This is a genomic window from Tepidimonas sp. (genome assembly GCF_046292505.1).
Lineage (GTDB): Bacteria > Pseudomonadota > Gammaproteobacteria > Burkholderiales > Burkholderiaceae_C > Tepidimonas.
The window spans coordinates 227,200-283,938 of the sequence record NZ_JBKBQX010000001.1; the positions used below are offsets into that span (position 1 = coordinate 227,200).

Genomic DNA, 56,739 nt, shown 5'->3' on the forward strand with positions numbered 1-56,739 from the left:
TTCTTGTCGTTCGTTGAGCAGACGCACCGCATCGGGGGCCTCGCGCGACGGTCCGCGCCGCACGCGCAACACGGCCGCACCGTCGGCACCCAGATCGACCATCACCCACGCGGGGGCGTCGCCCTCCAGCCGGGCGCTCATGGCCGCGCGCACGGCCGCCGGCGGCAGGCCCTGGGCGTCTTGGCGCGACACCAGCACCGGCGTGCGCAAGGCCGATGCGGCCGGGGGCTGGGTGGACCATTGGGTCTGGGCGGCGCGGGCAGCCTCCACCGCCGCCGCGCGGGCGCGCTGCTGAACCAGCCGTTGGCGCACCTCCGAGGCCACGGCCTCGAACGGCCGGCGCTCCGACGGCCGGTGCGCCAACACCCGCACGGACAGCAATCGGTTGCCGCCCAGTTCGATCGCCGCACTGTTGCGCTTTTGGCTCAGGGCCTCTTCGTTGAAGACGGCGCGCAACAGCGCGGGCTCGCGCAGCAGCGCATCGGCCGCGGCCGCGGCCCCGACCGGACCGGTGCGCTCGACCGTCGCGCGGTGCACCGTGAGTCCCAAGGCCTGGGCGGCTGGTGCCAGGGTATCGGACTGCTCGTACACCAGATTGCTGAAGCGCTCCGCGTCCTCGGCAAACCGCCGCTGCGCGAGCTGGCGGCGCACCTCGGTCTCGATGCGGGGGCGGGCCTTGTCGAACGGCTCGGCCTCGGGCTGGCGCACGTCGGTGAGCTGGATGATGTGCAGGCCGAACTCGCTCTCCACGATGTCGGAGATCTGCCCCTTTTGCAGCGCAAAGACCGCATCCTCGAACGGCTTGACCATCGCACCCCGGCCAAACCAATCCAGATCGCCACCCTTCGCAGCCGAACCCGGGTCTTGCGAGCGGGTGCGGGCCAGCTCGGCAAACCGCTTGGGATCGCGGCGCACCTCGGCCAGGAGCTGCTCGGCCTCGCCACGCACGCGGGCCTTTTCGTCGGCAGAGGCGTCGGCGGGCAGCAACAGCAGGATGTGGGACGCGCGGCGCTGCTCCGCGCGCGAGGTGTCCGCCACGTTTTGCCGGTAGTAGTCGCGCAGTTCGGCTTCGCTGGGGGTGATGCGCGCGGCGACGGCCTGGGGGTCCAGAACCACGTATTCGATGTCCGCCTGCTCGGGTGTGCGGAATTCCTCCGCATGCTCGTCGTAAAACGCCTTGAGGTCGGCGTCCGACACGGAAATCGCCGCCGCATGATCCGCCGGTCGGAAGAACGCCGGCGCGACTTCGCGTCGCTCGAAAAACGCCTGCGCCGCCCATTCGGCCGAGGCCTTGGGCATGAATGCGCTGTCCGCCACCGCCTGGGTCACCGCACGACGCGCGAGGTCGGCACGCACGCCGGCCTCGAACTGCTCGGCCGTCATGCCCTGCGCGCGCAGCAGGTCCTGGTAGCGCTGCACATCCAGGGTGCCATCGGGCTTGCGCAGCGATGCGATGGTCGGGTCGCGCAGCAGCTCGGCCGCCAGCCGGCGATCGGTCGCCATCAGCCGCATGTCCTGCGCGGCACGCGCCAGCACCCGCTCGGTGACCAGGCGCTCCAGGGTCGCGCGCCGGCTGTCCTCACTCTCCAGCAGGGCGCGGTCCACCCCGGGCATCGACGCCGCCAGGCGCTCGACCTCGCGCCGATGGGCGGCGTCCCATTCGGTGCGGGTGATGCGTTCGCCGCCCACCCGGGCCACGGGCTCAGACTGGTCGCGAAACCGGGTGTAGCCCTCGATGCCGAAGAAGACGAACGAGGGGATGATCAACAACATGAGCAGGGCCATGAGCACCTTCATGTTGTTGCGAAAGACGTCGAACATGACCTGCGCGCTTCGGGAAGGGTTGGTGGGTGCTGACGGGATCGAACCGCCGACCTACGCCTTGTAAGGGCGCCGCTCTACCAGCTGAGCTAAGCACCCGATCCGGTGACTGCCAGAAATACCTGTCCGGCAGCCGGAGCGGTCATCCGTTGACGGCGTCTTTGAGCGCCTTGCCCGGACGGAATTTCGGCATTTTAGCCGCAGCGATCTCGACCACCTCCCCCGTCTTGGGGTTGCGCCCCTTGCGGGCCGCACGCTCATCCACCTGGAAGGTGCCAAACCCCACCAGCGTGACGTCGCCGCCGCGGGCCAGCGTGTCCGAAACCGTGGCCAGGAAGGCGTCGAGCGCGCGCGCGGCCTCCTGCTTGGTCAACTCCGCGCGCTCCGCCATTTGATCGATCAGTTGTGCTTTGTTCATGTGCAAGACTCTCTCCATAGCCGGCGACGCGACCGCCCACCGGCGCGAAAAAGGGGCGTATTCTACCCACGCCAACGCACGCCTCACGCCCCCGCGCGCAGCGCCTCGGCGACCGCGCGGCCGACGTCGGCGGTGCCGGCACGCCCGCCCAGATCCGGCGTGCGCGGCGCGTCGCCACCGGCAGCCAACACCGCCTCGATCGCGCGCACGATGGCATCGTGCGCGTCGCGGTGGCCGAGGAAGTCCAGCAGCAGCGCGCCGGACCAGATCTGCCCGATCGGATTGGCGATGCCGCGGCCGGCGATGTCCGGCGCCGAGCCGTGCACCGGCTCGAACAGCGACGGAAAGCGCCGCTCGGGGTTGAGGTTGGCCGACGGCGCGATGCCGATCGTGCCGGTGCAGGCCGGCGCCAGGTCGCTGAGGATGTCGCCGAACAGGTTGCTGGCCACCACGACGTCGAAACGATCCGGCCGCTGCACGAAGTGCGCGGTCAGGATGTCGATGTGGTACTGGTCCACCGCCACGTCCGGGAAGGCCGCCGCCATCGCCCGCACGCGCTCGTCCCAGTACGGCATCGTGATCGCGATGCCGTTGGACTTGGTGGCGCTGGTCAGGCGGCCGCGGCGGCGGCGCGCTTGCTCGAACGCAAAGCGCAGCACGCGGTCCACGCCGTGGCGCGTCATCACCGTCTCCTGCACCACCAGCTCGCGCTCGCTGCCCTCGAACATGCGCCCACCGATGCTGGAGTACTCGCCCTCGGTGTTCTCGCGCACGATCAGCATGTCGATCTCGCCCGGCGCGTACGGCGTGCCGTCGGCGCGCACCAGCGGGGAGCGCACCCCCGGCATCAGCCGCGCCGGGCGCAGGTTGACGTACTGGTCGAACGCGCGGCGAAACTGCAGCAGCGAGCCCCACAGCGAGACGTGGTCCGGGATCTTCTCGGGCCAGCCCACCGCGCCGAAGTAGATCGCATCGAACCCGCCGAGGATGTCCTGCCAGTCGGGCGGCAGCATGGCGCCGTGGCGCTCGTAGTACGGCCAGCAGGCGAAGTCGAAGGTCTCGAAGCGCAGCTCGAGGCCGAAGCGGCTGGCCGCGGCCTGCAGCACGCGCAGGCCTTCGGGCATGACCTCGGTGCCGATGCCGTCGCCGGGGATGACGGCGATGCGGTGCACCGGGGCGGGGGTGGATGAGACGGTCATCAAGCGGTCTCCTTGGTCAGCGTTCCCGGCGCGCCGGGTCAGCGCGGCGGGCCGCCGCGCACCACCAGCGCCACGCCCAGGGCGGTCAGCGCCGTGCCGGTCAGCGTCATGGCGGTGATCGGCTCGCCGAACAGCACCCAGGCGAGCAGCGCGGTGCACGGCGGCACCAGGTACATCAGGCTGGCCACCGACGCGGCCGCGCCGCGCTGGATCAGCAGGTACAGCAGCGAGCTGCCGCCCAGCGTCAGGCCCAGCACCGACCACGCCATCGCGCCGGCGGACTCCAGGTTCCAGCGCATCGGCTCGCGCTCGAGCCACGCCAGCGGCAGCGTCACCGCGAGCGCCGCGGCCAGTTGCACGGTGTTGGCGGTGCGCACGTCGCACGGCGCCAGAAAGCGCTTCTGGTACAGCGTGCCGGTGGTGATCGACAGCAGTGCCGTCACCGCCAAGGCCAAATTCACCGGCGTGGCGCTGTCGCCCGGGCCGCCGTGGCCAAACTTGTGCCAAACCACCAGCACCAGCCCCGCCAAGCCCAGCGTCAGCCCCAACCACTGGCGCGCCGTGACGCGCCCGCCGGTGGCGGACAGCCACACCGCCGTCAACACCGGCTGAAGGCCGACGATCAGCGCCGACAACCCCGCCCCCATGCCGGCCTTGACGGCCGCCCACACGCCGCCCAAGTAGCCGGCGTGCATCAGGACACCGGTGACCGCCAGGTGCCCCCACTGCGCCGGCGTGCGCGGCCACGCCACGCGGGCAAGCAGGATCCACACGCCGAAGCAGGCGATCGACAGCGCGTAGCGCCAGGCGAGGAAGGTCATCGGCGGCGCGTGCGGCATGCCGAAGCGCGCGACGATGAAGCCCGTGCTCCAGATCAGCACGAACACCGCGGGCATGGCGCGGATCCAGGCGGAGTCGTCGGCGGCGGTCATCGGGCGCGGGCGCGAATCTCGGGGACGGCCTTGTTCAAGTAATACACCATGGACCACACCGTCAGTACCGCAGCGGCCCAAATCAGCCCGGTGCCCCACCAGCGCGTGTCGATGCCAATCACCACCCCGTCGTAGAGCAGGAACGGGATCGCCACCATTTGCGTGGCTGTCTTGGCTTTGCCCACCATATGGACGGCCACACTGCGCACCGCGCCGATGGTGGCCATCCATTCCCGCAGGGCCGAGATGGCGATCTCGCGCCCGATGATGATGAGCGCAACGAACACATGGACGCGATCCAGACTGACCAGCTCCAGCACGCAGGCGCAGACCAAAAACTTGTCCGCCACCGGGTCCAAAAAAGCGCCGAAGGCCGACGTCTGGTTGAGCCGTCGCGCCAGATAGCCGTCGGCCCAGTCGGTCAGCGCAAACACCACGAACAGCACGGTGGCCAGTGCGTTTTGCGCCGGCAGCGCCAACCCGGGCCAATGAAAAACCGCGACGATCAGCGGGATCGCGGCGATGCGGGCCCAGGTCAGCAGCGTCGGCAAGTTGAAAAACATGGCCTACGATTATGCGGCCTTATCCGTGCAGGGCCCGGTAGATCGTCTCGGCCAGTTCGGCGGAAATCCCATCGACCGCAGCCAAATCCTCCACGCTGGCCGCGGCAACCCCCCGCACCCCGCCAAACCGCGCCAGCAGGCGGGCGCGCTTCTTGGGGCCGACGCCGGGGATGTCCTCCAGCCGGCTGCCGCCGGTGCGGGCCTTGGCGCGGCGCGCCCGCATGCCGGTGATCGCAAAGCGGTGCGCCTCGTCGCGGATCTGCGCCACCAGCATCAGCGCCGCGGAGTCGGCACCCAGGTAGATCTTTTCCCGCCCGTCAGCAAACACCAGTTCCTCCAGCCCGACCTTGCGGCCCTCGCCCTTTTCCACCCCGACCAGGCGCCCCACATCCAGGCCCAGGGCACCAAACACCTCGCGCGCGACGTTGACCTGGCCCACACCGCCATCGATGAGCACCACGTCGGGCAAACGGGCCTGGGCCTCGCCGCGGGGGCGGGCCGCTTGCTGCGCATCCGCCCCCGCGGCGGCCACCCCCGCGTCGCCACCGGTGTCCGCCAGCGCGGCCGCCAGCTTGCCGTAGCGGCGCAGCAGCACTTGGCGCATGGCGGCATAGTCGTCGCCCGGCGTGATGCCCTCGATGGCATAGCGCCGGTATTGCGAGGGCTGCATCTGGTGGCCTTCGAACACCACGCACGACGCCATGGTCGCCTCGCCCGCGGTGTGCGAGATGTCGAAGCACTCGATGCGCAACGCGCCCAAGGCCTCGGGCGTCTCGGCGGGCAGGCCCAGCGCCTCGGCCAGGGCACGGGTGCGCGCCTGCTGCGATCCCTCTTCCGCAAGCAGGCGCGCCAGTTGCAGATCGGCGTTTTTCTGCGCCATCTCCAGCCACAGCCGGCGTTGCTCGCGCGGATGGAACACGGGCCGCAACCGCACCCCGGTCTGCTCGGACAGAGCCGCCAGCAACGCCTCGTCCACCGGCGCCCCCAGCACGAGCACGGGCGGCGGCGGCACCTGGGTGTAGTGCTGGGCCAGAAAAGCTTCCAGCACGCGCTGCTCCACCGTGCCCGGCTGGTCCGGATCGGCCAACGCCGCGCCGTCCTCCACATGCGCCGGGAAGGCGGGCCGGTCCCCCAGGTGGCGCCCGCCGCGCACCATCGCCAGGTTGACGCACGCCCGCCCCCCCTGCACCCGCACGGCCAGAATATCCACGTCCTGGTCGTCCAGACTTTCCATGCTCTGCTGGTGCAGCACGCGCGACAGGGCCGCGATCTGGTTGCGCACCTCGGCCGCCTGCTCGAACGCCAGCCGCTCCGCGTGGGCAAACATGCGCGCCTCCAGTTCCGCCAGCACGGCTTGGCTCTCGCCGTTCAGGAAGGCGCTGGCTGCCCGCACATCGGCCGCGTAATCCGCAGGCGACACCAGGCCCACGCACGGGCCGCTGCAGCGCTTGATCTGGTAGAGCAGGCACGGCCGGGTCCGGTGCGCAAACACCGTGTCCTCGCAGGTGCGCAGGCGAAACACCTTTTGCAAGAGTTGGATCGTCTCCTTCACCGCCCAGGCGCTGGGATAAGGACCAAAGTACTGGTGGCGCCGATCCACCGCCCCACGGTAGTACGACATGCGCGGATAATGGTCGGGGTTGGCAACGCCGGGCGTTCGCCCTGCCTGGGGGGCATCGGGCACCCAGGTGCTCGCGCTCAGGCGCAGATAGGGATAGCTCTTGTCGTCGCGAAACAGAATGTTGTAGCGCGGCTGTTGGGTCTTGATCAGGTTGTTTTCCAGCAGCAGCGCTTCCGCTTCGGAGCGCACCACCGTGGTCTCCAGCCGTGCGATCTTGCCCACCATGTGGCCGATGCGCGTGCCGTCGTGGGTTTTCTGAAAGTAGCTGCTGACGCGCTTTTTCAGATCGCGCGCCTTGCCCACATAGAGCAGCGTGCCGGCCTCGTCGAAATACCGGTACACGCCCGGCAGCGACGGCAAGGCCGCTACCGCGCGCAACAACTCGTCCGAATGCACAGCTGACATGTCCGATCCCGTCTTGCACTCCACCGCGTCGGCCACCAGGGGCCACGACAGCGTGCACTGTACCGCGCCCGTCGCTGCGCGTTCGCCGGATGCGGCAACCCCCGCGCTGACCTGGGACGTGTTTTGCCATGTCATCGACAACTGGGGCGATGTGGGCGTCTGCTGGCGACTGTGTCAGCAACTCGCCACGGCGGGCCAGCGGGTGCGGCTGTGGATCGACGAGGCCGATGCGCTGGACTGGATGGCCCCCGGCGCCCGCGCGGGGCGCGTGCCCGGCGTGCACGTCCACCCGTGGCCCCGCGACCAGGGCGACCCCCCGCCCCCGGCCTTGTCCCCCGCAGACGTGCTGGTGGAGGCCTTTGGCTGCCATGTGCCCGATGCCTGGGTAGCGGCGCTGCTGCCGCCCACCGGCTGCGACGGTCGGCCCACCGTCTGGCTGAATCTGGAGTACCTCAGCGCGGAACCGTGGGTCGCGCGCAGCCACGGCCTGCCCTCGCCCGTGCTCAGTGGTCCGTTGGCGGGACGCAGCAAGTGGTTTTTCTTCCCGGGCTTCGCGTCCGACACCGGCGGACTGCTGCGCGAGGCGGACTTGGCGCAACGCCAGGCCCACTTCGACGCCCAGAGCTGGCGTGCGGCCCTTGGGCCTCACGACGGCCCCTGGGTCAGCCTGTTTTGCTACGAGCCGAGCGCCTTGCCCTGGCTGATCGCCCAACCGGCTCTGGCGACCGCGCAATGGCTGGTCGCAGCCGGCCGCAGCGCCGCGGCCTGGGCCGCACTGGCGCCCCCCTTGCCGAGCGGCGCTGCCGTACGCGTGCTCGACGGCGTGCCGCAGCCCGCCTTCGACGAGCGTCTGTGGGCGTGCGACCTCAACCTGGTGCGCGGGGAGGACTCTCTGGTGCGCGCCCTGTGGGCCGGACGGGCTTTCCTGTGGCAGCTCTATCCGCAGGACGATGGCGCCCACCACGACAAGCTGGAGGCGTTTCTGGCCTGGCTGGACGCCCCGGCGGACTGGCAGGCTTGGCTGAGGGTGTGGAATGGCGCCCCGGGAATCACCCCGCCCGCGCTGACAACCGAGCGCCTCGCCCAGTGGCAGGCCGCCGCCCGCGCCGCCCGCGACCGTTTGTGCAGGCAGGACGATCTGTTGACGCGGCTGCTGGCCTTCGTGCACGGCCGCCGCGGTACAATGTGAGGTTTATCAGTCGAATCATTCCCCCGCCAGAGGTACCATGAAACTCGCCCAAGAAATCCGCGCCGGCAACGTGATCATGCAGGGCAAGGACCCGATGATCGTCCTCAAGACCGAATACCAGCGCGGCGGCCGCGGCGCCGCCACCGTGCGCATGAAGCTCAAAGCGCTGCTGAACAACAGCGCCACCGAGGTCGTCTTCAAGGCCGACGACAAGATCGACAACATCATCCTCGACAAGAAGGAGTGCACCTACTCCTACTTTGCCGACCCGATGTACGTCTGGATGGACAGCGAGTACAACCAGTACGAGGTCGAAGCCGACAACATGGGCGACGCGCTCAACTACCTCGAAGACGGCATGGCCGCCGAGGTGGTGTTCTACGAGGGCAAGGCCATCTCGGTGGAACTGCCGACGTCGCTGGTGCGCGAAGTCACCTGGACCGAGCCGGCCGTCAAGGGCGACACCTCGGGTAAGGTGCTCAAGCCCGCCAAGATCGCCACCGGCTTCGAGGTCATGGTGCCGATCTTCGTCGAGCAAGGCGACAAGATCGAGATCGACACGCGCACCGGTGAATACCGCAAGCGCGTCTGATTCCTGACACGCCGAGACCGGGTGTCGGAATTTGCCGCCGCCCCTGGAATCCAACAGGCCCCACCCGGGGCCTTTTTCACGCCTGGAGCTCCCGCAATCATGCACGACGACGCCACCGCCCCCACGCATCCGGACCACGTCCACGACTTGCAAGCTCGCCGGCTGGCCGATGCCATCGTCGAGATGCACCTGCTGTCCGAAGACGGCACCCGCCCGCCGCCCGACGCCTACCGGCTGGCATTCGCCGACCCGGAGTTCCTGCTGCGGCGCGAGACACGCGGCATCCGCTTCCAGCTCGAGTTGCTCAAGCCCGATCTGGCACAGGCCGACGCCGGCATCGAAAACACCATCGTCGTATTTGGCAGCGCGCGCTTTCGCGAACCCGCCGAGGCCGATGCCGCGTGGCACCGGGCACAGGCCAGTGGCGAATCGGAAGCGATCCGCCGTGCCGAGGCGCTGCGCCGCAACGCCCGCTTCTACGACGAGGCGCGGCGCTTTGCCCAACTGGTGGCGGCCTACAGCCAATCCTGCCCCAAGGCGGATCAGCTCTACATCGTCACGGGCGGGGGGCCCGGCATCATGGAAGCGGCCAACCGCGGCGCGCACGACCTCGGCGCGCCCAGCGTCGGGCTCAACATCCTGCTGCCGCACGAACAGGCCCCCAACCCCTACATCAGCCGCGAGCTGTGCTTCAAGTTCCACTACTTTGCGCTGCGCAAGATGCACTTTCTGATGCGCGCGAAGGCGCTGGTGGCCTTCCCCGGCGGCTTCGGCACGCTGGACGAGCTGTTCGAGGTGCTGACCCTGGTGCAGACCCGCAAGGCCAAGCCGGTGCCGGTGTTCCTGTACGGCAGCGCGTACTGGAAGCGCCTGATCGACTTCGACGCCATGGTCGACGAGGGCGTCATCTCGCCCGAAGACCTGGATCTGTTCACCTATGTGGACACGCCCGAGGCGGCCTGGGAAGGCATTCGCCACTTCTACGGCCTACCCGAGGCCTGCCCGGTGGACGGCCCCCTCGGCACTTGAGCGGGACGGCTTCAGCGAAACGAGCCCGCGTCAGCGGTCCGCCGCGCGGCGCTCCGGCACGGCGTCGCGCGGGACGAGCGCTCTGGACGCCAAGCGCATGTGCAGCGCCGCTTGCGCCATCAGGTTGGCGGACACCGGCGCCGTCACGAAGACAAACAGCGTGATCAGCAGTTCCGCGATGCCGGGTCGGCCATGCGCCAGTGTGACCAGCATGGACGCGATCAGCACTCCGCCCACGCCCAGTGTGGAGGCCTTAGTGGGGGCGTGCAGCCGCATGTAGAAGTCGGGGAAGCGGATCAGCCCGATCGCCCCGACGAGCAGAAAAAACGACGCGACCAGGATCAACACCGCGGCCAGGTTTTCCAGTACGACGCTCACGTTCGGCCCCTTCTCACTCGATCACGTCACCGCGGGTGACATAGCGGGCCAGCGCGACGGTCGAGACGAACCCCAGCATGGCCACGATCAGCGCCGCCTCGAACAGCAGCTCGGTGTCGAAACGAATGTCGAGCAGGATGATGAGGGCGACCATCCCCATGTAGAGGGTGTCGAGCGCCAGGATGCGGTCGGGCAGCTCGGGCCCCCGCAGCAGGCGCCAACTGCACAACAGCACCGACAGCGCCACGACGACGATGCCGATGTTGAGCGCCCACAGGAGCAATGGACTGCTCATGCCTGCCCTCCCGTGCGCACACCGTGCGGGCTGTTGAGATCGACCTGAAAAATCCGCATCAGCGGAGCTTCGTAGCGGGCCTTCATGTCGGCCACCATCGCTTGCGGATCGTCGCAATTGAGGGCGTGGACCAGGATTTCGCGCCGCCTTTCGTCGATGGTCATGGACACGGTCCCCGGTGTGGTGGTGATGATGCTGGCGAACAGCGCATTGACGCGCGGATGGTCGGTGGCCAACGGCACGCGCAACCACGCGGGACGCGGCCGCTGCATCGACCCGAGCGTGAGGCGAGCCACCGTGACATTGGACACCACGATGTCCCACAACACCACCAGCAGCAGGCGCACCACCGTCGGCCAGTGCAGGCGACTCGCATCGCCCAGAAAGGGGGCGAGCAGGCGCGGCACGCCCCAGGCCAGCGCCAGCGCCGACAGCAGGTGCACCAGCGCCAGGCTGTGGGACAGCATCAGCCAGGTCACGCCGAGCTGCAGCGACAGCACCGGATGCGGAAACAGCACCCGCCAGCCGGTGGGCGGCGTGCCGGGGCGGGTCGGCTCACGGGGGAGGGTGCTCATGGCCGGCTCTCCTGTGCATCGATCGACGTTGCCGTGGGGCTGCTGGGCGCGGCCGGGCGGCGGCCGTCATAGGGCCGCGTGGTGGGCACGCCCACGCCGCCCTGGCGGGCCAGAACGGCGCTGGCATAGCGGGCCTTGTCGGTCAATTGCTGGGCCAAGGCGTCGGTGTAGTCCTTGATGGGCGCGGCCCAGACGGCCATGGCCACGGTCACGGCCATGAAGGCCCATGGGGCAGCCAGCAAGCGGGCGCTGGTGCCCGACGCCTGCGGCGCTGCGGCGGGCTGCACATGCCAGAACATGACGACACCGGCGCGGGCCAGCCCCAACAGCGTCAAAAAGCCCACCCCGATCAGCACGCTCCACACCCAAGGCTGCGCGGGCAGTCCCGCCGTGCTTTGCAACAGCATCACTTTGCCCAAAAACCCAGGCAGCGGTGGCAAGCCCGCCGCCGACGCCGCGCCGAACAGCATCATGACGCCGAGCAGCACGGGCTCGCGCACCGCGGGAGCGGGCTGCAGCCGGTCGTGCATGGCCCCGCGCTGCGCCGCGGCCAGTTCCACGAACAAAAACAGTCCCGCGATCACGACGGTGCTGTGCAGCAGGTAGTACATCGCCGCAGACAAGGTCTCTGGCGTGAACAGGGCCACCCCCGCAACGATCGTGCCCACCGAGGACACGGTCAGATACGCGACCAGCCGCCCCAGGGTGTGGGCCGCCAGCGCGCCCAACACCCCCAGGACACTCGTCAACAGCGCCACGGGCAGCAGCCAGGGCTGTACCGTCAGCGACGCGGCGCCCGCATCCACCCCAAAAATCACCCAATGGACGCGCACGATGCTGTAGACGCCCACCTTGGTCATGATGGCGAACAGCGCCGCCACGGGGGCGCTGGCTGCGGCATAGGTCCCCGGCAGCCAAAAGTACAGCGGCACGAGCGCCGCCTTCAGGCCGAACACCACCAGCAGGATCAGCGCGGCGGACTGCGCCAGCCGCAGCGACGCACCATCCAGCCGCGCCACGTGCAAGGCGGCATCGGCCATGTTGAGCGTGCCAGTGACCGAGTAGAACATGGACAACCCGATCAGAAACAGCGCCGATGCCGTCAAGTTGAGCACCACATAGTGCACCCCCATGCGCAAGCGCTCACGCCCCAGGCCGTGCAGCATCAGCACATAAGACGCGATCAGCAGCACCTCGAAAAAGACGAACAGGTTGAACAGGTCGCCCGTGAGGAACGCCCCACTGAGCCCCATCAGCTGGAAATGGAAAATGGCATGGAAATGCCGGCCGCGCGTGTCCCACCCCCCGCAGGCGTACCACAGCACCGGGACCGCCACCAGGTACGTCAGCAGCACCATCAGCGCCGACAAGCGGTCGAGCACCAGCACGATGCCAAACGGTGCTGGCCACTCGCCCAGCTCGTAGACGGTCAACTCTCCCCCGCTGGCCCGGTTCACCAGCGCCATGGCCAGGGCCAGCCCCAGCAGCGCCGACGCCAGGCTGAGGCGCCGCCGCCAGACCACCCGCCCGCCCTCGTGCCCGCCCCCTTGGGCGGACATCCCGGCGTGATCGCCCAACAACAACAGGGCCATCCCGGTGAAGGACGGCACCAGCACCGACAGCACCGGGGCGTGCTGACCCCAAAAACCCAGCAACGCCGCCCCCATCACGCTGCCCCTCCGTCACGCGCACCCGGCGCCGCCCCGCGGCTGCCGCCCGGCTCGGCCCCGTCCACATGGTCGCTGCCCCCCTCGTGGTGGCTGCGCAACGCCAGCTCCACGATGAAGCCGGTGGTGGCAAAGCCGATCACGATCGCTGTCAGCACCAGGGCCTGGGGCAGCGGATCCGCCACGGGCTCGTTGCCGACGAGGATCGGGTACGCGTCGATCCACAGCCGCCCCATGACGAAGATGAACACGTTGACCGCGTAGCTGATCAGCGACAGGCCAAGCACCACCGGGAAGGTCCGCCCGCGCAGCAGCAGGTAGATGCCACAGGCGGTCACCAGCCCCATGCCCGTGGCCACGAGAAACTCCATGCTCATGGGTGATGTCCTCCGTGGGGCTGGGTGGACGAAGGCGCCTCCACGCTGGCCGCCCCCAGCACCGATATGGTCAACAGCGTGGCGCCCACCACCGTCGAATACACCCCCAGGTCGAACAGGGCGGCGCTGGCCAGCGGCAGCTCACCGAGCAGGGGCACCTGCGGATGACCATGCGCACTGGTCAGGAAGGGGCGCCCGAACAGAAAGGCCCCGGCACCGGTCAGCCCCGCGATGGTCAGCCCCGAGCCGATCCAGCGCACGAACCGCCGCCCGCCCCCGGTGCGCAACAGCGCCTCGGCACGCTCCTGGCCCATCACCATGGATTGCAGCACCAGGGCCACGGCGGTCACCAACCCGGCGATGAAGCCCCCACCGGGCATGTTGTGGCCGCGCATGAAGATGTAGACCGCCACGACCATCGCCACCGGCAGCACGACCGACGCCGCCACCCGCAACAGCAGCGGATGCTGCGCGAAGGTCCAGCGCCGCCCCTGCGCATCGACGATCGGGCGGTGGGTGCGCATCCCCTCCATGAGCGCCAGCACCCCGATCGCCGCAATCGCCAGCACCGTGATCTCGCCAAAGGTGTCGTAACCGCGGAAGTCGACCAGGATCACGTTCACGACGTTGGCACCTCCCCCCATGGGCAGCGACTGCTCGAGGAAATACCACGCAATCGAGGCGTGATCGCGCGTCAGCATCACCCACGCGATCCAGGCGATCCCGGCCCCACCGGCCAGCGCCAGCGCGGCGTCGCGCAGCCGGCGATGGCTCGACGACTCACGCGGGGAATGCTGGGGCAGCAGCGCCAACCCCATCAGCAACAGTACCGTCGAGACCAGCTCCACCGACAACTGCGTCAGTGCCAGATCGGGCGCCGACAAACCCACGAACACCAGCGAGGTCACCAGACCCACCACCCCGACGAGCACCACGGCCTGAAAGCGGTGGTGGTGCGTCATCACCAGCGCCACGCAGGTGGCCGCCAGCAGCAGCCAGACCACGATGGCCAACGGATTCGCCGGCAACAGCTCGCGTCCACCGGTGCCGATGTGTTCACCCATCAGCGGGGCCGCGGCCACGACGATGGCCGCGCCCAACATCCACGCTACGTAGCGCTGCAACGAACCGTTTTCCAGCGCCACGGACACGCGCCCGGCCAGGGCGAACATCGCATCGACCGCGGACTCGAAGATCCGCCGCCCCGTCAGAGCCCCAAACCAGGCTTCGGACTGGATGCGGTGCAGGCGCCTACCCTGGGCCAGCCGGGCGTAGAACAGCCCGCCGCCCACCAACGCGACGACACTCATGAGCAGCGGCAGATTGACGCCATGCCAGATCGCGAGGTGATAGTCCGGCAACTCGCGCCCGACCATGGCCGTCGCCGCCACATGCACCAGGGGCCCGAAGGTCGCGGCCGGCAACACCCCGACCGCCAGACAGGCCACCACCAGCAGGATGACCGGCAGCTTCATGCCCAGCGGCGGCTCGTGGGGATGACGGTTGGGCACCTCGCCCAGCGGACCGTTGAAGAACGTATCGTGCACGAAGCGCAGCGAATACGCGACGCTGCAGATGCCCGCGATCGTCACCGCCACCGGCAGCCACACCCCCGCCGCACCGGCGCCTGCCACGGCTTCGGCAAAGAACATCTCTTTGGACAAAAAGCCGTTGGTCAGCGGCACCCCGGCCATGGAGGCCGCCGCGACCAGGGACAGTGTCGCGGTCCAGGGCATGAACGCCCACAGCCCGCCCAACTGCCGCATGTCGCGCGACTGCGTCTCGTGGTCCACGATGCCGGCCACCATGAACAGCGACGCCTTGAACGTGGCGTGGTTGAGGACGTGAAACACCGCGGCGACGGCGGCCAGGGGCGAGCCCAGACCGACCAGACAGGTCACCAGCCCCAGGTGGCTGACCGTGGAGTAGGCGAGCAACCCCTTGAGATCGTGCTTGAAGATCGCGATGAAGGCGGCAAACACCAAGGTCGCCAACCCCACCGCGGTGACGATGCCCTCGAACCACCCCGAGCCGCCGAGCACCGGATACATGCGCATGAGCAGGAACACGCCAGCCTTGACCATCGTGGCCGAGTGCAGGTAAGCCGACACCGGCGTCGGCGCGGCCATGGCATCGGGCAGCCAGAAATGGAACGGAAACTGCGCGCTCTTGGTGAACGCCCCGAGCAGGATCAACAGCAGCGCCGGCACGAACAGCGGGTCGGCCTGAATCTCGACGGCGCGGCCGGTCATTTCGCTCAGCTCGAAGGTGCCGGCGATCCAGCCCAGCATCACCAAACCCGCCAGCATCGCCAGCCCGCCGCCACCGGTCACGGCCAGGGCCTGGCGGGCGCCGCTGCGTGCCTCGGGCCGGTGGCTCCAGTACCCCACCAACAGAAAGGACGAGACACTGGTCAGCTCCCAAAAGACGACCAGCAGCAGCAGGTTATCCGACAGCACCACGCCCAGCATCGCGGCCATGAAGAGCATCATCACCGCGTAAAACTTGGCCGCCGAATCCTCGGGAGCCAGGTAGTAGCTCGCGTACAGAATGATCAACAGCCCGATGACCGTGATCAGGCCCGCGAACAGGAACGACAGGCCATCGAGCCGCAAGCCGATGTTCAGCCCGATGTCATTCACCCAGGGGTGGAACTCGTACACCCCCGCACCGCTCCAAACGGCCGGCGCGTGCAGGGCCAGCAAGGCCAGACTGCAGGCGGTTACGGCCGCGGCGCCCATCGCCGTCCAGCGGCGCGAGCGGCCGCCCAGCCACCCTGTCAAAGTGGTGCCCACGAGCAAGGGCAGTAAGACGATCAACAGCAGCACGGCAATCGTTTTGGCATGGGACAGGCGCGCGCGGCGCCCGATCCGCCGCAGGGCGGGGCGGTTCGAAAACCACCTATTGTAGGGAAGCGCGCAGGCGCCTTTTCGGCGTCGCGATCAGTCGCGGCCGGGGGGCCGCGGCGCGGGTGCCGCGAGCCCCGCATCACCGCCGACCACCGGGGCGCGCGCGGCGTCGGCCTCCTGCCCGGCTTCGCGTACCGCGGCGCGGGCCAGCAGGTTGGAGGCGACGGGCAGCGTCGCCAGCAAAAAGCCGATGATCAGCAGCAGGCGCCAGGTCCACGAGGCCTCCGCCACCGCGAGCGCCGCGCCCCCGCACACCAGTGCCACCGCCAGCGTGCCCGCCTTGGTCGCGGCGTGCTGGCGCGACAAGGCATCGGGCAAGGCGACAACGCCCCAGGCGGCGATCACCAGCAAGGCCGCCCCGCCCCCCAGCAGCCACGCCCCAAACCCGCTCATCGCTCCTCCCCGCCCTGATCCACGACCCGGGCCCAACCCACCGTGGCCACGAAGCCGACGAGCGCCAGCCCGATCGCCACGTCCAGAAATACCGTGCGCGCCGTGGCCAGCGCCGCCGCCATGCACAAAGCGACCGCCGCCGCCAGGAAAATGTCCAGCGCCACGATCCGGTCCGCATGGCGCGGCCCGCGCAGCATGCGCCACGTGGCCAGCGCAATCGCCAGCCATGCCGCCCCGATCATCCACCACAGCATCGGGCTCATGCCGTTCTCCCCGCAGTATTCATCGTGGGGCCGAACAGTGCCACCAGCCCGGGCTCGAAGTCCCGGCGGATACCCTGCACGACCGCCTCGGTGTCGGACGCATCCAGCACATGCAGCAGCAGCTCGCAGCGCTCCAAGTCGATGTCGATGGTGGTCGTGCCGGGGGTGAGCGTCACCATGCAGCCCAACAAGGCCGCACCCTGCGCGCTCATGGGCGCAAAGCGCACCCGCAAGAACGCCGCGGGCGGCGGCCGGCGGTCGCCCAGACTGGCGCGGGCGATCACCGCCACCGTCTGCACACCGGAGACCACCACCGCCTTCAAGAACCGCACGACCAGCACCGCAGCCGCCCATGCGCGTCGCACCCAGCGCCCCATGTCAGCGCCCCCCCAACGTCTCGGCCGCCGCCAGACTGTAGGCCAGCAAATGCTCGGGCTGCAGCCCGATGGCCAGTGTGATCAACGCCAGCCCCCCGGTCACCGCCCACGCGGGTGCCAGCCGGGCGTCGGCGGGCGGGGTCCAGTCCGAGCGGGGATGCGCCTTCCAGAACGCTTCCATCCAGATCTTCATCATCGAATACAGGGTCAGCACGCTCACCAGCAGCGCCACCCCGGTCCAGACGATGCGCCCTTGCTGCAAGGCCTCCTGCAGCACCCACAGCTTGGCCCAGAAGCCGGACAGCGGCGGAATACCCACCAGTGACAGCGCCGGCACCAGAAACAACACCCCCAGCAAGGGACGGGCGCGATAGAGCCCGCCGATCCGGCGCAGGTCGTAGCTGCCGGTCAGGCGCCAGACCATGGCCACGATCAGGAACAGATTGGCCTTCACCACGATGTGGTGCAGGGTATAGAACAGCGTCGCCGCATCCCCGGCGGAGCTGGCCAGGGCCACCCCGAGCAGGATGTAGCCGATCTGGCTGACGATGTGAAACGCCAGGATGCGGCGCATGTCCCAGTGGTAGGCCGCCCCCAGCACCCCGAACAGCATGGTCGCGGCGGCCACCCAGCCCAGCGCCTCGAACAGCACGTCGGGCGTGGTGACGAACACATCCCGCAGGGCGCGCAGCACCGCATACACCCCCACCTTGGTGAGCAACCCCGCAAACAGCGCCAGCACCGGCGCCGGCAGCGTGTGGTACGACGCCGGCAGCCACGCAAACAAGGGGAACGCCCCCGCCTTGACCAAAAAGGCCAGCAGCAGCCCGGTGACGGCCAATGTCGATACCCACGGCGCCACATGGGGCCAGGCGTGCGCGATGGCACCGTAGTTGAGGTGGCCGCTGACCGCATACACCATGCCGACGGCCATCAACAGCAACAGTGTGCCCATCAGATTCAACACGAAGTACTTGAAGGTTGCATCCAACTGGTCCGCGCGCCCGCCGATGGCAAACAGCCCCAGCGCACAGATCAGCATCACCTCGAACCACACATACAGATTGAACAGATCGGCCGTGGCGAACGCCCCGCCGACACCGACCAGCACCCCGTGCAGCAGCGGCAGCATGAGCGGGTGGGACGGCCGCGTGTCCGCATCGCTGGCCAGAAATGCCAGCGCCGCCACCCCCATGACTGCGGTGATCAACACCAAGGCCGCGCTCAGGCGGTCCACCAAAAATTCAATGCCGAACGGCACCCCCCAACCGCCGAAGACGGCCTGCGCCGGACGGTCCGCCGCCGCCTGCACGACCAGCGCCAGCGCGCAGCCCAGCAACGACCACCCCCCCACGTGGCCCAGCCACCGTTGCAGGCGTGGACGCCCCATGGTCAAAGTGGTCGCGACCACCGTGGCCAGCGGCACCAACACCGGGGAGACGGCCAGCGCGCTCATGCGCGGCCCCCCGGCGCTCGGTCGTCCCGGGGCGGCCACACCGGATCGTGCGCGGCCTCGGCAACGGGGGGCTTGACCCCATCGGTCGGCACGGGCTCGGCCAGACGCAGCGCCAGGGCATCGTCGGTGCGCACGCGCTGGATCAGGCGCAGTACCAGCGCGAGCGAAAAGCACACCAGCGCAAAGCCGATCACGATGGCCGTCAGCACCAGCGCCTGCGGCAGCGGATTGGCCGCGTCGCGCAGCACGGTCTCCCCCGGCACGACGACCGCGGGAGCGGACGACCCCAGCCGCCCCGCGGCAAACAGCGCCAGATTGATCGCGCTGCCCACGATCGCCAGCCCCATCACCGCGCGAAAGACGTCGCGGGACAGCGCCAGGTACGCCCCGGCCGCAACCGTCACCCCCACCGTCATGGCCAACACCCAGATCATGGCTCACCCCCCGCTGCGGTCCCGCTCGCCTCGCCCAGCGCAAGCAGCGCCAGCGCATAGCCGGCCAGCGCCCCCCACACGCACAAGTAGACCCCCAGGTCGAACAACAGCACGGTGGACACCGGCAGCGCCGCATCCCCCACGGACAGTGCCCCCCACCAATGCGTCAAATAGGCCTGCCCCTGCCACCAGGCGGGCACGCCCGACAGCCCCGCCAGGGCCACGCCGGCCGCCGCCAGCCGCAGCGGCGAGCCCAAGGGCAGGCGACGGCGGGCCGCCTCGCTGCCGCGCGCCACCGCCCACAGCACCGACGCCGACGCCGCCACCAGCCCACCGATGAAGCCACCACCCGGCTCGTTGTGGCCGCGCAGCAGTACCCACAGCGACGCCAGCACGATCACGACGTATAGGGGGCCGGAGACGACCTCGAGGATGACCGAGCGGGTTTTCATGGCGCCACCCCTCCGCGGGCTGAGTCGGTCGTCTGCTGGCGCACCGCGCCGGGCTGCTCGCCGATGGCGCGCAACAGCGGCCACGCGGCCAGCAGCGACAGCATCACGACCGAGATTTCTCCCAAGGTATCCAGCGCACGGAAGTCCACCAAAATCACGTTGACGACATTGCGCCCCTGCGCATCCGGTACGCTGCGCTGCGCAAAAAACTGCGACAGGCTGGCATCGAACGGAACGGCCACGCTGACCAGCAACCACAGCGCCACCACCGCCCCAAAGCCCACCGCCACCACGGCGCGCAACGCGCTCGGCTGCGGCGCATCCAGCGCGTGGCCAAAGCCGCGACGGCGCAGCTTCATGAGCACCGAAGCCACGACGATCACGAAGACGGACTCCACCACGAACTGCGTGAACGCCACATCGGGCGCACCGGCGAACAAAAACGCGACGCCGCTGCCAAAGCCCACCAAACCCGCCGCCAACAGCAGCACCAGCCGGTCATGCTGGAACAGGGCCAGCACGGCACCCAAGGCAATCAACGCGCACGCGCCGCCGAAGCCCCAACCCGGTGGGGTCCAGGCCGGCCACGCCCAGGCCACCCCACCCCCCACCAGCACGGCAGCCAGGGCGGCCGTCAACACCGCGAGCATGACCACGCCGTAGCCGGGCAGGCGCCCATGCTGGAGCCAGCGGGTCGCAGCAGCCGCCGCGGCGGGGATGGCCTGCAGGCCACGCTCGTAATGGGACGCCATGCCGATGGGCCCGATGCGCAGCGCCACGCGCTCGAACAGGCGGTGCAGCGGATCCCAGAAAAAGAACACCGTCAAGCCGATCGCCAGCGTCACCGCCAAGGACAGCAGCGAGGGCCCGATCTCCAGCGCCAGCGCGACCACGACCGCTTCCGTCCCCGGCGTCATGGCCACCGAGGCCGCGGCGATCAAATCCTGCACCACGTAGGGAAACACCCCCAGGACGACGCCCAGGCCGGCCAAGGCCAGCGGCGGCAGGACCAGCGCCCAGCCCCCTTCGTGGGCCTCGGGCGTCTCGTTGCTACCGGGGTGGCGCCAAAACACCCGGATCGCGGCCACCGCCGCCACCGCTACGGCGATGGCGCCAAACACGGTGTTGGCCGCCCGCGCGAACGCGAACACCTCATCCCCTCCCTTGGCAGCCAGGATCACGTCCTTGGCGATGTAGCCAAACGACATGGGCATGCCCGCCATGGACGCCCCCGCCAGCAGCGCGGCAGCGGCCGTCCAGGGCATGGCATGGCGCAAATTGCCCAGCCGGTCGATGACCCGCGTGCCCGTGCCATGGTCGATGTTGCCCGCCACAAAGAACAGGGGGGCCTTGTACAGCGCGTGCGCCAGCAGCAGCGCTCCCACGGCGACCGTGGCCCCCTCGCCGCGCAGGCCCACCAGCGCCACCAGCGTGCCCAGCGTCGCCACGGTGGACCAGGCCAGGATGCGCTTGAGGTCACGCTCCCGCAGCGCAAGCACCATGCCCCATGCCGCGGTGAGCGATCCGGCCGCCTTCAGCGCCCACTCCCACAACGCCCATTCGCCAAACCCGGGATCGAAGCGGGCCAGCAAATACACCCCCAGCTTGACCATGGTGGCCGAATGCAGGTACGCCGACACCGGCGTCGGGGCCGACATCGCATTCGGCAGCCAGAAATGGAATGGAAACTGCGCGCTCTTGGTGAACGCGCCGACCAACATCAACACCAGCGCTGCGGTCAGAACCGGCGATGCGGGCATCTGGGGCAGTTGCGCGACGATGGTGCTGATGCTCGTGCTGTCCATCGCCTGGCCGAGCAGGACGAAGCCCGCTAGCAGCGCCAGACCGCCGGTTCCCGTCACCAGCAAGGCCTGCTGCGCCGACTTGCGGCTGGCGGCGTCCTCATGGTGGAAGCCGACCAGCAGAAACGACACCAAGCTGGTCAGCTCCCAAAAGACGAACAGCGTGATCAGATTGTCCGCCGTCACACAGCCGATCATCGCCGCCATGAACAAGGACAGCAACCCATACAGCCGCCCTTGTTGGGGGTGACCGGCCAAGTAGCCACCGGCATAGACGAACACGGCCGTCCCCACGCCCGTGATCATCAGCAGCATCAGCGCCGACAGCCCGTCGATGTAGAAGGCCAGCTCGATTCCCGCGCTCGGCACCCAGGCCCAGCGGGCCTGGATCGGCAAATCGTAGTGGCTCAGCAGTACCAGCACCCAGGCCAGCGCCGCCACCGGCAGCAGAGTGAACGCCACCCGCGCGGCGAGTCCGAGTCCGGCGTCCGGTGCAGGCGGGATGTGATGGGCGTGGGCCATGGTCGGTGGGGGGCTGTCGATCCGCCAGGCCCCGCCTCCTCAAGGATCCTGCGCGGTGCCGTGCTTGAACGACGGATTCCGCACCGGCGGGAGAGTTCCCGCGGGCGGGGCCAGCCCGCGTGCCCGCACGGTCGGCCCCGCCCTGCCCTGCGCCCGCGCCACCATCCGACTCACGGGCGCGGCTCCCGGGGATGGTTGACCGGCGTCAAGGCGCGGCCCTCGGTCAAGTAGGCGATCAGATTGTCCACCGCCAAATCGACCATCGCCCGGCGCGTGCGCACGGTGGCGCTGGCGATGTGGGGCGTGAGCACCACGTTCGGCACCTCCAGCAGCCCCGGGTGGACCGCCGGCTCGCCCTCGAACACGTCCAAACCTGCGGCGGCAATGCGCCGCTCGCGCAGGGCTTGGGCCAGCGCGGCATCGTCCACGATGCCGCCGCGCGCCAGGTTGACCAGCACGGCAGTCGGCTTCATGCGCGCCAATTCCGCCGCGCCGATGATGTGGTGGCTTTGCGGCGTATAGGGCAGCACCAGGACCAAATGGTCCGACTCGCGCAGCAGCGTGTCCTTGTCCACCCAGGTCGCGCGGCAGCCGGCCTCGATGGCCGCATCGAGCCGGCTGCGGTTGTGGTACAGCACCCGCATGCCAAAGCCATGCGCGCCGCGCCGGGCGATCGCCTGGCCGATGCGGCCCATGCCCAGGATGCCCAGCGTGGTGCCATGCACCTCGGCCCCGGCGAACAGGTCGTAGGACCAGCGCGTCCAGCGGCCGGCACGCAGGTAGTGTTCGCTCTCGGTCACCCGGCGCGCCGCCGCCAGCAACAGCGCAAAACCAAAATCGGCGGTCGTTTCGGTCAGCACGTCCGGGGTGTTGGTGCCGACCACGCCGTGGGCGTCCATGGCGGCGATGTCGAAGTTGTTGTAGCCCACCGTCATGTTGGCGGCGATGCGCAGCGCGGGGCAGGCACGCAGGAGCGCGTCGTCGATGCGCTGCGTGCCGGTCAGCAAAGCCCCGGCCTTGCCCTGCAGACGGCGAATCAGCTCTTCGGCGGACCAATCTTCATCGGCCTCGTTGGCTTCGACATCGAAATGCGCGCGCAGGCGCTGCACCGCTTCGGGGAACACGGCACGCGCCACCAGGACCGACGGCCGAGGGACTGCGGAATCATGCATGGGCCACTCCAAGGTGCAAACGGGTCATTCCAGCCAGGTCACGAAGCGCTCGATCGGCTCGCGCGGGGTGACGAAGCGGTTGACCGTCGCCTCGGGGTCGGCGTAGCCGAGCGACAAGCCGCAGACCAGCATCTCCTGCTCGGACGCACCAATGTGCGGCAGGATGATGCGAGCGTAGTGGTTCCACGCCGCCTGGGGGCAGGTGTCCAGACCGTGGGCGCGCGCGGCCACCATCAGGTTTTGCAAAAACATGCCCGTATCCAGCAGCGAGCCGCGCCCCATCACCGTGTCGATGGTCACCATCAACCCGACCGGCGCATCAAAGAAGCGGAAGTTGCGCTGGTGCTGGGCGTGCATCTTGTCTTTGTCGCCCTTGCCAATACCGAGCAACCCGTACAGGCCCCAGCCGTTCTCGCGCCGGCGGTCGATGTAGGGACTCACCCACTGGCTGGGGTAGTAGTCGTACGCCTCCTGATACTCCGCCGCCAGCGCCGGGTTGGCGCGGATGGCGTCGTGGGCAGCGCACACTTTGTCCACCAGCGCGTCGCGCGCGCGTCCCTGCAGAACGTACACCTTCCAGGGCTGGGTGTTGGTGCCCGACGGCGCGCGCGCCGCCACCCGCAACAGCCGCTCGATCAGGGACCGGGGCACCGGTCGCGGCAAAAAGGCGCGCACCGAGCGGCGACCGACAATGGCCGCTTCGACCTGCGCCGGATCCACCGGCTGGGCCCAGGCGCGCAGCGGATCCAGATCCGCCTCGGCGCCGGCGATGGGCTCGGGTGCGTTCATGACAGGGCCTCCAGGGTGCGTTGCAGGGCAGCGGGCAGCGCGGCGACCGGCCGCCGGCTGTCGCGATCGACATAGACGTGCACGAAATGGCCGCGCGCGGCGCAGGCCGGCGCCCCCGCGGCGAAGATGCCCACCTCGTAGCGCACGCTCGAGCGGCCGATGTGGGCGACGCGCAAACCGGCCTCGACCGGCTGCGGAAACGCCAGCGGCGCAAAGTAGTGGCACTGCGTCTCGACCACCAGGCCGATGACATCGCCGCGGTGAATGTCCAGCGCGCCCTGCTCGATCAGGTGGCCGTTGACGGCGGTATCGAACCAACTGTAGTACACGACGTTGTTGACATGGCCATAGATGTCGTTGTCCATCCAACGCGTGCCGATGGGGCGAAAGACGCGAAAGTGCGTTCTGGGCAAGGGCTGCGGGCGCTGAGGCGCGGGCGCGGCGGGGCTCACGGCGGCGGTCTCCTCGATGGTGGTGCCGTCGATTCTGCCACCGCCCGCCAGCGTCGCCAGTACGACAGCGCCACCGCATAGGTGGTGCGCTGCACGCGCACCGTGGTGGCGATATCGCGGCCATAGCCGCCCGCCATGGTCATGGCCACGGGCAGGCGCCGCTGCCACGCCCAGTCGAACACGCGCCGATCGCGCGCCTCCATGCCATCGTCGGACAGGCGCAGCCGCCCCAGGCGGTCGCCCTCGTGGGGGTCCGCGCCCGCCAGGTAGATCACGAAGTCCGGCTCGAAGCGCCGCTCCAGCTCGCCCAGCGCCCACTCCAGCGCCTGCAGGTACTCGGCGTCGCCGCAGCCGTCGGGCAACTCCACGTCGCAGTCGCTCGGCTCCTTGCGGAAGGGAAAGTTGCGCGCTCCGTGCAGCGACAATGTGAACACCGACGGGTCGTCCCGAAAGATGCTGGCCGTCCCATTGCCCTGGTGGACATCGAGGTCCACGATCGCCACCCGCAAGGGCCGGGCGCGCGCCCCCGCCCCGCGCCGGCCCCATTCGGCCTGCATCAGGCGGGCCGCCACCGCGGCATCGTTGAAGACGCAAAACCCACCTCCCTTGTGGGCGTAGGCGTGGTGGGTGCCCCCCGCGATGTTGGCGGCCACGCCCTCGCCCGCCAGCGCGACCCGGCTGGCTTGGATGGTCGCGCCCACCGAGCGGCGCGCCCGCTCGGCCATCGCGGGGCTCCAGGGAAAGCCGATCTCCCGCTGCAGCGCCGGGGCAAGCGTCCCGTGGGTGATGGCGTCGATATAGGCCGGTGTGTGGACCAGCGCCAGCTCGCCGTCGCTGGCCGGCTCGGCCTGCTGCCAGCGAATGTCTGGCTCGCTGGCCAGGGCGTCGCGCAACAGGGCATACTTGGCCATCGGGAATCGGTGGCCCGAGGGCAGCGGCAGCACGAATTGGGTCGCGTAAAACACCTGCATGGCGCGCAGTGTGCCAGCGCGGCGCCGCGCCCGCTGGCTGGTGCCAGATGCCCCGCATGTGCCGTCCTGATGCCCTCCGCCCCACGGCGCACGCGACACAAATGTTGCAGTGCAGCACGACTTGCAAAATTCAACGACACCCGTATAATGGAGGCGCATGCTGCAGCGCAGCAATTTTTCACCCGTCACGACCAGCGGAGGACGACAGACATGCTGACCCCTGAACAACTGGCCGCCGCCCACAAGGCCAACATCGAAATGCTGTTCGGCCTCACCCGCAAGGCCTTCGAAGGCGTGGAAAAGCTGGTCGAACTCAACCTGCAGGCCACCAAGGCAGCGCTGCGCGACTCCGCGGACAACACCCAGGCCCTGCTGTCGGTCAAGGACGCGCAGGAGCTGCTGCAACGCCAAGCCGCGCTGCTGCAGCCGCTGGCCGAAAAGGCCGTCAACTACAGCCGCCAGCTCTACGACATTGCGGCCACGACGGGCAGCGCCTTCGCCCAGGCCGCCGAGCAAAACGCGGCCGACGTCCAACACAAGGCCATGGCCGTGATGGACAACGTCGCCAAGAACGCGCCCGCCGGCACCGAAGCCGCGGTGGAGGCCATGCGCAATGCCGTCAATGCCGCCACTTCGGCCATGGAAACCGTCCAACAAGCCGTCAAGCAAGCGGCGGAGCTGGCCGAAGCCAACTTCCACCAAATGGTGACCCAAGCGCAGCAAAACCTGCCTTCCGCAGCCGCCCAGGCGCCCAAAACCGCCGCCCGGACACGCCGCAGCGCGGGTTGAAGGACAGCCCCTTTCGCTTCGAGTTGTCTCCTCGGGTCTCTTCGAAATCAGATTCAGGAACCCTTACCAGCCCCGCCCCGGCGGGGCTTTTTTTCGGCGGGCGGTGTTCATCGTGCGGCCTGCGGGCCCGCCAGCAGCGGCCGACGCAGGGCCAACAGTTGCTCGCGCAGGCGCGGCAATCCCGCCTGCATGGCGGCGCGACCCGCCGCGATACTGCGTTGGCGTGACGCAAAGTCGGCGCTGCCGATGCCGTCCAGCCGGGGACGGATCACGACATCCGCGCTGCCGAGCACATGGCGGTTGATCGTCTGGCCCATGATCGTGAAGGTTTGCAGCAGCACCCGCACCGGGTCGGTCTGGATCAGCGGCTCGGCGGGGCTGGAGATGTCCACCGCAATCACCAGTTCGGCGCCCATCTCGCGCGCCTGCTCGACCGGCACCGGCGCCACCAGGCCGCCATCCACATACGTTCGCCCCGAGATCGGCACCGGCGAAAACACCCCCGGCACCGCGCTGGACGCCCGCACCGCAGTCCCCGTGTCCCCGCGGCGGAACAGCACCGGCTGCCCGGTGGCCAGATCGGTGGCCAGAATGCCCAGCGGCAAGGGCATGGCCTCGATCAGCCGGCCCTGGACCATGCGGTTGACATAGCGCGCCAGCGCCTCGCCGCGCAACAGCCCGCGGTTGAAGATCGGAACGGTCCAGTCCGCAATCGTCGCTTCTTCCATCTCCAGCGCCGCGCGCTCCAGCGCCGCACCCGACAGACCGTGGGCATACAGCGCCGCCACCAGACTGCCGGCGGATGTGCCGACCACCAGATCGGGGCGCACGCCCTCGCGCTCCAACACCTGGATGACGCCGATGTGGGCAAAGCCGCGCGCCGCCCCGCCGCCCAAGGCCAACCCGACGCGGGGTGGCCGCGTCGGCGGCGGCGTGGGTGGAGCAGGCGGCGCAGCCGGGGGGGCCGCGGGGGCATCCGGCTCGCGGGGTGGCACGGCGCATCCCGCGAGGGCCCACGCGGCCAGCGCCGCCGCCCCGCCGCCCAGCCATCGGCGGCGGACGAGGTCGGGCGGTTGGATCGGAGTTTGGCTAGGGCTTAGACGATCAAACATAACGATAATGATTCTCGTTTGTGATAATATAAATCCCGTGACACATCCCTCCACCCACACCTCACTCGCCACACCGATCGCCGTCTGAACAAGGAGTCCTCCCCATGTCGAACCTTCCATCGTCGTTGCGTCGCCGTGTCATGCAAGGGGCTTTGACGCTCCTGTCGCTGACCGCACCGCTGATGCTGATGCCCTCCGCCGCGTCCGCGCAGGACAAGGTGCTCAACCTGTATTCGGCGCGCCACTACCCGGGCGACGAGTTCATGTACGAAGCCTTCACCAAGGCCACGGGCATCAAAATCAATCGCGTGGACAGCGACGACGCGGGCATTGTCGCGCGTTTGCGCGCGGAAGGGCCCGCCTCCCCGGCCGACGTCGTGCTGCTGGTGGACGCGGCGCGCATGGCCGCCGCCGATGCGCAGGGGCTGTTTCGCCCGATCAAATCGGCCAAGCTGGACGCGGCCATCCCGCCCGAGCTGCGCGCTGCACGCACGCCCGAGGGCGTGACGTGGACGGGCTTTTCCACCCGCGCGCGCGTCATCGTGTACGACCCGCTGCGTGTCAAGGCCGAGGACGTGGCCACCTACGAGCAGCTCGCGGACCCCAAACTCAAGGGTCTGCTGTGCACGCGCAGCGGCTCGCACCCCTACAACCTGTCGCTGTTTGCCACCGTGATCGAACGGCTGGGTGACGAAAAGGGGCAGGCCTGGCTCAACGGCCTGGTGGCCAACATGGCGCGCGCGCCCAAGGGTGGCGACACCGACCAGATCCGCGCCGTGGCCAGCGGCGAGTGCGGGGTAGCGCTGTCCAACACCTACTACATCGCCCGCCTGGTCAAGTCCGACAAGCCGGAAGACCGCAAGGTGATGGAGCGGGTGCGGGTGGTGTTCCCCAACCAAGCCACGACGGGCACCCACGTCAACATCGCGGGGGCGGCCGTGGCTCGCCACGCCAAGAATGTGGATGCCGCGATCGCGTTCATGGAGTTCCTCGCCAGCCCGCTGGCACAGGAGTATTTCGCCAATGGCAACAACGAGTTCCCTGCGGCGCGCGGCGTGCGGCTGGACAACCCTGCGCTGCGGGCCATCGGGGGTGAGCGCTTCAAGGCCGAGAACATCCCGCTGACCGTCGTCGCCAAGAACCTGACCAAAGTGCAGCAAATGCTGGACCGGGCCGGCTACAAGTGACCCCGGTGCCGCCCCGCCATGGCGGCGCCATCCCCTCTCCTGGCCGTGTGCACCCGTTGGTGCTTGCCGCCCGCCCCACCGGCGGGCGCTTTTTTTGGCCTATGATTGACGTTTACGTCAACGTCAATTTAGCAGGAGAACGGCCATGGAAATCGCGGGCAAAGTGTATGTGGTCACGGGCGGCGCCTCGGGCCTGGGCGAAGGCACGGCACGCATGCTGGCCGCGAACGGCGGCCGCGTGGTCATCGCCGACATGCAGGCCGAACGCGGCGAGGCCGTGGCCCAGGACATCGGCGGGGTCTACGTCCGATGCGACGTGAGCCAGGAAGCCGACGCCCAAGCCACGATCGACCGCGCGGTGGCGCTGGGCAAGCTGGCCGGGCTGATCAACTGCGCCGGCATCGCCCCGGCCGAAAAAACCGTGGGCAAGAACGGGCCGCACAGCTTGGCGCTGTTCAACAAGGTCATCCAGGTCAACCTGGTCGGCACGTTCAACATGATCCGCCTGGCCGCACAAGCGATGAGCGCCAACGCCCCCGAGCCGACCGGCGAGCGCGGCGTGATCGTCTCCACGGCGTCGGTGGCGGCTTTCGAGGGCCAGATCGGCCAGGCGGCCTACAGCGCCTCCAAGGGCGGTGTGGTCGGCATGACGCTGCCGATCGCGCGCGACTTGGCCAAGCTCGGCATCCGCAACATGACCATCGCCCCGGGCATCTTCGGCACCCCCATGCTGTTTGGCATGCCGCAGGAGGTGCAAGATGCGCTGGCCGCGATGGTGCCCTTCCCGTCGCGCCTGGGTCGGCCAGAAGATTACGCCAAGCTCGTCAAACACATCATCGAAAACGACATGCTCAACGGCGAGGTGATCCGCCTGGATGGCGCGATCCGCATGCAGCCGCGCTGACCCCCGCGCGGGGGCCAAGTGCGGAGCGGCTGATCGGCGTCAAGTCGCCCAGCCGGCCCGAGCGGCGGTCCCGCGCTATACTTCGGCGCCATGGGCGATCCCGCCTCCACCCCCCAGGAAATCGCGCGCGAAGCCGTCAAACTGCTGACAGCGCGGCGCCTGCCACCCACCCCCGACAACTTCCAGGCGGCCTACCACGAGGTGGCCGGCACCCGGCCGCTGCAACCCTTTCCGCTGGCGCAGTTGCGCCAGATCGCGCAAGCCCTGCCCGAGCGCACCCCAGCCCAGGTGCGCTTCAAAGCCCTGTTCAACAAGGCGGTGGCGCGCCACAGTTGGGACGACCTGGAAAAGCTGCTGGCGCAAACCCCCTTGGCCAGTGCGCCACCGGTCGCGCCCGCGGAGGCCCACGCTTCCAGCGCACCCCCTGCCGCTGCCAGCGCTGCCAGCGCCGAGGGCGCCTTGCCTTCAGCCGACCTGGCCGAACAGACCGCGCGACTGATTGACGTGGGCCTGCCTTTGGTGGCCGCCGACGACGAACGCCTGCGCACGATGGGCGAAGAGCTGGTGCGCTACCTGCGCTTGGAGCAGCAACACGCCCCGACGCTGCGCCGCATGCTGGCCGACTACGCCTACCGGCTGTCGTTTGGCGTGGAGGAGCAGTTGGGCGTGCGGCAGGCGCTGCTGGGCCTGCTGCGGCAGGTGTTCGAGCACATCGACGCCATCAGCCCCGACAACCCGTGGCTGCGCCAGCAGATGCAGGCGCTGGTGCAGGCCGCCGAGCCACCGCTGTCGCAACGCCGGCTGGAGGACCTGCAAACCCGGCTGAAGGACGTCATCGTCAAGCAGGCCGAGGCGCGCGAGCAAACCGTGCGCGCGCAGGCCCTGATGCGCGAAACGCTGGCCACCTTTTTGGAGCGGCTGGCGCAGACCGCCACCAGCACCGGCCAGTATCAGGCCAAGTTCGAAGCCTGCGCGCAGGCGCTGGAGCGCGCCGACAGCCTGGCCGACATGGCCCCGGTGGTGCAGGAAGCGATCCAGACCGCGCGCGCCTTCGCGGTGGACACCCAGCGCGTGGCCGAGGAGCTGACCGACCTGCGCGACCGCGCCGACCGCGCCGAGGCCGAGGTGCAGCGCCTGCGCGCCGAGCTGGATCAGATGGCCGAGTTGGTCACGCACGACCTGCTGACCGGCGTGCTCAACCGCAAGGGGCTGCAAAGCGCCATCGACCGCGAGACACGCCGCGCCGAGCGCACCGGCACGCGCGTGTGCATTGCGCTGCTGGACGTGGACGACTTCAAGCGCCTCAACGACACGCTGGGCCACCTGGCGGGTGATGCGGCGCTGAAGCACCTGGCCGACGTCGCGCGGCGCAGCCTGCGCCCGCAGGACACCATCGGCCGCTACGGTGGCGAGGAGTTCATCATCGTGCTGCCCGACACCACCCCCGAGGAGGCCTGCGGGGTGGTGCAGCGGCTGCAGCGCGACCTGAGCGCCCACCTGTTCCTGCAGGGCGAGCAGCAGGTGCTGATCACCTTCAGCGCCGGCGTCACCGAACTGCGGCGCGACGAGCCGGTGGAGGCCGCCATCGCGCGCGCCGATGCGGCCATGTACAAGGCCAAGCGTGCCGGCAAGAACCGCGTGATGCAGGGATGAACAGGATGCGCCGACGCGACTGGCTGCGCCGCGGCACCGCGCTGGCTGCCGCGGCGGCGGCGGCCCCGTGGCTGGCCGGTTGCGGCGCCGAGCCGCCGCTGACGGTGGCCTTCCACCCCTGGCCGGGCTACGCGCCACTCCAACTGGCGGACAGCCTGGGCTGGTGGGACGACGGCCTGCTGCGCAGCCTGCCGACCGGCTCGGCCAGCGCCTCGCGCGCGGCGTTGCGCGAGGGCCGCGCGCAGGCCGCCGCGCTGACGCTGGACGAGGTGCTGCAGGCGGTCGTGGTCGACCGCCTGCCGCTGCGCGTGGTGGCGCTCTTCGACCGGTCGCACGGCGCCGACGTGGTGCTGGCGCGCCCGACGCACGTTGAGCGCACGCGCTGGCGCGGCGCGCGGCTCGGCCACGAGCCAGGCGCCGTCGGCGAGCTGATGGCGGCCTCGTGGCTGGAGTACGCGGGGCTGCAGCCCACGGACGTGCGGGTCGTGCACGTCGGCTTCGAGGAACACGAGCGGGCCTGGCGCGAGGGCGCGGTCGACCTGCTGATCACGTTCGAGCCGGTGGCCTCGCGCGTGCAGGCGCAAGGGGCGGTGCGGCTGTTCGACAGCGGCCAGCTGCCCGAGGAGCGTCCGATCGTCGACGTGCTGGCCGTGCACCGCGAGGCCGCGGACCGGCAGCGCGCGCTGACCACCCTGCTGCGGCACCTGTTCGAGGCGCAGCGCCATCTGATGACGCTGCGCGACGACAGCATCTACCGCCTGGCGCCGTGGCTGGACCTGCCGCGGCATCAGGTGATGCCGGCCTTCAGCGGCCTGCACCTGACGGTCTGGTCGGACAACCGTGACTGGCTGGTCGGCCACCCCGCCCGGCTGCAGCGCGCCGCCGAGGGGCTGGCGCATTTCATGCGACAACGCGGCCTGCTGCCCGAGGGCCGCCTGCCGGCGGACTTGGCCGCGCCCGACTGGCTGCCTGTGGAGGAGCCGGCATGAGGCACGGTCACGCCGCGCGCGCCGCCGCGGCGGCCCGCCTGGCGCGCGCGCTGGCGCTGCTGCTGGGACTGCTGGGCGTCTGGCTCGCCCCCGCGCACGCCGACCACGCCGAGCTGCGGATGGGCATCCTGGCACCGCGCCCGCTGGAGGCGGAGGAGCGCGACTGGACCCCGCTGCTGCAGGCGCTGCAGCGGCAGATGCCGCACACGCCGCTGCGCGCCCGCCTGCTGGACTACGCCGCGCTGGACGCGGCGGTGCGTGCGCGCGAGCTCGACGTCATCGTCACCAACCCCGCCCACTACGTCGCGTTGCGCCACACGCACGGTCTCAGCACCGCGCTGGCCACGCTGATGCGGCGGCGCCAAGGGGTGGAGACCTCCGCCTTCGGTGGCACGGTGCTGGTGCGCGCGGAAAGCCCGCTGCGGCGCTGGCAGGACCTGCGCGGACGGCGCGTCGGCGTGCCGCACGAGGAATCGCTCGGCGGCTGGTACCTGCAGCGCATGGAGCTGCGCCGCCGCGGCGTGCGCGAGGACGAGGTCACCTGGGAGCGCATCGGTCTGCCGCACGAAAACGTCGTGCTGGCGCTGCTGGAAGGGCGGGTGGAGGCCGCCTTCGTGCGCGACGGCGTGCTGGAGGCGATGGTGGCCGCCGGCCGCGTGCCGCCCGACCGGCTGCGCGTGCTGCAGCGGCAGGACCTGCCCGGCTATCCGGTCGCGGTGAGCACGCCGCTCATGCCGGAATGGCCGGTGGCGGTGGTGAACAACGTCGACGACGACACCCGCCGGGCATTGACGCTGGCGCTGCTGCACGCCCACGAGGATGCGGCGCTGCGCACGGGGCCGCTGGCCGGCTTCGCGCCGCCGCATGGCTACACGGCGGTGGAGCGCATCCTGCGCGAGCTGCGCGTGCGACCGTTCGGCGTGCCGCAGCTGACGTGGCGCGAGACGGTGCAACTCAACGCCGGGCCGCTGGCGCTGGCCGGCGGCGGCGTGCTGGCGCTGCTGCTGTTCCTGCTGGCGCTGCTGCAGCAGAAGCGGCGCCTGCGCCAAGCGTTGCGCGACAAGTCGGCTCTGTTGGATGAGCTGGCCATCACGGCCAAGACCTTCGACAGCAACCAGGGCGTGCTCATCACCGACGCGCTCGGCCGCATCGTGCGCGTCAACCGCGCCTTCCAGACCATCACCGGTTACGGTGCCAACGAGGCGCTGGGGCGCACGCCGGGCGAGCTGCTGCACTCCGGTCGACACGACGCGGCGTTCTACCGTACTATGTGGCAGGCGCTGGCCGAGCACGGCCACTGGGAGGGCGAGATCTGGAACCGGCGCAAGGATGGCGCCGTCTACCCGGAGTGGCTGACCATCAGCGCCGTCACCGACGCGGTGGGCAAGGTGCGCCATTACGTGGCCATCTTCCACGACATCAGCTGGCGCAAGCAGGCCGAGGCGCAGATCGAAAACCTGGCCTTCTTCGACCCGCTGACGGGACTCGCCAACCGGCGTCTGCTGCTCGATCGGTTGCAGCAGGCCATCCGCCAGGCGCGACGCAACACGCGCTGGGGCGCGGTGCTGTTCCTGGACCTGGATCACTTCAAAGACATCAACGACACCCTGGGTCACGACGCCGGCGACGCGGTGCTGCGCACGATCGGCGAGCGCATCCGCGCCACGTTGCGCGAGCAGGACACCCCGGGCCGGCTGGGGGGCGACGAGTTCCTCGTGCTGCTGCCGGCCACCTTCGAGCGCCGCGACGCCGCCGCGCTGGCCGCCCAGGCGGTGGCCGACAAGCTCGGCGCGGCGCTGCGCCAGCCGATCGCGCACAAGGATCAGACCCTCACGCTGACGCTGAGCATCGGCATCGCGCTCTATGGCGACGGCAGCTCAGGATCCGTGGCCGACGACGATGCGACCCAGCTGCTGAAGGCCGCCGACCTGGCCATGTACAGCGTCAAGCAGGCCGGCCGCAACGGCGTGGCCTTCTTCGACCCCGAGATGGAGGTCGCGATCCGCCAGCGCCACCAGCTGCAGCATGACCTGGCGCACGCCATCGAGGCCAGCGAACTGCGCCTGTATCTGCAGCCGCAGGTGGATGCCAGCGGCCACATCGTCGGTGCCGAGGCGCTGGTGCGCTGGCAGCGCGCCGACGGCACGCTGGTGCCACCGGGCGAGTTCATCCCGCTGGCGGAAGAAACCGGCCTGATCCTGCCGCTGGGCGACTGGGTGCTGCAGCAGGCTGCCGCGCTGCTGCGGCACTGGCAGGGCGACCCAGTGCTCGCTCGCCTGCGTTTGGCGGTGAATGTCAGCGCCAAGCAGTTCCGCGATCCGGCGTTTGGCCAGCGGGTGCAGCAGGCGCTGGCGCAGCACGGTATCTCCGCGCGACTGCTGGAGCTGGAGATCACCGAATCGGTGTTCCTGGACGATCTGGATCACGCGCGCGCCACGTTGCAGGCGCTCGACGCGCAGGGGGTGTCGCTGGCGCTGGATGACTTCGGCACCGGCTACTCGTCGCTGGCCTATTTGGCCGAGCTGCCGTTCGACATCATCAAGATCGACCAGCGCTTCGTCGCCCGCCTGGGCCAGCACACCCGGCAGGACGAAGCCATCATCACCACCATCATCGCGCTGGGGCGCAAGCTGCGCATGCAGGTGCTGGCCGAGGGCGTGGAGACCGAGCAGCAGGAGGCCTACCTGCTCAGCCACGGCTGCCATCTGCTGCAGGGCTACCGCTACGGCCGGCCGATGCCGGTGGCGCAGTTCGAGACGCAGGCCCGGGCGCAGCCGCGCGAGCCGGCCGCCTGACACACCGCCCACCGACCCGGATGCCACCGGCTCGCACCGTGCGGTGATCGGGCGCCCGATGCCCGACAATGCGCGCGTGAGCATCCCTTCCGCCTTTTTGCAGGACCTGCTGGCGCGCGCCGACCTCGTCGAGGTGGTCGGCCGCCACGTGGCGCTGCGCAAAAGCGGGGCCAACTATCTGGGCCTGTGCCCCTTCCACGGCGAAAAATCGCCCTCCTTCACCGTCAGCCCGGCCAAGCAGTTCTATCACTGCTTTGGCTGCGGCGCGCACGGCAACGCGATCGACTTTCTGATGGCGCACACCGGCGCGGGCTTTCGCGAGGCGGTGCACGACCTGGCCGCCCAAGTGGGCCTGGCGGTGCCGGAGGACGAGCGCTCGCCCGAGCAGCGCGCGCGCGAGGCAGCGCAGCGCCGCGCGCAGCAAACGCTGACCGAGCTGATGGCGCAGGCCGCGCGCGCCTACCGCGCGCAACTCAAGGCCAGCCCGCGCGCGATCGACTATCTGAAGGGCCGCGGCCTGACCGGTGCAATCGCCAAGGCCTACGGCTTGGGCTACGCGCCGGCGCAGCGGCGCTTCCTGTCCACGGTGTTCGGCGACTATCAGGATGCGCGGCTGGTGGAGTGCGGGCTGGTCGTCGAGGGCGATGGGGACGAGGCGCGCCGCCACGACCGCTTCCGCGACCGCATCATGTTCCCGATCCGCAACGTCAAGGGCGAGGTGATCGGCTTCGGCGGCCGCGTGCTCGACGGCGGCGAGCCCAAATACCTCAATTCGCCGGAGACGCCGCTGTTCCACAAGGGCGAGGAGCTGTACGGCCTGTACGAGGCGCGCAGCGCCATCCGCCAGGCCGGCTGCGCGCTGGTGGTGGAGGGCTACATGGACGTGGTGGCGCTGGCGCAGCTGGGCTTCGGTCATGCGGTGGCCACGCTCGGCACCGCCTGCACGCCGGAGCATGTGCGCAAGCTGCTGCGCTTCACCGACGACGTGGTGTTCGCCTTCGACGGGGACGCGGCCGGGCGGCGCGCCGCGCAGCGGGCGCTCGCCGCCGCGCTGCCGTGGGCCGGCGACACGCGGCGTTTTCGCTTTCTGTTCCTGCCGCCGGAGCACGACCCGGACAGCTACATCCGCACCCACGGCGCCGAAGCGTTCGCGGCCGCGCTGGCGCAGGCCACGCCGCTGAGCCGCTTCGTGCTGGAGGTGGCCGCCGACGGCTGCGACCTCGCCACCGCCGAGGGCCGCGCGCGCGCCACCGCGCAGGCGCGCCCGCTGTGGCAGGCGCTGCCGGAGGGGGCGCTGAAGCGCCAGTTGCTGCACGAGCTGGCCGATCTGGCCGCGCTGGAGGTGCGCGATCTGCAACAGCTCTGGCAGGAGGCCGCCCCTTCGGCGCGCGGACCGGCGCGCGGACCGGCGCGCGCCAGCCGCCCTGCCGCTGCGGCACCGGCGCGGGCAGCGCGCCCCGCGGTGCCCGCCCCTGCCCCGACACGGGATGCCCCCTCCCCTGCGGCTGCGCCGCGCCCGCGTGGGCCGGCCCGCCCCGATGCGGCCACGCTGCAGGCGCGTCGCGCCGCGCGCGGGCTGCTGGGCCGCGGCGACCGCATCGCGCGCATCGTGCTGACCACGCCCGAGGCCTGGGACTGGCTGACCGCCGACGACCACGCGCTGCTTGCGCAGGAGCCGCCGCCGCACGGCCCGCTGTTCGCCTGGCTGGAGGCGCAGTGGCTGGAACACGGCCCGCAGCCGTGGGCGGCGCTGCGCGAGGGGCTGCGCGGCCAGCCGTTCGAGGCGCTGGCCGTGGCGCTGCACGACAGCGGTATCGGACTCGAGCGGATGGGCTACGACACGACGGACGGCGGCCCACCCGACGCCACCGAGATGCGGCGCGAGCTGCGCGAGCTGTTGCGGCGCATGCGCATCGAGGCGCTCAAGCAGCTCGAGACGGCGCTGCTCGCTCGTGCGGGATCCGACCCCGATGCACAGGCCCGCTACCGCGAGGTGGTGGCGGAACGCAACCTGTTGCAACAAGCGGACGATCCGATATAATATAAAGTTTCGCAAGTGCGACAGCAGCACCTCCGGACAGGGCCATATGTCGGACTGGCGGCGCGGGGCCATTGCGCCGGCCGTCAGTGACGCACACGGGACGACACCCCGTTGGCCAGGGCGCACCAGACGCCCGCCCCGCAAGGACTGCACACCAAATGTTCGCCCACCCCGCTTGCGAAGCCGGCCGGCCATCCCCATGTGGGCGTGGCCGTGCGTCGATGTCGTTGTCTGCGTGCCTGGGCGTGCGTGTCGCTACCCGGGGTATCCCACGCGCGACGGCCTCGTCCCCGCCGGTCGTGTTCCGCTCGTCCGTCCCCGTCAGGCCCGGCCCCGAGCCGGGCAGAAAGCGTTTGCCGTGAGCACCCGTTCCAAAAAAACCGCTGCCAGCCCCGCCGAAACCCCCGAAGCCGTGCCCGCGCCCGCCACCCCGGCACGCAAGCGCACGAGCAAAGCGGCCACTGCCGCGTCGGCCGACACGGCCGTGACCCCGGAAGCGACCACGGACGTCGCCACCGAAACAGCGGTCACCACATCCGCCGCCGAGAAGCCCGCGCGCAAGACCGCCGCCAAGACCGCCAAGACCGGCGCGGCGCCCAAAGGGGGCGCCAAGCGCGGCCGCAAGCCGGCCAAGAAGGCCGACGACGATGTGTTCGATGACGCCGAGCTGGGCGACCTCGACGACGATCTGGTCGATGAGGAAGTCGAGGCCGTTGCCGACGAAACCGCAGAGGCCGAACCGGCCGAGAAGGCCAAGCCGCTGCGCATGAAGCTGTCCAAGGCCAAGGAGCGGGCCCTGATGAAGGAGTTCGGCCTGGACGACACGGTGCTGACCGAGGAAGAAGCCAAGCTGCGCCGCGAAAAGCTCAAACAGCTCATCAAGCTGGGCAAGACCCGCGGCTACCTGACCCATGGCGAAATCAACGACCACCTGCCGGACAAGCTGGTCGAGCAGGAGACGCTGGAAGTGGTTGTCTCGCTGCTCAACGACATGGGGGTGGCGGTCTATGACCAGACGCCGGACGCCGAAACGCTGCTGCTGACCGGCGCGCCCACCGCCGTGACCACCGAGGAGGAGGCCGAAGAGGAAGCCGAGGCCGCTTTGTCCACGGTGGACAGCGAGTTCGGCCGCACCACCGACCCGGTGCGCATGTACATGCGCGAAATGGGCACCGTGGAGCTGCTCACGCGCGAGGGCGAGATCGAAATCGCCAAGCGCATCGAAAGCGGGCTGCACGAAATGATGGCCGCGATTTCCGAGTCGCCGGCGATCATCCACGACATCCTCTCGATGGCAGAGGAAATCCGCGAAGGCAAGACGATCATCTCGGCCATCGTGGACGGTTTTGCCGATGCCGACGAGGCCGACGACTACGTCGCGGAAGAGGACTTCGACGACTACGAGGACGACGACGACGGCAAGGGCGGCTCCAAAGCGCTGACGCGCAAGATGGAGGAGCTCAAGCGCGAGGCGCTGGAGCGCTTCGACACCATCCGCGCGCTGTTCGACGAGCTGCGCCAGGTCTACGAGCAAGACGGCTGGGGCTCGCCGCGTTATCAGGCCGTGCAGGCGCGCATCACCGAGACGCTGATGACCATCCGCTTCACGGCCAAGGCCATCGAGACGCTGTGCGACAAGGTGCGCCAGCAGGTGGACATGGTGCGCAAGGTCGAGCGCGAGTTGCGCCGCATCATCGTCGACAAGTGCGGCATGCCGCAGGAGAAGTTCATCGCCGACTTCCCGCCCAACCTGCTCAACCTGCAATGGGTGGAACGGCAGGCCGCCGCCGGCAAACCCTGGAGCGCCGTGCTCGGGCGCAACATCCCCGCCATTCAGGAACTGCAGCAGCGCCTGATCGACCTGCAGACCCAGGTGGTGATTCCGCTGGATCAGCTCAAGGCGATCCACAAACGCATGAACGAAGGCGAGGCCACCTCGCGCGACGCCAAGCGCGAGATGATCGAGGCCAACCTGCGCCTGGTGATCTCGATCGCCAAGAAGTACACCAACCGCGGACTGCAGTTCCTGGACCTGATCCAGGAGGGCAACATCGGCCTGATGAAGGCGGTGGACAAGTTCGAATACCGCCGCGGCTACAAGTTCTCCACCTATGCCACCTGGTGGATCCGCCAGGCGATCACGCGCTCGATCGCCGATCAGGCGCGCACCATCCGCATCCCGGTGCACATGATCGAGACCATCAACAAGATGAACCGCATCAGCCGCCAGCACCTGCAGGAGTTCGGCGTCGAGCCGGACGCCTCGATCCTGGCGGAGAAGATGGATATGCCGGAGGACAAGATCCGCAAGATCATGAAGATCGCCAAGGAGCCGATCTCGATGGAGACGCCCATCGGGGACGACGACGACAGCCACCTGGGCGACTTCATCGAGGACACCACCAACGTGGCACCGATGGATGCAGCGATGCAGGCTGGCCTGCGCGACGTGGTCAAGGAGATCCTGGACACGCTGACGCCGCGCGAGGCCAAGGTGCTGCGCATGCGCTACGGCATCGAGATGTCCACCGACCACACGCTGGAGGAAGTCGGCAAGCAGTTCGACGTCACGCGCGAGCGCATCCGCCAGATCGAGGCCAAGGCAATCCGCAAGCTCAAGCACCCGAGCCGGTCCGAGAAGCTGCGCAGCTTCCTGGACAACCTGTGACATCGATCAAAGCAGCCTTGCGAAAATCTCCGACGCTGCTAGCATGTAGCAATGTGCAAGGGGGAATCGTTCTCAACGGTTCCCCTTTTTTGCGTTCCCAGGAGCACTTCCGCGACCGACACCACCCCGCGCGACCCGTTGCTGCCCATCTACCGCCGGGGTGACTTGGCCATGACCGTCGCGCTGGCGCTGTACGCCATCGCGTCGGTGCCGGTTCTGCTGCTGATGCAGCGGCCCGGCCTGGGCCTGGGGGCGGAGCTGGCGTGGCTGGCCGCCCTGTCGCTGCCGGGGGTGATTGGCTTTGCGGCGCTGCGCGGCACGCTGGCTGGCCGGCTGTTGCTGGCCACGTCCCTGTCCACGCTGGTGATGCTGCACATCCAGGTCTCGGCCGGGATGATCGAGTTTCACTTCGGCGTGTTCGTGACGCTGGCGCTGCTGATGACCTACTTGGACTGGCGCCCGGTGGTGTGGTCGGCGGCGCTGTTCGCGGTGCACCACGTGGCGTTCGACCGCCTGCAGGCGGCCGGCTGGGGGCTGTACTGTCTGAGCGAGCCGAACTTTCCGGTCATCCTCTTGCATGCGGCGTACGTGGTCGTACAAACCGGCTTCGAGGTGGTGTTGATCCTTTGGCTGGCGCGCCAGGTGCGCGACAACGCCGAAGTCGCGGCGCTGGCCGACAGCCTGTCCCGCGGCAGCCATGTGGTGCTGGACGTGGCGCACCTGCGCGCCACGACGCCGCTGGCCCAGCGGCTCAAGGACGTCATCGGCCGCATCGCCCATGCCGTCACCGGCATCCGCGGCGCCGTGCAGCAGATCCAGAATGCCGCGGGCGAGATCGCGGGTGGCACGCAGGACCTGAGCCGCAGAACCGAAGCGGCCGCTGCCAGCCTGCAGCAGACCGCCGCCAGCCTGCAGCATCTGACCGATACCGTTCAACACAGCGCCAGCGCGGCACGCAGCGCCAACGATCTGGCCGCGCAGGCGGCCGACACCACGCGCCGCGGCGGCGAGACGGTGGCGCAGGTGGTCAGCACGATGGCCGATATTCAGACCAGCAGCCAAAAGATTGCCGACATCATCGGCGTCATCGACGGCATTGCGTTCCAGACCAACATCCTGGCGCTCAACGCCGCGGTGGAGGCGGCCCGCGCCGGCGAGGCTGGCCGGGGCTTTGCGGTGGTGGCGGGCGAGGTGCGCGCCCTGGCGCAACGCAGCGCGCAGGCCGCGCGCGAGATCAAGGCGCTGATCGAGACCAGCGTTGCCAAGGTGCAGGCTGGCAGCGCGCAGGTGCAGCAGGCCGGTCAAACCATGGATGACATCGTGCAGGCGATCCAACGCGTGGCCGATACGATTGGCGAGATCACCCAGACCGCGCACGATCAAAGCGAAGGCATCGGCCAGGTCAACGCCGCCATGGGCCAGCTCGACCAGAGCACGCAGCAGAACGCGGCGCTGGTGGAACAGTCGGCCGCGGCGGCCGAGGCGCTGCGCGAACAGGCGCAGCGGCTGCTGCAGGCGGTGGCGGTGTTTCAGATGGAGGCGACCGAGGCCAGCGCCACGGCCGCCTTGCCCGCGACTCCATCGAGGCCCCGGCTGACCGCGCGCTGAAGGGCCATGCTGCGAGGGCGGAGCGATCCGCCCCCTACCGCACAGCCGCCGGACCGGCCGGGGGGCGGCCTCAGCGCGGCGCCGGGCCGTTGTCCGCCCACAGCTGCTGCTCCAGCTGGTGCAGCACCTGGTAGCACGGCAGTACCTGCGCGACGCTGGCGTTGGGCTCGCGCCCCTCGCGGATGGCGGCGAAGAATTCGCGGTCCTGCAGCTCGATGCCGTTCATCGAGACGTCCACGCCGCTGACATCCACCGGGGTCTCCGGCCCCTTGCTGTGGCTCTGCACCAGGTCGTCGTAACGGGCGATGTAGGTGCCCGTGTCGCCGATGTAGCGGAAGAAGGTACCCAGCGGCCCGTCGTGGTTGAACGACAGGCTCAGCGTGCAGATGGCGCCATTGGCGGCCTTGAGCTGGATGCTCATGTCCATCGCGATCTTGAGCTGCGGGTGGTACGGCCCCTGGATGGCGTGCGCCTGCACGATGGGGCTGCGCGTCTGGTAGGCGAACAGGTCCACCGTGTGCGCGGCGTGGTGCCACAGCAGGTGATCGGTCCAGCTGCGCGGCTGGCCCAGCGCGTTCATGTTGGTGCGGCGGAAAAAATAGGTCTGCACGTCCATTTGCTGGACGGTGTAGTCGCCCGCCACGACGCGCCGGTGAATCCACTGGTGGCTGGGGTTGAAGCGGCGCGTGTGCCCCACCATCGCCACGAGGCCTGTCTGGCGCTGCAGCGCCAGCACGTCCTCGCCCTCGCGCAGCACGTCGCACAGGGGGATCTCGACCTGCACGTGCTTGCCGGCCTCGAGGCACGCCTTGGCCTGCGCGGCGTGCAGCGGCGTGGGCGTGCACAGGATCACGGCGTCCACCTCCTTCATCGCCAGCGCCTCGGCCAGCTCGGTGGTGGTGTGCGGCACGCCGTACTGGGCCGCCACCTCGGCGGTCTTGGCCGGCTCGCGGCCGATCAGCGAGACGACCTTGACGTCGGGGATGTTGCGGATCGCGTCCAGATGTTTCTGGCCGAAGGCGCCCGGCCCGGCCAGGGCGACGTGGATGGTCATGTGGCGTTCTCCAGGATCAGGTGGCCCACGGCGGTGTTGCTCGCGGGCACATGGTAGAAGCGGTGCGCGACGCGCGGCCTGGGGCCGCCGGCCACGTCGGCCATCGCTCCGCGCGCGATCAGCCACATGACCAGCTCGATGCCCTCGCTGCCGGCCTCGCGCACGTACTCGACGTGCGGCACCTCGGCCAGGCCGGCCGGATCGTCGATCAGGCGGTCGAGGAAGCGGTTGTCCCACTCGCGGTTGATGAGCCCGGCGCGCGGCCCCTGCAGCTGGTGGCTCATGCCGCCGGTGCCCCAGATCTGGACGTCGAGGTCCTCGTCGAAGCTTTCGACGGCACGGCGGATCGCCTGCCCGAGCGCAAAGCAGCGCCGCCCGGACGGCACCGGGTACTGCACGACGTTGACGGCAAACGGAATGACCTTGAACGGCCAGGCGGCCGGCTGGCCGCACATCAGCGACAGCGGCACCGTCAGGCCGTGGTCGACGGCCATCTTGTTGACGATGGTGAGGTCGAAGTCGTCCTGGATGACGCTTTGCGCGATGTGGCTGGCCAGTTCCGGATGGCCGATGACCTCGGGCACCGGCCGCGGGCCCCAGCCCTCGTCGGCGATCGGAAAGTGCGCCGCGGTGCCGATGGCAAACGTCGGGATCAGCTCCAGGCTGAACGCGGTGGCGTGGTCGTTGTAGACGAGGAAGACCACGTCGGGCATGTGCTCGCGCAGCCACTGCTTGGAAAACTCGTAGCCGGCAAACACCGGCTGCCAGTATGGCTCGTGGGTCTTGCCGTGGTCGATGGCCGCGCCGATGGCAGGCACGTGGCTGGTGTAGACGGAGGCGGTGATGCGCGCCATGGGGGTCGTCTCCGGGGGGGTGGGGTTCAGAGCAGGCGGCCGCTGCCGTGGCCCTGCGGCTGCCGGTGCGGCTGGGCGTCGCCATCCTCGCCGAGGCGGCGGTTGCCGTCGATGCGCCGCCCGCCGGCCAGCATCATCGCGCGGTACTCGTCCTCGGTCATGCCGGTCATCGAGCCGGCCATCTGCTGGAAGCTCTTGCCATGCGTGGCGCCGAGCTTGGCGAGGAAATAGATGTTGCCGCCGAGCTGGATGCAGCGGTTGAGGTCACCGTCCAGCACGGCCTGCTTCTGCTCCTCGGTCATCGGCCACTCGTCGAGGTAGGCGCGGCGGTCGGCCAGGTAGCGCGCGCGGTTGGCGTCTTCCATCAGGCTCATGCAGAACTGGTTGAGCCAGTAGCCCTTGCGGCTCTGGTCGGCGTCGAAGATGACGGTGCCGGGGATGTCGGCGTAGGGTTTGTGCAGGGCCATCGCGTCAGGCTCCTTTCGACTCGTCGGGCCAATACAGGCGCATCGGGTTGTCCACCAGCAGCCGGCGCAGGTGCGTCTCGTCCGGGACGATGTGCGCCAGCCAGTCCACCAGCAGCCCGTCGTCGGGCATGTGATCCTTCAGGTTGGGGTGCGGCCAGTCGGTGCCCCACAGCACGCGGTCGGGGAAGTCCTCCACCAGCCGGCGCGCGAACGGGATGACGTCGGCGTACGGCGGCCGCTCCGCAGCGCAGCGCCCCGGCAGCGCCGGCGGCCCCGAGACCGAGAGCCGCTCCGGGCAGCTCACCTTGGTCCAGACGTTGGGGTGCTCACGCAGCAGGCGCACGAACAGGCCGAACTGGGGCCCGTCCACGGGCTGGGTCACGTCCGGGCGGCCCATGTGGTCCACCACCACGGTGGTGGGCAGCGCGGTGAAGAAGTCCCACAGTTCGGGCAAGTCCGGCGCCTCGAAGTAGACGACGACGTGCCAGCCCAGCGGCGCGATGCGCCGGGCGATCTCCAGCAGCTCGTCCTTGGGCGTGAAGTCCACCAGCCGCTTGACGAAGTTGAAGCGCACGCCGCGGATGCCGGCTGCGTGCAGCCGCTCCAGCTCGGCGTCGGCGACGTCGCGCCGCACCGTGGCCACGCCGCGCGCGCGCCCGTCACTGGCCAGGCACGCGTCCACCAGCGCGCGGTTGTCGGCGCCGTGGCAGGTGGCCTGCACGATGACGTTGCGCGCAAAGCCCAGGTGGTCGCGCAGCGCAAACAGCTGCTCCTTGCTGGCGTCGCAGGGGGTGTACTTGCGCTCGGGCGCGTACGGAAAGCGTTCGCCGGGACCGAAGACGTGGCAGTGCGCATCCACGGCGCCGTCCGGCAGCCGCAGGCGCGGCCGGCTCGGGCCGTCGTACCAGTCGAGCCAGCCGGGGGTCTTGGCGAAGCCGCCGGTGGTGGGTCGGTCCACGCTGGCCTCCCGTTCAATCGACGTAGCGCAGGCCGGCCTTGGCCAGCGCCGGGCGCATGTCGTACATGTCCAGCCCCAGGACGCCGGCGGCGAGCTTGGCGCGCTTGTCGGCCTCGGCGGCCTCGCGCTTGCGTGCCGCCTCCAGCGTCGCGGCGGCCTTGTCGCGCGGCACCACCACCACCCCGTCGTCGTCGGCGACGATGACGTCGCCCGGGTGCACCAGCGCGCCGGCGCACACCACCGGGATGTTGACCGAGCCGAGCGTGGCCTTGATCGTGCCCTTGGCGCTGATGCATTTGCTCCAGACCGGAAAGCCCATCTCGGTGAGCGTGCGCACGTCGCGCACGCCGGCGTCGATCACCAGCGCCCGCGCGCCGCGCGCCTGAAAGCTCGTGGCCAGCAGGTCGCCGAAGTAGCCGTCGCAGCATTCGGCAGTGAGCGCCGCCACCACCACGTCGCCGGGCTGGATCTGTTCGGCCACGACGTGCATCATCCAGTTGTCGCCGGGGTGCAGCAGCACGGTGACCGCGGTGCCGCCGACCTGCGCGCCAGCGTAGATCGGGCGCATGTAGGGCTTCATGAGGCCGACGCGGCCCATGGCCTCGTGCACGGTGGCGCTGCCGAAGGCCGCCAGCGCGTCGGCGACCTCACGGTCGGCGCGCACGATGTGGCGGTAGACGACGCCGAGTTCGTAGTGCATGGTGGGGACTCCTGCGGGGTCGGGTGGAGCGCGGCGGCTCAGAGGCCGCGCGCCTTGAGCTTGGCGTCCAGCCGCGGAAAGACGCGGCGGGCGTTGGTCTCGAACACCTTGCGCCGCGCGGCCTCGTCCAGGTGCGGCGTGGCCAGCACGTAGCGCTTGGTGTCGTCGTAGTGGTGGCCGGTCTCGGGGTCGATGCCGCGCACGGCGCCGATCATCTCGCTGGCGAACAAGATGTTGTCCACCGGCACCACGCGTGTGAGCAGGTCGATGCCCGGCTGGTGGTAGACGCAGGTGTCGAAAAACACGTTGCCGAGCAGGTGCTGCTGCAGCGGGGGTTTTTTCAGCTCCTGCGCCAGCCCGCGGTAGCGGCCCCAGTGGTACGGCGCGGCGCCACCGCCATGCGGAATCAGGAACTTGAGCGTCGGAAAGTCCTTGAACAGGTCGCCCTGGATCAGCTGCATGAACGCCGTGGTGTCGGCGTTGATGTAGTGCGCCCCGGTGGTGTGGAAGCACGCGTTGCACGAGGTGCTGACGTGGATCATGGCCGGGATGTCGTACTCGACCATCACCTCGTAGATCGGGTACCACCAGCGGTCGGTCAGCGGCGGCTCGCGCCAGTGGCCTCCGGAGGGGTCGGGGTTGAGGTTCAGGCCGACGAAGCCGTACTGCTCGACGCACTTGCGCAGCTCGGGGATGCAGGTGCGCGGATCGACGCCGGGCGACTGCGGCAGCATCGCCGCGCCGACGAAGTGCTCGGGGAAGAGCTGCGTGACGCGGTAGACCAGCTCGTTGCAGATCGCCGCCCACGTGGCCGAGGTGTTGAAGTCGCCGATGTGGTGTGCCATGAAGCTGGCGCGCGGGCTGAAGACGGTCAGGTCGCTGCCGCGCTCGCGCATCTTGGCAAGCTGGTTGGTCTCGATCGATTCGCGGATGGCGTCGTCGGGAATCTGCAAGTCGGCCGCGGTGGGCGCGACGGCAGGGTCTTGCAGGCCGGCGATCTGGCGGTTGCGCCAGTCTTCCAGCGCCTTGGGCGCCGTGGTGTAGTGGCCGTGGACGTCGATGACGAGCGGGGGTCGCATGGGGTATTCCTGGGGAAGCGGACAGGGATCACGCCGGGCGCATGCCCTGGCGGCGTATCGCGGCCTCGGCGGCTGGCGAGGCCATGAAGGCCAGCAGCGCGCGCACCGCCTCCGGTTGCTGGCTGGTGCGGGCCACGGCGCCGGAAAACACGGTGACGATGCCGATTTCGGGCGGCAGGGTGCCCAGCAACCGGATGCCCTGGACGTGGATGAGCTCGCTCAGTTGCTGAAAACCCAGATCGATGTCGCCGCGCGCCAGCAACATGCCCACGGGCACGCCCGGTGGGGGCACCACCAGCTTGGGCGCGACCAGGTCCGCGATGCCCCAGCGCGCAAAGCGCTGCGCCAGCGCCTGCCCGCTCGGGCCGGTCGAATACCCGATGCGACGAGCGGCCAACACCGCGGCACGCACCGCGGCCTCGGTGCCGATGTCTGGCACCGGGGCATCGGCGCGCACCGCCACGCCGACCTCCGAGCGCACCAAATCGACCCGACTGCCGGACAGCAGATGGCCGGTCGCCATCAAGCGGTCGATGGCATCGGCCGCCAAAATCACCACATCCACGGCCTCGCCCGCCTCGACGCGGCGGGCGGCATCGACCCCGCCGAGCGACTCGATGGCTACCGGGCCGCCGCCGGCGGCACGCCACGCCTGCACCAAGTCGGCCAGCACCAGCCGCGTCGCCATGGAGGACAGGCCACGCAAGGGGGGTGCGGCAACGACCGACGGCTGAGAATCGGGCATGGGCGGGATGGCTGTGTCGAGGGTCACAGGGCACCATTCTGGCGCGGATTCGGTTATGCCAGAATACACTAGCCAGACTATCTGGTATCAAAATATTGCATAACAGGAACCGCCGTCGCGGCGGGATGGCCGTGGACCTGAAACAGTTGGAATACTTCGTGCGCGTGGCGGAGCTGGGCAGTTTTACGCGTGCGGCGCACGCCCTGGGCATCGCCCAACCCGCGCTGAGTCGGCAGATCCGCCAACTGGAGGTCGAGCTGCGCCACAACCTGCTGTTGCGCAACGGCCGCGGAGCCATCCCGACCGAAGCGGGTCAGGTGCTGCTGGCGCACGGGCGCGGCATCCTGCACCAGGTCGAACGTGCCCGGGAGGAGCTGGGCCGCGTGCGCGGGGCGTTGGCGGGGCGCGTGGCCATCGGCCTGCCACCCAGCCTGGCGCGTCTGCTGGCGGTGCCGCTGACGCGCGCTTTCCGCCGTGCCCTGCCCGAAGCCACACTCACCATCGCCGAGGGCCTGTCCGCCGCCATGTGGGATCAGGTGCACCAAGGCCGGCTCGACCTGGCACTGGTCTACAACCCGCCCGTGTCGGCCGACCACCAGGTCGAGCCGCTGTTCCACGAGACGCTGGCGCTGGTACAGGCCCGTCCGCCAGGGCTGGCCGACGATCCATCCCTGCCCATTCCCCTGGCCGACGTCGCCGCCCTGCCCTTGATCATCCCCAGCCGCCCCAACGCGCTGCGCATGCAGGTGGAGACGGCCCTGGCGGCGCTGGGACACAAGCCGCATGTGGTGCTGGAAATCGACGGCGTGGCCGCGATTCTGGAATTGGTGGCCGAGGGGCTGGGCTGCGCCATCCTGTCGTCGCATGCGGTGGCGAGCTGGACGAGACCGAGCGCCCTGCAAACCCGCCCGATCACCCAGCCCGAGTTGCGCCCGCGCGTGGCGCTGGTCAGCAGCGCCCACCGGCCCGGCACGCGCACCCAACAGGCCGCGGCCGATGTGATCCGCGCGTTGTGCAAGGAGCGCCTGGGCGCGATCAGCGGGTAGGAGCCTCCTCGCGCGGGCGCCGTGTCGCCAGCAGCGCATCCGCCCACTGCTCCCAAACCGCCGGATCGCTGACCCCGCCAAACGCGCCGTCGCGCCGCAGCACCGCCATCCAGTCGTCCTTGTCGGCGATGGCACGGGCCATCTGCGGCTCGAAGCCCGCCTCGGCCACGGTGCGGGCGACTTCGCGCATCTCCTCCGCGCGGCGCTGACCGTGCTGCGCCACCCGGCTGTAAAAATACGCTGCCTGCGCCGGCCAGTCGATGCCCGGAAACGTCTCTTGCAGGGTGGCGATCATCGCCTGCTCCACCCCGTAGTGGCGGGCCGCGGTGAAGCTCTCGATGACCAAGGCCTCCAACCCCTTGATCATGACGCTGCGGCACATCTTGGTGGCCGACGCCACGCCCAGGCGGTCGGAGGCGACCTGCACCTGCATGCCCCAGCCCTGGACGATGGGCTGCAACGCCGCCGCATGGGGGCCGCCCAGCAACATGGGTACGCGAATGCCGTAGGGCGGCACCGAAGTCATCACGCCGGCCTCCACGTAGCGCCCGCCGGCCGACTCGATGGCGGCAGCCGCCTGCTGCTTGGTGCCCGGCGAGGCGGAGTTCAGATCCAAAAACCACGTGCCCGGCCGCAGATGCCGGGCCGCCTCCTGCGCGACGGCCAGCGTGTTGGCCGCCGTCACGGCGCAGACGATGCATTCGGCCTGAGCACACAGCGCGGCCATGCCGTCGCACGGCTGCACACCGGCCGCCTGGGCGCGCGCGAGCACGGCGTCGCGGGTGTCGGCGTGGGCGAGCTTGACGTCCCAGCCACCCAGCCAACGCAGGCCCTGAGGGGCCAAGGCCCGGCCCAGGATCGTCCCCACTTCCCCCAGCCCGACCAGGCCGACGCGCGTGACCGCCGGCGCGGCCAAGGGGGATTCGACGGTCTGACTCACGACGTCATCCACAGCGCAAACAGGGTGATGCCGGGGAAGGCCGCCAGGATGGCCGTGCGCACCAGATCGCTGATCACGAAAGGCGTGACCCCGCGGTAGGTCTGCACGATCGGCACGCTGCGCGCCATGTTGTTGATGACGAACAGGTTCATCCCCACGGGCGGCGTGATCAGACCGACCTCCACCACGATCAGGACCAGGATGCCGAACCAGATGGCGGTTTCCTCGGGTGTCATGCCGAAGTCCAACCCCATGATCATCGGGAAGAAGATCGGGATGGTGAGCAGAATCATGGACAGCGAGTCCATGACGCAGCCCAGCAGCAGATAAATCACCAGAATCAGGGTGAGCACCAGCCACGGGCTCAGTCCCTGGCCGATGACCCATTGGGCCAGCTCCTGCGGCAGTTGCGACAACGCCAGAAAGGTGTTGTACAGCCCGGCACCCAGCACGATCATGAAAATCATGCCCGTGGCGATGGCGGTGCCGTAGATGGCCTCGCGCAGCGTCTTGGCATTGAGCCCGCCCGCCAGCCACGCCGCCAACCCGGTGCCGAAGGCACCGACCGCGGCGCCCTCGGTCGGGGTGAAAATGCCGCTGTAAATCCCGCCCACCACCGACAGGAAGATGACGATCACCGGCCAGGTGCTGCCCAGGGCTTTCCAGCGCTCGGCCATGGGCACGGGCGCCATGCGCCCAGCACTGTCGGGCTTGAGGCGCACATAGATCGAAATCACGATGATGTAGCCAATGGCGGCCAAAATGCCCGGCACGAACGCTGCGAGGAACAGCTTGGCGATGTTTTGCTCCGTCAGGATGGCATAGATGACCAACACCACCGATGGCGGGATGAGGATGCCGAGCGTGCCGCCCGCGGCCAGACAGGCCGTGGACAGGGCACCGGAATAGCCGGCGCGCCGCAGCTCGGGCAACGCCACCTGCGCCATGGTGGCCGCCGTGGCCAGCGACGAGCCGCAAATGGCCCCGAAGCCCGCACAGGCCCCGACGGCAGCCATCGCCACGCCACCCTTGTAGTGGCCGATCCAGGCCTCCGCCGCCTTGAACAGCGACCGCGACAGCCCCCCCAGCGCGGCAAACTGCCCCATCAGCAGGAACAGCGGAATCACCGACAGGTTGTAGTTGGAAAAGGTGGTGAACGTCACCTGCTTGAGCTGATTGAGCAGCGGCACCGGGGTGCCATACACCAGGTACGCCCCGACCAGACCGCACACGGCCATGGCCAGCCCGATGGGCACGCGAATGAAGATCAGCGCCAGCAGGACCGGAAACGACCACGCGGCCAGTTCGATTCCCGTCATCTCAATGCACCCCCGCGGATTCGACCGGCCAACCCTCGGGATAGCGCGCCAGTCCGAGATTGATCAACGTCTTGGTGATGTAGGCCAGGCAGCCGATGACCGCGCCCACGAAACAGGCGGCATAGGCCCACCACACCGGCATTTGCAGGATGAAGGTGGTCTCCAGGTACTCGCGCTTTTCGAGCATGCCGTCCCACAGCTTCCAGGTCAGTGCCAGCCACAAGGCCAGCATCAAAACATCGCACACCATCGAGACCGTTTTTTGCAAAAAGGCCGGCAGGTGGTTGTAGAGCAGGTCCACGGTCGCATGCCCGCCGCGCAGGTAGGTCCACGGCAGGAACAAAAACACCGCCACGCCCGTGCCGACTTCCACCAGTTCGAAATCGCCCGGCACCGGACCGAGCCCCACGCCGGAGAGCGCCCGGCCGGTGATGCTGGCCACGCTCATGAGCGTGATGACGCACAGCACCACGCCGCCCACGATAGCCGACCAGCGCGCGAGTCGAAATACCCAAGTCGTCATGTTGATCTTCTCGTCTGTGAGGCGCCCCGGCGCGGGGGCCGCAGTTGGCAAAACGCGCATGGCGAATCGCCATGCGCGCGCCCACTGCACGACAGTTTACTTGGCGTACTTGGCCAGCAGGGCGCGGGCCTCGCTCGCGAGTTGCGCTCCATCGATGCCCTTGGACCGGACTTCCTTGACCCAGTCGTCTTCGACGCTGCCTGCGGTGCGCAGCCAGCGCTGGGTCTCGGCCAGCTCGAGCTGCGTGATCTTGTTGCCGGCCTTGGCGGCGATCTCCCGACCGCTCTTGTCACCCTGGTCCATGGCCTTGCCGAAGAAGGCCGACGTCTCCGCCCCGGCGTTGTCGTCGATGACTTTCTTGAGATCGGGCGGCAGCGACTCGTACTTGGCCTTGTTCATCGAAAACGCAAAAGCCATGTTGTAGAGCGCCTTGTCGCCGGCGAAGGTCGTGTGGTTCTTGACGATCTCGTGCACGCGCAGGGACGGCCCCACCTCCCAGGGAATGGTGGTGCCGTCGATCACACCCTTGGACAGCGCCTCGGTGACCTGCGGCACGGGCATGCCCACAGGGGTGGCACCCAACTTGGTCAGCATGTTGTTGACGATGCGCGTGCCGCCGCGGATCTTCATGCCGCGCACGCTCTCCAGCCCCGTGACGGGCTGCTTGGTGTGGAACAGGCCCGGGCCGTGGGTGTGCACCGCAATCAGCTTGACGTCCTTGAACTCGTCGGCCGCGAAGCGCTGCGCAAACTCCCAGGCGGCACGCGAAGTGATCTCACCGGCGCGCTCGTTGTTCGGGGTGATGAAGGGCAGCTCGAACACCTCCATCTTCGGGAAACGGCCGGGGGTGTAGCCCAGCACCGTCCACGTCACATCGGCCACGCCGTCGCGTGCCTGGTCGAACAACTGCGCGGGCGTGCCGCCCATCTGCATGGCCGGAAAGATCTGCACCTTGATGCGGCCGCCGGACTCGGCCTCGATCTTTTTGGCCCACGGCTCGATGGCCAGGCGCGGCACATTGGCCTGCGCCGGCAAAAAGTGGTGCACGCGCAGCGTCACCTGCTGTGCCCACGCGGCACCGGCCAGCAGCGCGCCACCGAGGGCGACGGTCAGTGCACGAAGCGACCAGGGGGTTTTCATGTCATGTCTCCTGCGGATTGCGATGGCGCGGGTGGCCGCGCGGGGGTGGATGCGCCGAAAATAAACAGCACACTGACGATTAATGCAATGAATCAATCGGCGTGCCGGCCTCAAACCTCGGGGTTTGCCCGAGGTGCTCGGGACCGCCGGCTCAACGGTCGAGCGCATGAACTGTAGTGCTTGCCGTTGGCTTGCAAAATTGCCATGACAGACAAACTGCTATAGCAAACCGCAATACCCGGTACCGCTGCAAACCACGGACCGGAGCGCGGCCCTCCGGTGCCTGGGCACCGCCCACACCATCAGCCACGGGCGGGCAGTACCGTGCCTCGGCATTCGCCAAAACCGATGCGCGCCGCCCGTGGCGCTTCGCACCAGCCGCGCAACACAACCGTGTCGCCGTCCTCCAGAAAGGTGCGCTGCTCGCCACCGGGCAGGCTCAGGGGCTGTTTGCCGCCGAGCGTGAGCTCAATGAAGGCCGCCGCCTGCTCCAGCGTCGGGCCGGAGAGCGTGCCGGTGCCCAACAAATCCCCCGGCTGCAGATTGCAGCCATTGACCGTGTGGTGGGCCACCATCTGCGCCACCGTCCAATAGGCGTGCCGGTAGCTGGTCTGCGCGACCACGTGGTCAGCCATCCCCTGCTCGCGCATGCGCGGCGTCTGCCAGCCGATCGACAGGCGGATGTCGAAGGCCCCCTGCGCGCGGTTGGCCGGATCGTCCAAGTACGGCAGTGGCTGGGGGTCGGTGACCGGCCGCTCGAAGGGGACGCGGTACGGGGCGAGCGCCTCCAGGGTCACGACCCAGGGCGAGATCGTGGTGGCAAAGTTCTTGGCCAGGAACGGCCCGAGCGGCTGGTATTCCCAGGCCTGGATGTCGCGCGCCGACCAGTCGTTGAGCAGCACGATGCCGAACACATGCGACTCGGCCTGGGCCACCGGGATCGCGTCACCCATGGCGTTGCCGGGCCCGACGAAGACGCCCAGTTCCAGTTCGATGTCCAGCCGCCGGCTGGGCGCGAGGGTGGGCGCCTCGGCGTCCGGCGCTTTGACCTGGCCGCGCGGGCGGTGGAAGGCCTGCGGGGACACCCCGATGCTGGAGCTGCGGCCGTGGTAGCCGATGGGTACCCATTTGTAGTTGGGCAGCAGCGGGTTGTCGGGCCGGAACTGGCGGCCGATGTTGGTGGCGTGGTGAACCGAGGTGTAGAAATCGGTGTAGTCGCCGATGCGGGCCGGCAGCCCGTACTCCGCCTCGGCCTGGGGCACCAGACAGGGCTCGATGACGGCGCGCTGGGGGCTGCCCTCGCGCAGCGCCCGCGACAGGCCCAGCCGCAGTGCGCTCCAGTGGGCAGGGCCCAAGGCCATCAGCGCATTGAGCTGCGGCTGCGCGGCCGCAGCGAGCGCCTCGGCGGCGAGGCCTTCGAACGGGTGGGCCCGGTGCAGCGCCGCCAGATCGACGATGGCGTCGCCGATCGCCACCCCGCCGCGCCAGGATTCGCCGCGATCGCGGCGGCGAAAGCTGGCAAACGGCAGGTTCTGGATGGGAAAGTCGTGACCGGGGCGGTTGGCACCGTCCACCCAGCTGCGCAGGGCGGGGTCGTGGGTTTCGTTGAGCAAGGACATGGGCGACAAGGGCGTGTGCGGAGGTATCGCGCTCGAAGGCATCTGGCCGGCGCGGCGTTCAGCCCACCGTCGCGAGGGTGTTGGCGCGGGCCAGCGCGATCGCCTCGGAGAGCACGGCGCGGTCGCCGACGTGGTTGGCCAGAATCAGCACGAGCTTGGCCAAAAACATCTCCGCCTGCTCGTCCTGGAGGTCGCGCTGGGCGTGGATCAGCTCCTCGTAGAAGGCGTCGGGCTCGGCGATGTGGGGTTGGCGGTTCAAAGGCATGGCAGGTCTCCGAGGGACGGGGGCGTCGCGGAAAGCGGCATCAGGCCAGGGCATGACCCAGCGCCCGCGCCAGCGCGGCCTCGACCGCGGCGCGGTCGAAGCGGCGCCAGCGGGCTGCGACGTACTGGTCGGGGCGGATCAGGTACACCGTGCCCGGCTGACCATCGTAGCGCTGGGTGAGCACGCCAGCGCGGTCGATCAGGTCGCGCCCGACCTGCAGGACCTGGGCCTCGACGCCGCCGACGCGCACCGGCTCGGCGGGCCCGAAGCTCAGCAGCACGAAACCGCGGCCCAATAGGTTGAGCAGCCAGCCCGGCTGGCCGTCGACTTCGACCGGGGCATCGGCGCAGTTGGTTCCGGGCGTCATGCGGCCGGCGAACGATTCGGCATCCGGCGTGTTGAGCGGCGAATGCACGTAGGGCGTCGGCGTCGACAGCCGCCCGCTGTTGACCAGCGGACGCGCGAACGGCTCGGTGCGCGCCAGCTCCAGCACCGCGTTGCGCAGGCGCAGCGAGGTGCGGCTCTTGGGCGTGATGAAGTCGGTGGAGCGCGTGGAATTGAGCAGGTTGTCGTCGGCAGCAAAGGCGCGCTCGTCGTGGTAGGTGTCCAGCAGGGCCTCGGGCGCCTGGCCGGCCAGCACCGCCGCCAGCTTCCAGCTCAGGTTGTCGCAGTCCTGCACGCCGCTGTTGGCGCCGCGCGCCCCAAACGGCGAGACCTGGTGCGCCGCATCCCCCGCGAAGATCACCCGCCCGTGGCGGAAGCGGTCGATGCGCCGGCAGGCGAACTGGTACACCGACACCCACTCCAGCTCGAATGGCACGTCCGGCCCCAACATGGCCTGGATGCGCGGGATGACGCGCTCGGGCTTCTTCTCCTCGTTGGGGTCGGCGTCCCAGCCGAGCTGGAAGTCGATGCGCCAGACGTTGTCGCACTGCTTGTGCAGCAGCACGCTCTGGCCACGGTGGAACGGCGGGTCGAACCAGAACCAGCGCTCGGTCGGGAAGTCCGCCTTCATCACCACGTCGGCGATCAGGAAGCGGTCCTGAAAGAACTGGCCGGTGAAGTCCGCGCCGATCATGCGGCGCGTGTCACTGCTGGCGCCGTCGCAGGCGATCAGCCACGCGGCCTCCATCTTGAAGATGCCGTCGGGCGTCTCGATCGTCAGCACCACGTGGTCGGCCTGCGGCTCCAGCGCCAGCACCTTGTGCTTCCAGCGCAGGTCCACCAAGGGCGACTCGTCGCAGGCGCGCACCAGCCGCTCCTCCAGGTAGTACTGCTGCAGGTTGATCATCGCCGGCATCTTGTGGTGGTCCTCCGGCAGCAGGTCGAACTGATAGACCAGTTCGTCGCGGAAGAACACCTTGCCCACCTTCCACTGGATCCCCTGGGCGACGAAGTCCTCGGCCACCCCCAAGCGGTCCCAGATCTCCAGCGGCCGCTTGGCGTAGCACACCGCACGCGAGCCGACGCTGACCGTGTTGTTGTCGTCGAGCACGACGGTGGGGATGCCGCGAGCAGCACAGTCCAAGGCCTGAGTCATGCCCACGGGGCCGGCGCCGATGACAACCACCGGGTGGCGCACGCGCCGGCCATCGCGCTGCTCATCGCTTTGCCGGTAGGCGTACTGCGGATAGGTGTAGGTGTGCAACATGGTCAGTCGACGGCGTGGAACTCTTTTTCGTGCATCCAGGCGGCGTGCTTGGGCGCCCGCTTGGTCCGGGCCCATTCGTCCAGCATCTCCCACTTCACGGCGTCGAGTTTTTCGTACATGTCCGGCGTGCCGACGTCGGCCGCCAGCTCGATGCGGTGACCGTTGGGATCGAAGAAGTAGATGCTCTTGAAGATGGTGTGGTCGGTGACGCCGACGACGGGGATGCCAGCCGACTCCAGCCGAGCCTTGGTTTCCTCCAGCGTCTGCACGCTGTCCACCTTGAAGGCGATGTGCTGCACCCACTCGGGGGTGTTGGTGTCGCGCCCCATGGCCGGCGAGTTGGGCAGTTCAAAGAACGCCAGGACGTTGCCCTGCCCGGCGTCGAGGAACACATGCATATACGGGTCCGGCGCCTTGGTGGAGGGCACCTGGTCCTCGGCGATGGCCAGCACGAAATTCATATTCAGGTGCTTGACGTACCACTCGACGGTTTCCTTGGCGTCCTTGCAGCGGTAGGCGACGTGGTGGATGCGTTGAATCTGCATGGTCGGTCTCCTCTCGGGTGGCGAAGGCGGCATCAGCCTTCCAGGGTTTCCCACATCTGACGGTCGCGCTCTGCCGTCCAGATGCGGGGGTCGGGGTATTGCGTGGCCTCGTCGTAGCAGCGCGTGACGTCGAACGGCATGCAGTGGTCGAAGATCACCCAGTGACCATACTTGGGCTTGAGCCGGGCATACGTATCTTTGTAGACGGTGTGGAGGTCCTTGCCCGCGGCCACGCCCTCGCGGACACAGGCATAGACGTCCGAGATGAAGGCTTTGGTGCCGGCCAGCCCCTGCTGCACCTGCTCGGGCGTGGTCAGCGCCGCGCCGCGGCCGGGCACGAGCTTTTCGGGCTGGAGCGCGGCGATGTTGTCCAGCGTCTGCGGCCAGTCGCGGAAGTAGGCATCGCCGGCGTAGGGCGTCGCGTCGAACTCCACCAGATCGCCGCTGAACAGGATCCGCTCCTGCGGCAACCACGCCACCGTGTCGCCCTTAGTGTGGCCGCGGCCCAGCTGCAGCAGCTGCACCTCCAGCTTGCCCAGCCAGATCGTCATCTTGCCGGTGAAGGTGATGGTGGGCCAGGTCAGCCCCGGAGGCACCGACTCCACCGCCCGGAACAGGCGCGGAAAGCGCCCGATCTCGCTGGCCTTGTCCTGCTCGCCGCGCTCGACGATCAGGTCGTAGGTGTCCTGGCTGGCGATGATGTGCTCGGGCTGGTAGGCGCTGGCGCCCAGCACGCGCACCGCGTGGTAGTGGCTCAGCACCACGTACTTGATCGGCTTGTCGGTGACCTCGCGGATGCGGCGGATCACGTCCTGCGCCATCACCGGCGTGGCCTGGGTGTCGATCACCATCACGGCGTCGTCGCCGATGATGACGCCGGTGTTGGGGTCGCCCTCGGCGGTGTAGGCGTAGGCGTGGTCGGACAGCTTGGTGAAGCTGACCTGCTTGTCCTGCAGGTCAGCCTGGCTGGCAAAGGCTTTGGTGCTCATCGGGAGACTCCGTGGGTGGAGGCCGGAAATTTATCCATGCCTAACG

Annotated in this window: 52 protein-coding genes, 1 tRNA gene and 1 pseudogene (1 of these 54 only partly in view); 13 read left to right on the forward strand and 41 right to left on the reverse strand. The window is 69.2% G+C overall.

Features of this window, described 5'->3' with window-relative positions; all coding sequences use genetic code 11:
- The 7 genes from ACK4TH_RS00970 to uvrC all read right to left on the reverse strand — a co-directional run.
- On the reverse strand, positions 1-1,821 hold the 5' portion of the coding sequence (locus ACK4TH_RS00970) for a SurA N-terminal domain-containing protein (RefSeq protein WP_409621352.1). The gene continues 87 nt to the left of window position 1, outside the view; the window shows 1,821 of its 1,908 coding nt (coding positions 1-1,821); its start codon is at positions 1,819-1,821; the stop codon falls past the left edge of the window.
- 23 nt (positions 1,822-1,844) lie between these two features.
- Positions 1,845-1,920, reverse strand: a tRNA-Val gene (locus ACK4TH_RS00975).
- Positions 1,921-1,963: 43 nt separating this feature from the next.
- Positions 1,964-2,239: an HU family DNA-binding protein gene (locus tag ACK4TH_RS00980; protein WP_409621355.1), complete on the reverse strand. Its 276-nt coding sequence runs from the start codon at positions 2,237-2,239 to the stop codon at positions 1,964-1,966.
- 83 nt (positions 2,240-2,322) lie between these two features.
- A complete protein-coding gene (locus ACK4TH_RS00985) occupies positions 2,323-3,438 on the reverse strand; it encodes a tartrate dehydrogenase (RefSeq protein WP_409621358.1) in 1,116 nt (371 codons plus the stop codon).
- Positions 3,439-3,476: 38 nt separating this feature from the next.
- On the reverse strand, positions 3,477-4,370 hold the full coding sequence (locus ACK4TH_RS00990; RefSeq protein ID WP_409621360.1) for a DMT family transporter: 894 nt from the start codon (positions 4,368-4,370) through the stop codon (positions 3,477-3,479).
- Positions 4,367-4,933, reverse strand: coding sequence for a CDP-diacylglycerol--glycerol-3-phosphate 3-phosphatidyltransferase (pgsA, locus tag ACK4TH_RS00995; RefSeq protein WP_409621363.1), 567 nt, complete (start codon positions 4,931-4,933; stop codon positions 4,367-4,369). The genes ACK4TH_RS00990 and pgsA overlap by 4 nt, the downstream gene beginning before the upstream one ends.
- 19 nt (positions 4,934-4,952) lie before the next feature.
- Complete coding sequence (gene uvrC / locus ACK4TH_RS01000; protein ID WP_409621367.1) at positions 4,953-6,959, reverse strand: excinuclease ABC subunit UvrC; 2,007 nt, start codon at positions 6,957-6,959, stop codon at positions 4,953-4,955.
- Between uvrC and earP the strand changes: the two genes are divergently transcribed.
- From earP to ACK4TH_RS01015, 3 genes are all read left to right on the forward strand, one after another.
- Positions 6,958-8,148 carry an elongation factor P maturation arginine rhamnosyltransferase EarP gene (gene earP, locus ACK4TH_RS01005; protein ID WP_409621370.1) on the forward strand — a complete coding sequence of 397 codons (1,191 nt, stop codon included), beginning with the start codon at positions 6,958-6,960 and terminating at the stop codon, positions 8,146-8,148. The two genes, uvrC and earP, sit on opposite strands and share 2 nt — an antisense overlap.
- 37 nt (positions 8,149-8,185) lie before the next feature.
- The gene (efp, locus tag ACK4TH_RS01010) at positions 8,186-8,740 is read left to right on the forward strand and encodes an elongation factor P (RefSeq protein ID WP_409621373.1); all 555 of its coding nucleotides are present in this window, start codon (positions 8,186-8,188) and stop codon (positions 8,738-8,740) included.
- A gap of 99 nt (positions 8,741-8,839) precedes the next feature.
- Entirely contained in the window at positions 8,840-9,769 is a 930-nt protein-coding gene (locus tag ACK4TH_RS01015; RefSeq protein ID WP_409621376.1) for a TIGR00730 family Rossman fold protein, read from the forward strand.
- Between the two features lie 30 nt (positions 9,770-9,799).
- Here ACK4TH_RS01015 and ACK4TH_RS01020 read toward each other — a convergent pair whose 3' ends face one another.
- The 17 genes from ACK4TH_RS01020 to ACK4TH_RS01100 all read right to left on the reverse strand — a co-directional run bounded on the left by ACK4TH_RS01020 (position 9,800) and on the right by ACK4TH_RS01100 (position 25,053).
- Positions 9,800-10,147 carry a Na+/H+ antiporter subunit G gene (locus ACK4TH_RS01020; protein WP_409621379.1) on the reverse strand — a complete coding sequence of 116 codons (348 nt, stop codon included), beginning with the start codon at positions 10,145-10,147 and terminating at the stop codon, positions 9,800-9,802.
- 13 nt (positions 10,148-10,160) lie between these two features.
- Entirely contained in the window at positions 10,161-10,442 is a 282-nt protein-coding gene (locus ACK4TH_RS01025) for a K+/H+ antiporter subunit F (protein WP_082955332.1), read from the reverse strand.
- Complete coding sequence (locus ACK4TH_RS01030) at positions 10,439-11,017, reverse strand: Na+/H+ antiporter subunit E (RefSeq protein WP_409621382.1); 579 nt, start codon at positions 11,015-11,017, stop codon at positions 10,439-10,441. The genes ACK4TH_RS01025 and ACK4TH_RS01030 overlap by 4 nt, the downstream gene beginning before the upstream one ends.
- Complete coding sequence (locus ACK4TH_RS01035) at positions 11,014-12,684, reverse strand: monovalent cation/H+ antiporter subunit D (protein WP_409621385.1); 1,671 nt, start codon at positions 12,682-12,684, stop codon at positions 11,014-11,016. The genes ACK4TH_RS01030 and ACK4TH_RS01035 overlap by 4 nt, the downstream gene beginning before the upstream one ends.
- Positions 12,684-13,055: a Na+/H+ antiporter subunit C gene (locus tag ACK4TH_RS01040; protein ID WP_409621654.1), complete on the reverse strand. Its 372-nt coding sequence runs from the start codon at positions 13,053-13,055 to the stop codon at positions 12,684-12,686. Before ACK4TH_RS01040 ends, ACK4TH_RS01035 begins: the two co-directional genes overlap by 1 nt.
- A 2-nt stretch (positions 13,056-13,057) precedes the next feature.
- Positions 13,058-15,889 (reverse strand): monovalent cation/H+ antiporter subunit A, encoded by a 2,832-nt coding sequence (locus tag ACK4TH_RS01045; protein WP_409621388.1) that lies wholly within the window; start codon positions 15,887-15,889, stop codon positions 13,058-13,060.
- A gap of 114 nt (positions 15,890-16,003) precedes the next feature.
- Complete coding sequence (locus ACK4TH_RS01050; protein ID WP_409621391.1) at positions 16,004-16,363, reverse strand: cation:proton antiporter; 360 nt, start codon at positions 16,361-16,363, stop codon at positions 16,004-16,006.
- Positions 16,360-16,626 (reverse strand): monovalent cation/H+ antiporter complex subunit F, encoded by a 267-nt coding sequence (locus ACK4TH_RS01055; RefSeq protein ID WP_409621394.1) that lies wholly within the window; start codon positions 16,624-16,626, stop codon positions 16,360-16,362. Before ACK4TH_RS01055 ends, ACK4TH_RS01050 begins: the two co-directional genes overlap by 4 nt.
- Positions 16,623-17,003, reverse strand: coding sequence for a Na+/H+ antiporter subunit E (locus ACK4TH_RS01060; RefSeq protein ID WP_409621397.1), 381 nt, complete (start codon positions 17,001-17,003; stop codon positions 16,623-16,625). Before ACK4TH_RS01060 ends, ACK4TH_RS01055 begins: the two co-directional genes overlap by 4 nt.
- Position 17,004: 1 nt before the next feature.
- Positions 17,005-18,459: a proton-conducting transporter membrane subunit gene (locus ACK4TH_RS01065; RefSeq protein ID WP_409621400.1), complete on the reverse strand. Its 1,455-nt coding sequence runs from the start codon at positions 18,457-18,459 to the stop codon at positions 17,005-17,007.
- Complete coding sequence (locus ACK4TH_RS01070) at positions 18,456-18,893, reverse strand: NADH-quinone oxidoreductase subunit K (RefSeq protein WP_409621403.1); 438 nt, start codon at positions 18,891-18,893, stop codon at positions 18,456-18,458. Before ACK4TH_RS01070 ends, ACK4TH_RS01065 begins: the two co-directional genes overlap by 4 nt.
- Entirely contained in the window at positions 18,890-19,345 is a 456-nt protein-coding gene (locus tag ACK4TH_RS01075; RefSeq protein ID WP_409621406.1) for an MnhB domain-containing protein, read from the reverse strand. Before ACK4TH_RS01075 ends, ACK4TH_RS01070 begins: the two co-directional genes overlap by 4 nt.
- On the reverse strand, positions 19,342-21,669 hold the full coding sequence (gene mbhE / locus ACK4TH_RS01080) for a hydrogen gas-evolving membrane-bound hydrogenase subunit E (protein ID WP_409621409.1): 2,328 nt from the start codon (positions 21,667-21,669) through the stop codon (positions 19,342-19,344). The genes ACK4TH_RS01075 and mbhE overlap by 4 nt, the downstream gene beginning before the upstream one ends.
- A gap of 170 nt (positions 21,670-21,839) precedes the next feature.
- A complete protein-coding gene (locus ACK4TH_RS01085) occupies positions 21,840-22,841 on the reverse strand; it encodes a 2-hydroxyacid dehydrogenase (RefSeq protein ID WP_409621412.1) in 1,002 nt (333 codons plus the stop codon).
- Between the two features lie 24 nt (positions 22,842-22,865).
- Positions 22,866-23,630: a nitroreductase gene (locus ACK4TH_RS01090; protein ID WP_409621415.1), complete on the reverse strand. Its 765-nt coding sequence runs from the start codon at positions 23,628-23,630 to the stop codon at positions 22,866-22,868.
- Positions 23,627-24,082 carry an acyl-CoA thioesterase gene (locus ACK4TH_RS01095; RefSeq protein ID WP_409621418.1) on the reverse strand — a complete coding sequence of 152 codons (456 nt, stop codon included), beginning with the start codon at positions 24,080-24,082 and terminating at the stop codon, positions 23,627-23,629. The genes ACK4TH_RS01090 and ACK4TH_RS01095 overlap by 4 nt, the downstream gene beginning before the upstream one ends.
- A complete protein-coding gene (locus ACK4TH_RS01100; RefSeq protein WP_409621421.1) occupies positions 24,079-25,053 on the reverse strand; it encodes a histone deacetylase in 975 nt (324 codons plus the stop codon). Before ACK4TH_RS01100 ends, ACK4TH_RS01095 begins: the two co-directional genes overlap by 4 nt.
- 210 nt (positions 25,054-25,263) lie before the next feature.
- Here ACK4TH_RS01100 and phaP point away from each other — a divergent pair, with 210 nt between their 5' ends.
- Positions 25,264-25,842, forward strand: coding sequence for a TIGR01841 family phasin (gene phaP, locus ACK4TH_RS01105; protein ID WP_409621423.1), 579 nt, complete (start codon positions 25,264-25,266; stop codon positions 25,840-25,842).
- Between the two features lie 107 nt (positions 25,843-25,949).
- Here the strand turns inward: phaP and ACK4TH_RS01110 are convergent, their stop codons facing one another.
- A complete protein-coding gene (locus ACK4TH_RS01110; protein ID WP_409621427.1) occupies positions 25,950-26,954 on the reverse strand; it encodes a patatin-like phospholipase family protein in 1,005 nt (334 codons plus the stop codon).
- A gap of 182 nt (positions 26,955-27,136) precedes the next feature.
- Here ACK4TH_RS01110 and ACK4TH_RS01115 point away from each other — a divergent pair, with 182 nt between their 5' ends.
- The 8 genes and pseudogenes from ACK4TH_RS01115 to ACK4TH_RS01150 form a co-directional block, all read left to right on the forward strand.
- Complete coding sequence (locus ACK4TH_RS01115; protein WP_409621657.1) at positions 27,137-28,141, forward strand: extracellular solute-binding protein; 1,005 nt, start codon at positions 27,137-27,139, stop codon at positions 28,139-28,141.
- A 145-nt stretch (positions 28,142-28,286) separates the two neighbouring features.
- Positions 28,287-29,045, forward strand: coding sequence for a 3-hydroxyacyl-CoA dehydrogenase (locus ACK4TH_RS01120; protein WP_409621431.1), 759 nt, complete (start codon positions 28,287-28,289; stop codon positions 29,043-29,045).
- A 90-nt stretch (positions 29,046-29,135) separates the two neighbouring features.
- Positions 29,136-30,698: a diguanylate cyclase gene (locus tag ACK4TH_RS01125; protein WP_409621434.1), complete on the forward strand. Its 1,563-nt coding sequence runs from the start codon at positions 29,136-29,138 to the stop codon at positions 30,696-30,698.
- A 5-nt stretch (positions 30,699-30,703) separates the two neighbouring features.
- Positions 30,704-31,687, forward strand: coding sequence for an ABC transporter substrate-binding protein (locus ACK4TH_RS01130; RefSeq protein WP_409621437.1), 984 nt, complete (start codon positions 30,704-30,706; stop codon positions 31,685-31,687).
- Positions 31,684-34,482 carry an EAL domain-containing protein gene (locus ACK4TH_RS01135; protein WP_409621440.1) on the forward strand — a complete coding sequence of 933 codons (2,799 nt, stop codon included), beginning with the start codon at positions 31,684-31,686 and terminating at the stop codon, positions 34,480-34,482. The genes ACK4TH_RS01130 and ACK4TH_RS01135 overlap by 4 nt, the downstream gene beginning before the upstream one ends.
- 76 nt (positions 34,483-34,558) lie before the next feature.
- Complete coding sequence (gene dnaG, locus ACK4TH_RS01140; protein ID WP_409621443.1) at positions 34,559-36,523, forward strand: DNA primase; 1,965 nt, start codon at positions 34,559-34,561, stop codon at positions 36,521-36,523.
- A gap of 358 nt (positions 36,524-36,881) precedes the next feature.
- Positions 36,882-39,191 carry an RNA polymerase sigma factor RpoD gene (rpoD, locus tag ACK4TH_RS01145; RefSeq protein WP_409621446.1) on the forward strand — a complete coding sequence of 770 codons (2,310 nt, stop codon included), beginning with the start codon at positions 36,882-36,884 and terminating at the stop codon, positions 39,189-39,191.
- A gap of 882 nt (positions 39,192-40,073) precedes the next feature.
- Positions 40,074-40,799 (forward strand): annotated as a pseudogene (locus ACK4TH_RS01150) (methyl-accepting chemotaxis protein); the annotation flags it as partial.
- Between the two features lie 70 nt (positions 40,800-40,869).
- Here the strand turns inward: ACK4TH_RS01150 and ACK4TH_RS01155 are convergent.
- Genes ACK4TH_RS01155 through ACK4TH_RS01185 form a run of 7 tightly spaced genes read right to left on the reverse strand, consistent with a single transcriptional unit; the run spans position 40,870 to position 46,656 of the window.
- Positions 40,870-41,853 (reverse strand): Gfo/Idh/MocA family oxidoreductase, encoded by a 984-nt coding sequence (locus tag ACK4TH_RS01155; RefSeq protein WP_409621449.1) that lies wholly within the window; start codon positions 41,851-41,853, stop codon positions 40,870-40,872.
- Positions 41,850-42,707, reverse strand: coding sequence for a class III extradiol dioxygenase subunit beta (locus ACK4TH_RS01160; RefSeq protein ID WP_409621452.1), 858 nt, complete (start codon positions 42,705-42,707; stop codon positions 41,850-41,852). The genes ACK4TH_RS01155 and ACK4TH_RS01160 overlap by 4 nt, the downstream gene beginning before the upstream one ends.
- Before the next feature lie 26 nt (positions 42,708-42,733).
- Positions 42,734-43,174, reverse strand: coding sequence for a protocatechuate 4,5-dioxygenase subunit alpha (gene ligA, locus ACK4TH_RS01165; RefSeq protein WP_409621454.1), 441 nt, complete (start codon positions 43,172-43,174; stop codon positions 42,734-42,736).
- A 4-nt stretch (positions 43,175-43,178) separates the two neighbouring features.
- Positions 43,179-44,132: an amidohydrolase family protein gene (locus ACK4TH_RS01170; RefSeq protein ID WP_409621457.1), complete on the reverse strand. Its 954-nt coding sequence runs from the start codon at positions 44,130-44,132 to the stop codon at positions 43,179-43,181.
- Positions 44,133-44,145: 13 nt separating this feature from the next.
- On the reverse strand, positions 44,146-44,832 hold the full coding sequence (gene ligK, locus ACK4TH_RS01175) for a 4-carboxy-4-hydroxy-2-oxoadipate aldolase/oxaloacetate decarboxylase (protein ID WP_409621460.1): 687 nt from the start codon (positions 44,830-44,832) through the stop codon (positions 44,146-44,148).
- Positions 44,833-44,870: 38 nt separating this feature from the next.
- Positions 44,871-45,911, reverse strand: a complete 1,041-nt coding sequence (locus tag ACK4TH_RS01180; RefSeq protein WP_409621463.1) for an amidohydrolase family protein — start codon at positions 45,909-45,911, stop codon at positions 44,871-44,873.
- Between the two features lie 28 nt (positions 45,912-45,939).
- Positions 45,940-46,656 carry a substrate-binding domain-containing protein gene (locus tag ACK4TH_RS01185; RefSeq protein WP_409621466.1) on the reverse strand — a complete coding sequence of 239 codons (717 nt, stop codon included), beginning with the start codon at positions 46,654-46,656 and terminating at the stop codon, positions 45,940-45,942.
- Between the two features lie 131 nt (positions 46,657-46,787).
- Between ACK4TH_RS01185 and ACK4TH_RS01190 the strand changes: the two genes are divergently transcribed.
- Positions 46,788-47,702 carry a LysR substrate-binding domain-containing protein gene (locus ACK4TH_RS01190; RefSeq protein WP_409621469.1) on the forward strand — a complete coding sequence of 305 codons (915 nt, stop codon included), beginning with the start codon at positions 46,788-46,790 and terminating at the stop codon, positions 47,700-47,702.
- Here the strand turns inward: ACK4TH_RS01190 and ACK4TH_RS01195 are convergent.
- The 9 genes from ACK4TH_RS01195 to ACK4TH_RS01235 form a co-directional block, all read right to left on the reverse strand.
- Entirely contained in the window at positions 47,692-48,642 is a 951-nt protein-coding gene (locus tag ACK4TH_RS01195; protein WP_409621472.1) for a DUF1932 domain-containing protein, read from the reverse strand. The genes ACK4TH_RS01190 and ACK4TH_RS01195 overlap by 11 nt on opposite strands.
- Entirely contained in the window at positions 48,639-49,961 is a 1,323-nt protein-coding gene (locus ACK4TH_RS01200) for a TRAP transporter large permease (protein WP_409621475.1), read from the reverse strand. The genes ACK4TH_RS01195 and ACK4TH_RS01200 overlap by 4 nt, the downstream gene beginning before the upstream one ends.
- Before the next feature lies 1 nt (position 49,962).
- Positions 49,963-50,484: a TRAP transporter small permease gene (locus ACK4TH_RS01205; RefSeq protein ID WP_409621478.1), complete on the reverse strand. Its 522-nt coding sequence runs from the start codon at positions 50,482-50,484 to the stop codon at positions 49,963-49,965.
- A gap of 96 nt (positions 50,485-50,580) precedes the next feature.
- Positions 50,581-51,624: a TRAP transporter substrate-binding protein gene (locus ACK4TH_RS01210; RefSeq protein ID WP_409621481.1), complete on the reverse strand. Its 1,044-nt coding sequence runs from the start codon at positions 51,622-51,624 to the stop codon at positions 50,581-50,583.
- Between the two features lie 302 nt (positions 51,625-51,926).
- A complete protein-coding gene (gene fahA, locus ACK4TH_RS01215) occupies positions 51,927-53,243 on the reverse strand; it encodes a fumarylacetoacetase (RefSeq protein ID WP_409621484.1) in 1,317 nt (438 codons plus the stop codon).
- A 58-nt stretch (positions 53,244-53,301) separates the two neighbouring features.
- On the reverse strand, positions 53,302-53,508 hold the full coding sequence (locus tag ACK4TH_RS01220; protein ID WP_409621487.1) for a DUF2783 domain-containing protein: 207 nt from the start codon (positions 53,506-53,508) through the stop codon (positions 53,302-53,304).
- A gap of 40 nt (positions 53,509-53,548) precedes the next feature.
- A complete protein-coding gene (locus tag ACK4TH_RS01225) occupies positions 53,549-55,159 on the reverse strand; it encodes an FAD-dependent oxidoreductase (protein WP_409621490.1) in 1,611 nt (536 codons plus the stop codon).
- Positions 55,160-55,161: 2 nt separating this feature from the next.
- The gene (locus ACK4TH_RS01230) at positions 55,162-55,704 is read right to left on the reverse strand and encodes a VOC family protein (protein WP_409621493.1); all 543 of its coding nucleotides are present in this window, start codon (positions 55,702-55,704) and stop codon (positions 55,162-55,164) included.
- A 32-nt stretch (positions 55,705-55,736) separates the two neighbouring features.
- Complete coding sequence (locus tag ACK4TH_RS01235; protein ID WP_409621496.1) at positions 55,737-56,693, reverse strand: MBL fold metallo-hydrolase; 957 nt, start codon at positions 56,691-56,693, stop codon at positions 55,737-55,739.
- Between the last annotated feature and the right edge of the window lie 46 nt (positions 56,694-56,739).

Bases quoted from the DNA above. Each gene is read 5' to 3' on its own strand.
- ACK4TH_RS00980 (WP_409621355.1), bottom strand. From the start codon at position 2,239: ATGAACAAAGCACAACTGATCGATCAAATGGCGGAGCGCGCGGAGTTG.
- ACK4TH_RS00985 (WP_409621358.1), bottom strand. From the start codon at position 3,438: ATGACCGTCTCATCCACCCCCGCCCCGGTGCACCGCATCGCCGTCATC.
- ACK4TH_RS00990 (WP_409621360.1), bottom strand. From the start codon at position 4,370: ATGACCGCCGCCGACGACTCCGCCTGGATCCGCGCCATGCCCGCGGTG.
- pgsA (WP_409621363.1), bottom strand. From the start codon at position 4,933: ATGTTTTTCAACTTGCCGACGCTGCTGACCTGGGCCCGCATCGCCGCG.
- earP (WP_409621370.1), top strand. From the start codon at position 6,958: ATGTCCGATCCCGTCTTGCACTCCACCGCGTCGGCCACCAGGGGCCAC.
- uvrC (WP_409621367.1), bottom strand. From the start codon at position 6,959: ATGTCAGCTGTGCATTCGGACGAGTTGTTGCGCGCGGTAGCGGCCTTG.
- efp (WP_409621373.1), top strand. From the start codon at position 8,186: ATGAAACTCGCCCAAGAAATCCGCGCCGGCAACGTGATCATGCAGGGC.
- ACK4TH_RS01015 (WP_409621376.1), top strand. From the start codon at position 8,840: ATGCACGACGACGCCACCGCCCCCACGCATCCGGACCACGTCCACGAC.
- ACK4TH_RS01025 (WP_082955332.1), bottom strand. From the start codon at position 10,442: ATGAGCAGTCCATTGCTCCTGTGGGCGCTCAACATCGGCATCGTCGTC.
- ACK4TH_RS01030 (WP_409621382.1), bottom strand. From the start codon at position 11,017: ATGAGCACCCTCCCCCGTGAGCCGACCCGCCCCGGCACGCCGCCCACC.
- ACK4TH_RS01035 (WP_409621385.1), bottom strand. From the start codon at position 12,684: ATGGGGGCGGCGTTGCTGGGTTTTTGGGGTCAGCACGCCCCGGTGCTG.
- ACK4TH_RS01040 (WP_409621654.1), bottom strand. From the start codon at position 13,055: ATGGAGTTTCTCGTGGCCACGGGCATGGGGCTGGTGACCGCCTGTGGC.
- ACK4TH_RS01050 (WP_409621391.1), bottom strand. From the start codon at position 16,363: ATGAGCGGGTTTGGGGCGTGGCTGCTGGGGGGCGGGGCGGCCTTGCTG.
- ACK4TH_RS01055 (WP_409621394.1), bottom strand. From the start codon at position 16,626: ATGAGCCCGATGCTGTGGTGGATGATCGGGGCGGCATGGCTGGCGATT.
- ACK4TH_RS01060 (WP_409621397.1), bottom strand. From the start codon at position 17,003: ATGGGGCGCTGGGTGCGACGCGCATGGGCGGCTGCGGTGCTGGTCGTG.
- ACK4TH_RS01065 (WP_409621400.1), bottom strand. From the start codon at position 18,459: ATGAGCGCGCTGGCCGTCTCCCCGGTGTTGGTGCCGCTGGCCACGGTG.
- ACK4TH_RS01070 (WP_409621403.1), bottom strand. From the start codon at position 18,893: ATGATCTGGGTGTTGGCCATGACGGTGGGGGTGACGGTTGCGGCCGGG.
- ACK4TH_RS01075 (WP_409621406.1), bottom strand. From the start codon at position 19,345: ATGAAAACCCGCTCGGTCATCCTCGAGGTCGTCTCCGGCCCCCTATAC.
- mbhE (WP_409621409.1), bottom strand. From the start codon at position 21,669: ATGGCCCACGCCCATCACATCCCGCCTGCACCGGACGCCGGACTCGGA.
- ACK4TH_RS01085 (WP_409621412.1), bottom strand. From the start codon at position 22,841: ATGCATGATTCCGCAGTCCCTCGGCCGTCGGTCCTGGTGGCGCGTGCC.
- ACK4TH_RS01090 (WP_409621415.1), bottom strand. From the start codon at position 23,630: ATGAACGCACCCGAGCCCATCGCCGGCGCCGAGGCGGATCTGGATCCG.
- ACK4TH_RS01100 (WP_409621421.1), bottom strand. From the start codon at position 25,053: ATGCAGGTGTTTTACGCGACCCAATTCGTGCTGCCGCTGCCCTCGGGC.
- phaP (WP_409621423.1), top strand. From the start codon at position 25,264: ATGCTGACCCCTGAACAACTGGCCGCCGCCCACAAGGCCAACATCGAA.
- ACK4TH_RS01110 (WP_409621427.1), bottom strand. From the start codon at position 26,954: ATGTTTGATCGTCTAAGCCCTAGCCAAACTCCGATCCAACCGCCCGAC.
- ACK4TH_RS01115 (WP_409621657.1), top strand. From the start codon at position 27,137: ATGCTGATGCCCTCCGCCGCGTCCGCGCAGGACAAGGTGCTCAACCTG.
- ACK4TH_RS01120 (WP_409621431.1), top strand. From the start codon at position 28,287: ATGGAAATCGCGGGCAAAGTGTATGTGGTCACGGGCGGCGCCTCGGGC.
- ACK4TH_RS01125 (WP_409621434.1), top strand. From the start codon at position 29,136: ATGGGCGATCCCGCCTCCACCCCCCAGGAAATCGCGCGCGAAGCCGTC.
- ACK4TH_RS01130 (WP_409621437.1), top strand. From the start codon at position 30,704: ATGCGCCGACGCGACTGGCTGCGCCGCGGCACCGCGCTGGCTGCCGCG.
- ACK4TH_RS01135 (WP_409621440.1), top strand. From the start codon at position 31,684: ATGAGGCACGGTCACGCCGCGCGCGCCGCCGCGGCGGCCCGCCTGGCG.
- ACK4TH_RS01155 (WP_409621449.1), bottom strand. From the start codon at position 41,853: ATGACCATCCACGTCGCCCTGGCCGGGCCGGGCGCCTTCGGCCAGAAA.
- ACK4TH_RS01160 (WP_409621452.1), bottom strand. From the start codon at position 42,707: ATGGCGCGCATCACCGCCTCCGTCTACACCAGCCACGTGCCTGCCATC.
- ligA (WP_409621454.1), bottom strand. From the start codon at position 43,174: ATGGCCCTGCACAAACCCTACGCCGACATCCCCGGCACCGTCATCTTC.
- ligK (WP_409621460.1), bottom strand. From the start codon at position 44,832: ATGCACTACGAACTCGGCGTCGTCTACCGCCACATCGTGCGCGCCGAC.
- ACK4TH_RS01180 (WP_409621463.1), bottom strand. From the start codon at position 45,911: ATGCGACCCCCGCTCGTCATCGACGTCCACGGCCACTACACCACGGCG.
- ACK4TH_RS01185 (WP_409621466.1), bottom strand. From the start codon at position 46,656: ATGCCCGATTCTCAGCCGTCGGTCGTTGCCGCACCCCCCTTGCGTGGC.
- ACK4TH_RS01200 (WP_409621475.1), bottom strand. From the start codon at position 49,961: ATGACGGGAATCGAACTGGCCGCGTGGTCGTTTCCGGTCCTGCTGGCG.
- ACK4TH_RS01205 (WP_409621478.1), bottom strand. From the start codon at position 50,484: ATGACGACTTGGGTATTTCGACTCGCGCGCTGGTCGGCTATCGTGGGC.
- ACK4TH_RS01210 (WP_409621481.1), bottom strand. From the start codon at position 51,624: ATGAAAACCCCCTGGTCGCTTCGTGCACTGACCGTCGCCCTCGGTGGC.
- fahA (WP_409621484.1), bottom strand. From the start codon at position 53,243: ATGTCCTTGCTCAACGAAACCCACGACCCCGCCCTGCGCAGCTGGGTG.
- ACK4TH_RS01220 (WP_409621487.1), bottom strand. From the start codon at position 53,508: ATGCCTTTGAACCGCCAACCCCACATCGCCGAGCCCGACGCCTTCTAC.
- ACK4TH_RS01225 (WP_409621490.1), bottom strand. From the start codon at position 55,159: ATGTTGCACACCTACACCTATCCGCAGTACGCCTACCGGCAAAGCGAT.
- ACK4TH_RS01230 (WP_409621493.1), bottom strand. From the start codon at position 55,704: ATGCAGATTCAACGCATCCACCACGTCGCCTACCGCTGCAAGGACGCC.
- ACK4TH_RS01235 (WP_409621496.1), bottom strand. From the start codon at position 56,693: ATGAGCACCAAAGCCTTTGCCAGCCAGGCTGACCTGCAGGACAAGCAG.